Source organism: Buttiauxella agrestis ATCC 33320, from assembly GCF_000735355.1.
Taxonomy (GTDB): domain Bacteria; phylum Pseudomonadota; class Gammaproteobacteria; order Enterobacterales; family Enterobacteriaceae; genus Buttiauxella; species Buttiauxella agrestis.
In genome coordinates, this window is record NZ_JMPI01000024.1 from 57,672 (window position 1) to 115,342 (window position 57,671).

At 51.7% G+C, this 57,671-nt stretch carries 52 protein-coding genes (2 of these 52 cut by a window edge); 17 read left to right on the plus strand and 35 right to left on the minus strand.

What is annotated here, in order from left to right:
- A protein-coding gene (cls, locus tag GBAG_RS08420) for a cardiolipin synthase (protein WP_034494997.1) crosses the window boundary here: on the minus strand, positions 1 to 929 show its 5' portion. 532 nt of this gene lie to the left of the window's left edge; only the first 929 of its 1,461 coding nucleotides appear in the window; it begins with the start codon at positions 927 to 929; its stop codon lies off the left edge, out of view.
- A gap of 258 nt (positions 930 to 1,187) precedes the next feature.
- Here cls and GBAG_RS22080 point away from each other — a divergent pair, with 258 nt between their 5' ends.
- Entirely contained in the window at positions 1,188 to 1,370 is a 183-nt protein-coding gene (locus GBAG_RS22080; RefSeq protein ID WP_072009405.1) for a YciY family protein, read from the plus strand.
- Between the two features lie 43 nt (positions 1,371 to 1,413).
- On the opposite strand, the gene GBAG_RS22690 is transcribed toward GBAG_RS22080, so the two are convergent.
- Together GBAG_RS22690 and GBAG_RS08425 are read right to left on the minus strand one after the other, a co-directional pair.
- On the minus strand, positions 1,414 to 1,569 hold the full coding sequence (locus tag GBAG_RS22690; protein WP_156104869.1) for a hypothetical protein: 156 nt from the start codon (positions 1,567 to 1,569) through the stop codon (positions 1,414 to 1,416).
- A 42-nt stretch (positions 1,570 to 1,611) separates the two neighbouring features.
- Complete coding sequence (locus GBAG_RS08425) at positions 1,612 to 1,908, minus strand: YciI family protein (RefSeq protein WP_034494998.1); 297 nt, start codon at positions 1,906 to 1,908, stop codon at positions 1,612 to 1,614.
- A 224-nt stretch (positions 1,909 to 2,132) separates the two neighbouring features.
- Here GBAG_RS08425 and GBAG_RS08430 point away from each other — a divergent pair, with 224 nt between their 5' ends.
- Positions 2,133 to 2,852 (plus strand): energy transducer TonB, encoded by a 720-nt coding sequence (locus tag GBAG_RS08430; protein ID WP_034495000.1) that lies wholly within the window; start codon positions 2,133 to 2,135, stop codon positions 2,850 to 2,852.
- Positions 2,853 to 2,918: 66 nt separating this feature from the next.
- On the opposite strand, the gene pqqU is transcribed toward GBAG_RS08430, so the two are convergent.
- The 4 genes from pqqU to GBAG_RS08450 form a co-directional block, all read right to left on the minus strand.
- Entirely contained in the window at positions 2,919 to 5,039 is a 2,121-nt protein-coding gene (gene pqqU / locus GBAG_RS08435; RefSeq protein ID WP_034495001.1) for a TonB-dependent receptor PqqU, read from the minus strand.
- 219 nt (positions 5,040 to 5,258) lie between these two features.
- Positions 5,259 to 6,728 carry an L-asparagine permease gene (ansP, locus tag GBAG_RS08440; protein WP_034495002.1) on the minus strand — a complete coding sequence of 490 codons (1,470 nt, stop codon included), beginning with the start codon at positions 6,726 to 6,728 and terminating at the stop codon, positions 5,259 to 5,261.
- A 249-nt stretch (positions 6,729 to 6,977) separates the two neighbouring features.
- Positions 6,978 to 10,073 (minus strand): beta-galactosidase, encoded by a 3,096-nt coding sequence (locus GBAG_RS08445; RefSeq protein WP_034495003.1) that lies wholly within the window; start codon positions 10,071 to 10,073, stop codon positions 6,978 to 6,980.
- A gap of 110 nt (positions 10,074 to 10,183) precedes the next feature.
- Entirely contained in the window at positions 10,184 to 11,266 is a 1,083-nt protein-coding gene (locus GBAG_RS08450; protein ID WP_034495004.1) for a LacI family DNA-binding transcriptional regulator, read from the minus strand.
- 110 nt (positions 11,267 to 11,376) lie between these two features.
- On the opposite strand from GBAG_RS08450, the gene GBAG_RS08455 reads away from it, so the two are divergent.
- Positions 11,377 to 12,177 (plus strand): arylamine N-acetyltransferase family protein, encoded by an 801-nt coding sequence (locus GBAG_RS08455; RefSeq protein WP_034495005.1) that lies wholly within the window; start codon positions 11,377 to 11,379, stop codon positions 12,175 to 12,177.
- Between the two features lie 62 nt (positions 12,178 to 12,239).
- The gene (gene pptA, locus GBAG_RS08460; RefSeq protein WP_034495006.1) at positions 12,240 to 12,470 is read left to right on the plus strand and encodes a tautomerase PptA; all 231 of its coding nucleotides are present in this window, start codon (positions 12,240 to 12,242) and stop codon (positions 12,468 to 12,470) included.
- Between the two features lie 45 nt (positions 12,471 to 12,515).
- Here the strand turns inward: pptA and GBAG_RS08465 are convergent, their stop codons facing one another.
- On the minus strand, positions 12,516 to 13,550 hold the full coding sequence (locus tag GBAG_RS08465) for an AI-2E family transporter (RefSeq protein ID WP_034495008.1): 1,035 nt from the start codon (positions 13,548 to 13,550) through the stop codon (positions 12,516 to 12,518).
- 232 nt (positions 13,551 to 13,782) lie between these two features.
- Here GBAG_RS08465 and GBAG_RS23310 point away from each other — a divergent pair, with 232 nt between their 5' ends.
- From GBAG_RS23310 to mdtI, 3 genes are all read left to right on the plus strand, one after another.
- Positions 13,783 to 13,887: a protein YdgV gene (locus GBAG_RS23310; RefSeq protein ID WP_471679474.1), complete on the plus strand. Its 105-nt coding sequence runs from the start codon at positions 13,783 to 13,785 to the stop codon at positions 13,885 to 13,887.
- Positions 13,888 to 14,013: 126 nt separating this feature from the next.
- Positions 14,014 to 14,391 carry a multidrug/spermidine efflux SMR transporter subunit MdtJ gene (mdtJ, locus tag GBAG_RS08470; RefSeq protein ID WP_156104870.1) on the plus strand — a complete coding sequence of 126 codons (378 nt, stop codon included), beginning with the start codon at positions 14,014 to 14,016 and terminating at the stop codon, positions 14,389 to 14,391.
- A complete protein-coding gene (gene mdtI / locus GBAG_RS08475) occupies positions 14,378 to 14,707 on the plus strand; it encodes a multidrug/spermidine efflux SMR transporter subunit MdtI (RefSeq protein WP_034495010.1) in 330 nt (109 codons plus the stop codon). Before mdtJ ends, mdtI begins: the two co-directional genes overlap by 14 nt.
- Before the next feature lie 36 nt (positions 14,708 to 14,743).
- Here mdtI and GBAG_RS08480 read toward each other — a convergent pair whose 3' ends face one another.
- The 5 genes from GBAG_RS08480 to GBAG_RS08495 form a co-directional block, all read right to left on the minus strand.
- Positions 14,744 to 15,550 carry a trypsin-like serine peptidase gene (locus GBAG_RS08480; RefSeq protein WP_034495011.1) on the minus strand — a complete coding sequence of 269 codons (807 nt, stop codon included), beginning with the start codon at positions 15,548 to 15,550 and terminating at the stop codon, positions 14,744 to 14,746.
- Positions 15,551 to 15,648: 98 nt separating this feature from the next.
- Positions 15,649 to 15,732: a small membrane protein YdgU gene (gene ydgU / locus GBAG_RS23315; RefSeq protein ID WP_471679510.1), complete on the minus strand. Its 84-nt coding sequence runs from the start codon at positions 15,730 to 15,732 to the stop codon at positions 15,649 to 15,651.
- A gap of 66 nt (positions 15,733 to 15,798) precedes the next feature.
- Complete coding sequence (asr, locus tag GBAG_RS08485; RefSeq protein ID WP_034495012.1) at positions 15,799 to 16,200, minus strand: acid resistance repetitive basic protein Asr; 402 nt, start codon at positions 16,198 to 16,200, stop codon at positions 15,799 to 15,801.
- Positions 16,201 to 16,530: 330 nt separating this feature from the next.
- Positions 16,531 to 18,015, minus strand: coding sequence for a carboxypeptidase M32 (locus tag GBAG_RS08490; protein ID WP_034495013.1), 1,485 nt, complete (start codon positions 18,013 to 18,015; stop codon positions 16,531 to 16,533).
- Between the two features lie 74 nt (positions 18,016 to 18,089).
- Positions 18,090 to 19,340, minus strand: a complete 1,251-nt coding sequence (locus GBAG_RS08495) for an MFS transporter (RefSeq protein WP_034495015.1) — start codon at positions 19,338 to 19,340, stop codon at positions 18,090 to 18,092.
- Between the two features lie 99 nt (positions 19,341 to 19,439).
- Between GBAG_RS08495 and GBAG_RS08500 the strand changes: the two genes are divergently transcribed.
- From GBAG_RS08500 to bioD, 3 genes are all read left to right on the plus strand, one after another.
- Positions 19,440 to 20,348 carry a LysR family transcriptional regulator gene (locus tag GBAG_RS08500; protein WP_034495016.1) on the plus strand — a complete coding sequence of 303 codons (909 nt, stop codon included), beginning with the start codon at positions 19,440 to 19,442 and terminating at the stop codon, positions 20,346 to 20,348.
- A gap of 117 nt (positions 20,349 to 20,465) precedes the next feature.
- Positions 20,466 to 21,683: a sugar metabolism global transcriptional regulator Mlc gene (gene mlc / locus GBAG_RS08505; RefSeq protein WP_034495017.1), complete on the plus strand. Its 1,218-nt coding sequence runs from the start codon at positions 20,466 to 20,468 to the stop codon at positions 21,681 to 21,683.
- Positions 21,684 to 21,806: 123 nt separating this feature from the next.
- Positions 21,807 to 22,502, plus strand: a complete 696-nt coding sequence (gene bioD / locus GBAG_RS08510) for a dethiobiotin synthase (RefSeq protein WP_034495018.1) — start codon at positions 21,807 to 21,809, stop codon at positions 22,500 to 22,502.
- On the opposite strand, the gene clcB is transcribed toward bioD, so the two are convergent.
- The 10 genes from clcB to GBAG_RS08560 all read right to left on the minus strand — a co-directional run bounded on the left by clcB (position 22,455) and on the right by GBAG_RS08560 (position 32,748).
- The gene (gene clcB / locus GBAG_RS08515) at positions 22,455 to 23,750 is read right to left on the minus strand and encodes a voltage-gated ClC-type chloride channel ClcB (RefSeq protein WP_034495100.1); all 1,296 of its coding nucleotides are present in this window, start codon (positions 23,748 to 23,750) and stop codon (positions 22,455 to 22,457) included. The two genes, bioD and clcB, sit on opposite strands and share 48 nt — an antisense overlap.
- Before the next feature lie 66 nt (positions 23,751 to 23,816).
- Positions 23,817 to 24,962, minus strand: a complete 1,146-nt coding sequence (osmV, locus tag GBAG_RS08520) for an osmoprotectant ABC transporter ATP-binding protein OsmV (RefSeq protein ID WP_034495019.1) — start codon at positions 24,960 to 24,962, stop codon at positions 23,817 to 23,819.
- Positions 24,962 to 25,609, minus strand: a complete 648-nt coding sequence (gene osmW, locus GBAG_RS08525) for an osmoprotectant ABC transporter permease OsmW (protein ID WP_034495020.1) — start codon at positions 25,607 to 25,609, stop codon at positions 24,962 to 24,964. Before osmW ends, osmV begins: the two co-directional genes overlap by 1 nt.
- Before the next feature lie 9 nt (positions 25,610 to 25,618).
- A complete protein-coding gene (osmX, locus tag GBAG_RS08530) occupies positions 25,619 to 26,521 on the minus strand; it encodes an osmoprotectant ABC transporter substrate-binding protein OsmX (protein WP_034495021.1) in 903 nt (300 codons plus the stop codon).
- A gap of 22 nt (positions 26,522 to 26,543) precedes the next feature.
- The gene (gene osmY, locus GBAG_RS08535) at positions 26,544 to 27,260 is read right to left on the minus strand and encodes an osmoprotectant ABC transporter permease OsmY (RefSeq protein WP_034495022.1); all 717 of its coding nucleotides are present in this window, start codon (positions 27,258 to 27,260) and stop codon (positions 26,544 to 26,546) included.
- 333 nt (positions 27,261 to 27,593) lie between these two features.
- Positions 27,594 to 28,232 carry a Tat proofreading chaperone DmsD gene (dmsD, locus tag GBAG_RS08540; RefSeq protein ID WP_051873668.1) on the minus strand — a complete coding sequence of 213 codons (639 nt, stop codon included), beginning with the start codon at positions 28,230 to 28,232 and terminating at the stop codon, positions 27,594 to 27,596.
- 47 nt (positions 28,233 to 28,279) lie between these two features.
- A complete protein-coding gene (locus GBAG_RS08545) occupies positions 28,280 to 29,137 on the minus strand; it encodes a dimethyl sulfoxide reductase anchor subunit family protein (RefSeq protein ID WP_034495023.1) in 858 nt (285 codons plus the stop codon).
- 1 nt (position 29,138) lies between these two features.
- A complete protein-coding gene (locus GBAG_RS08550; RefSeq protein ID WP_034495025.1) occupies positions 29,139 to 29,756 on the minus strand; it encodes a DMSO/selenate family reductase complex B subunit in 618 nt (205 codons plus the stop codon).
- Between the two features lie 10 nt (positions 29,757 to 29,766).
- Positions 29,767 to 32,208, minus strand: a complete 2,442-nt coding sequence (ynfE, locus tag GBAG_RS08555; RefSeq protein ID WP_034495026.1) for a selenate/tellurate reductase subunit YnfE — start codon at positions 32,206 to 32,208, stop codon at positions 29,767 to 29,769.
- 237 nt (positions 32,209 to 32,445) lie between these two features.
- The gene (locus tag GBAG_RS08560; protein ID WP_034495027.1) at positions 32,446 to 32,748 is read right to left on the minus strand and encodes a DUF1161 domain-containing protein; all 303 of its coding nucleotides are present in this window, start codon (positions 32,746 to 32,748) and stop codon (positions 32,446 to 32,448) included.
- Between the two features lie 109 nt (positions 32,749 to 32,857).
- Here GBAG_RS08560 and GBAG_RS08565 point away from each other — a divergent pair, with 109 nt between their 5' ends.
- Together GBAG_RS08565 and GBAG_RS08570 are read left to right on the plus strand one after the other, a co-directional pair.
- Positions 32,858 to 33,568: a YnfC family lipoprotein gene (locus tag GBAG_RS08565; protein ID WP_034495029.1), complete on the plus strand. Its 711-nt coding sequence runs from the start codon at positions 32,858 to 32,860 to the stop codon at positions 33,566 to 33,568.
- 33 nt (positions 33,569 to 33,601) lie between these two features.
- The gene (locus GBAG_RS08570) at positions 33,602 to 34,600 is read left to right on the plus strand and encodes a bile acid:sodium symporter family protein (protein WP_034495030.1); all 999 of its coding nucleotides are present in this window, start codon (positions 33,602 to 33,604) and stop codon (positions 34,598 to 34,600) included.
- A gap of 17 nt (positions 34,601 to 34,617) precedes the next feature.
- Here GBAG_RS08570 and add read toward each other — a convergent pair whose 3' ends face one another.
- The 3 genes from add to malX all read right to left on the minus strand — a co-directional run bounded on the left by add (position 34,618) and on the right by malX (position 38,545).
- The gene (gene add, locus GBAG_RS08575; RefSeq protein ID WP_034495032.1) at positions 34,618 to 35,619 is read right to left on the minus strand and encodes an adenosine deaminase; all 1,002 of its coding nucleotides are present in this window, start codon (positions 35,617 to 35,619) and stop codon (positions 34,618 to 34,620) included.
- A 120-nt stretch (positions 35,620 to 35,739) separates the two neighbouring features.
- Positions 35,740 to 36,912 (minus strand): MalY/PatB family protein, encoded by a 1,173-nt coding sequence (locus tag GBAG_RS08580; RefSeq protein ID WP_034495034.1) that lies wholly within the window; start codon positions 36,910 to 36,912, stop codon positions 35,740 to 35,742.
- A gap of 40 nt (positions 36,913 to 36,952) precedes the next feature.
- Positions 36,953 to 38,545, minus strand: a complete 1,593-nt coding sequence (malX, locus tag GBAG_RS08585; protein WP_034495036.1) for a maltose/glucose-specific PTS transporter subunit IIBC — start codon at positions 38,543 to 38,545, stop codon at positions 36,953 to 36,955.
- Between the two features lie 184 nt (positions 38,546 to 38,729).
- Between malX and GBAG_RS08590 the strand changes: the two genes are divergently transcribed.
- Complete coding sequence (locus GBAG_RS08590) at positions 38,730 to 39,764, plus strand: Mal regulon transcriptional regulator MalI (RefSeq protein ID WP_034495038.1); 1,035 nt, start codon at positions 38,730 to 38,732, stop codon at positions 39,762 to 39,764.
- A 53-nt stretch (positions 39,765 to 39,817) separates the two neighbouring features.
- On the opposite strand, the gene GBAG_RS08595 is transcribed toward GBAG_RS08590, so the two are convergent.
- The 3 genes from GBAG_RS08595 to manA all read right to left on the minus strand — a co-directional run bounded on the left by GBAG_RS08595 (position 39,818) and on the right by manA (position 45,007).
- Entirely contained in the window at positions 39,818 to 41,797 is a 1,980-nt protein-coding gene (locus GBAG_RS08595; RefSeq protein WP_034495040.1) for an alkyl/aryl-sulfatase, read from the minus strand.
- 325 nt (positions 41,798 to 42,122) lie between these two features.
- On the minus strand, positions 42,123 to 43,673 hold the full coding sequence (locus tag GBAG_RS08600; protein ID WP_034495103.1) for a YdgA family protein: 1,551 nt from the start codon (positions 43,671 to 43,673) through the stop codon (positions 42,123 to 42,125).
- A 161-nt stretch (positions 43,674 to 43,834) separates the two neighbouring features.
- Complete coding sequence (gene manA, locus GBAG_RS08605; RefSeq protein ID WP_034495042.1) at positions 43,835 to 45,007, minus strand: mannose-6-phosphate isomerase; 1,173 nt, start codon at positions 45,005 to 45,007, stop codon at positions 43,835 to 43,837.
- A 218-nt stretch (positions 45,008 to 45,225) separates the two neighbouring features.
- On the opposite strand from manA, the gene fumA reads away from it, so the two are divergent.
- Complete coding sequence (gene fumA / locus GBAG_RS08610) at positions 45,226 to 46,872, plus strand: class I fumarate hydratase FumA (protein WP_034495044.1); 1,647 nt, start codon at positions 45,226 to 45,228, stop codon at positions 46,870 to 46,872.
- A 76-nt stretch (positions 46,873 to 46,948) separates the two neighbouring features.
- Positions 46,949 to 48,346 (plus strand): class II fumarate hydratase, encoded by a 1,398-nt coding sequence (gene fumC / locus GBAG_RS08615; RefSeq protein WP_034495045.1) that lies wholly within the window; start codon positions 46,949 to 46,951, stop codon positions 48,344 to 48,346.
- Between the two features lie 18 nt (positions 48,347 to 48,364).
- On the opposite strand, the gene tus is transcribed toward fumC, so the two are convergent.
- The 6 genes from tus to ydgH all read right to left on the minus strand — a co-directional run bounded on the left by tus (position 48,365) and on the right by ydgH (position 54,777).
- Positions 48,365 to 49,294 (minus strand): DNA replication terminus site-binding protein, encoded by a 930-nt coding sequence (tus, locus tag GBAG_RS08620; protein WP_034495047.1) that lies wholly within the window; start codon positions 49,292 to 49,294, stop codon positions 48,365 to 48,367.
- 100 nt (positions 49,295 to 49,394) lie between these two features.
- Positions 49,395 to 50,711, minus strand: a complete 1,317-nt coding sequence (rstB, locus tag GBAG_RS08625; RefSeq protein ID WP_034495049.1) for a two-component system sensor histidine kinase RstB — start codon at positions 50,709 to 50,711, stop codon at positions 49,395 to 49,397.
- A complete protein-coding gene (gene rstA, locus GBAG_RS22695) occupies positions 50,711 to 51,439 on the minus strand; it encodes a two-component system response regulator RstA (RefSeq protein WP_034495050.1) in 729 nt (242 codons plus the stop codon). The genes rstB and rstA overlap by 1 nt, the downstream gene beginning before the upstream one ends.
- Positions 51,440 to 51,514: 75 nt before the next feature.
- Positions 51,515 to 52,240 carry a dihydromonapterin reductase gene (folM, locus tag GBAG_RS22700; protein ID WP_034495052.1) on the minus strand — a complete coding sequence of 242 codons (726 nt, stop codon included), beginning with the start codon at positions 52,238 to 52,240 and terminating at the stop codon, positions 51,515 to 51,517.
- 19 nt (positions 52,241 to 52,259) lie between these two features.
- Positions 52,260 to 53,642, minus strand: a complete 1,383-nt coding sequence (locus GBAG_RS08640; RefSeq protein WP_034495053.1) for an amino acid permease — start codon at positions 53,640 to 53,642, stop codon at positions 52,260 to 52,262.
- A gap of 190 nt (positions 53,643 to 53,832) precedes the next feature.
- Entirely contained in the window at positions 53,833 to 54,777 is a 945-nt protein-coding gene (ydgH, locus tag GBAG_RS08645; protein ID WP_034495054.1) for a DUF1471 family protein YdgH, read from the minus strand.
- Between the two features lie 519 nt (positions 54,778 to 55,296).
- Here ydgH and pntA point away from each other — a divergent pair.
- Together pntA and pntB are read left to right on the plus strand one after the other, a co-directional pair.
- Positions 55,297 to 56,826, plus strand: a complete 1,530-nt coding sequence (gene pntA, locus GBAG_RS08650) for a Re/Si-specific NAD(P)(+) transhydrogenase subunit alpha (RefSeq protein ID WP_034495105.1) — start codon at positions 55,297 to 55,299, stop codon at positions 56,824 to 56,826.
- A gap of 10 nt (positions 56,827 to 56,836) precedes the next feature.
- On the plus strand, positions 56,837 to 57,671 hold the 5' portion of the coding sequence (pntB, locus tag GBAG_RS08655; RefSeq protein WP_034495055.1) for a Re/Si-specific NAD(P)(+) transhydrogenase subunit beta. 554 nt of this gene lie beyond the right edge of the window; only the first 835 of its 1,389 coding nucleotides appear in the window; its start codon is at positions 56,837 to 56,839; its stop codon lies beyond the right edge, outside the window.

Genomic DNA, 57,671 nt, shown 5'->3' on the forward strand with positions numbered 1-57,671 from the left:
GTGTGAATTGTGTGTCCGGTTGCTTCTTCAAACGGCATGATATTCGCGTCAGGGGCGGGCGGTAATATGCGTTTTCCGGTTTCGATTTCCCAGTCGCAGGAATAGACAATCCCCATTGCAGTGGCGACCGGGCCTTCCATGCGCGCCATTAAATCCACCCATTGCCCAACGCCTGCATCTTGCTTAAAGAAACGCGGGTCGACGAGATTCATGCTGCCGGTGTAGGCAATATAGTTATCGATCATCACCATTTTGCGGTGCTGGCGTAAATCCATGCGGCGCAGGAACACACGCATCAGATTAACTTTGAGCGCTTCAACGACTTCCACGCCCGCGTTACGCATCATGTTCGCCCAGGGGCTGCGGAAGAATGCGACGCTGCCCGCAGAGTCGAGCATTAACCGGCAATGGATGCCGCGACGCGCCGCCGCCATCAGGGATTCCGCCACCTGATCGGCTAAACCGCCAGGCTGCCAGATGTAAAACACCATCTCGATGTTATGGCGTGCCAACTGGATATCACGAATCAGGGCATGCATTGTCTCATCAGAAGTGGTGAGCAACTGGAGCTGATTGCCTTTGACGCCACCAATCCCCTGGCGGCGTTCGCATAGCTGGAATAATGATGCGGCGACTTCGCTGTTTTCTTCAGCAAAGATATGTTTGCAGCTTTTAAGATCGTTAAGCCATTTGGCGGTCGACGGCCACATCGCACGTGCGCGTTCTGCGCGACGTTTACCCAGATGAAGCTCACCAAACGAGAGATAGGCGATTATCCCGACCAGCGGCAGAATATAGATAATCAGAAGCCATGCCATGGCAGAAGGAACTGCGCGACGCTTCATTAAAATGCGTAACGTCACGCCGGCGATTAAAAGCCAGTAACCTAAAATTATCAGCCAACTAACGACTGTATAGAAGGTTGTCATAGTTCAAAAATCCTTTAGAAACCGTATGCTTTTGAGTTTACGCATAACCGCCATAAAACAATACCCAAATAATTCGCGTTGTAGGAAGGCGGCAAACGCGTGAGTCCCCAGGAGCATAGATAACTATGTGCCTGGGGTGAAAGCGAGCAGCCAACGCACCAACAACTTGAAGTATGACGGGTATAATCGTAAAACGACTGGCCTGGCGGGAAGAAGACACTATAATGGCGCGTGTTAAATGCAACCTGAGTCGTAAAAATGAGGCGTAGTAGAACTGAGGTCGGACGGTGGCGTATGCTTCGTCAGACACAACGGCGCAGATCGCGTTGGCTGGAAGGTCAGTCGCGCCGCAACATGCGCATTCACGCCATCAGAAAGTGCCAGACAAACCGCCAACGTAATTCCTTGCTGTTTGCCATTCACGATCAATGGGCGTCGTAAAGAAAAGGGCACCGCTTGCGGTGCCCCGAATCTTCAAATCGTTTTACGAGAAATGCATTGCCAGTAAGATAATCACCACGGTTACCGAACCTGCGGCGACGATCACTAACGGATGCTTTGCCAGCCAGGCATTCCAGCGAGCTTCCTGATTACCCACCGATTGCTTATGGCGTTCATACGACTCGTCAAAAAGATCCATCAAAATTTCCTGATAACTTCATTCACCGAACTGATAGTTGAATCAGAATACCTTTTTATATGGCTTGATAGCCACCTGCTTATAAACACCCGCAGCAATATAAGGGTCAGCTTCGGCCCAGGCTTGTGCATCTTCAAGTGATGCAAACTCAGCAATCACCGTTGAACCGGTAAAACCCGCAGCCCCTGGATCGTTACTGTCGACCGCAGGCATTGGACCCGCCGTTAGCAGGCGGCCTTCATCGCGTAACAATTGTAGACGAGCGAGGTGGGCAGGGCGCACTGCCGTACGCTTTTCGAGAGAGTCGGCATTATCTTCCGCATAAATGACATACAGCACGAGCAGCACTCCTTAATGATATGAGGGTTGTAAAGTACGGTAAGTGAATGACGTTAATACTGCAATTGAAAGATAAACAAGATGTTAAATCGGTGCGGTGAATGAGGGAAAATCCAGCGTCTGGCAGGAAAATAAACGACTTTATACGATGCGTTGTTGAATATGATTGCTATTTGCATTTAAAATTAACGCCTGTTTAAGACACCTAAGCCATTATGACGTCAATGACCCTTGATTTACCTCGCCGCTTTCCGTGGCCGACCGCACTCTCTGTCGTGCTACATGGCGCTGTAGTTGCGGGGTTGCTCTATACCTCGGTACATCATCAGGTTATTGAGTTGCCCGCACCGGCACAGCCGATCAGTGTCACGATGGTTGCACCTGCTGAGCTTGAGCCTCCGCAGCCTGAGGTTGTGCAACCGCCGCCTGAGCCGGTTGCAGAACCTGAGCCAGAACCGATCCCCGAGCCGCCGAAAGAAGCGCCGGTCGTCATTCACAAGCCAGAGCCGAAGCCTAAACCTAAGCCAAAACCGAAGCCGGTGAAAAAGGTTGAAGAGCCGAAACGCGACGTGAAGCCTGTTGAACCGCGCCCGGCTGCTCAGACGAATACCGCGCCTGCTCGCCCGGCACCGGTGGCAAAAGCGGCACCGGTTACTTCTACGGCACCTGTTGCAACAGGCCCTCGTGCACTGAGCCGAAATTCGCCGACCTATCCGCAGCGCGCTCGCGCCCTGCGCCTCGATGGCAACGTTCGTGTGCAATTTGATGTGGAACCTGATGGCAGCGTGACGAATATCAACGTGCTGGAAGGAAAGAACTCAAATCTGTTCGCGCGTGAAGTGAAAATGGCCGTGAAAAAATGGCGCTATGAGAGTGGCAAACCTGCACGTGGCATGACCGTGAACGTGATATTCAAACTTAACGGTAGCGCGACGATGGAGTAATCGCACTCCTGACGCCACAAAAAAACGGAACCTTCTGGTTCCGTTTTTTATGCTTACGAGATGCGCTTACATGAAGGTGTAACTCAGGTTCACCCCCACGCCATAATTACGCCCCGGTGCCGGTTCGTAATAGCGATTATTCCCTTCGTTAACAATAACGGAGCCGACGTATTCGCGGTCGAACAAGTTATCAACGCGCCCCCAGACATCTAACATCCAGCTTTCCTGAATGCGCAGTTTATAGCCGCTGTTGAGCGATGCGACGGTATAAGAAGGCGCTTTCGCGGTGTTTTCATCATTCGCCTGAATGTCACTCATATAACGTACATCGGCACCCGCGTAGAAACCTTCAGGCGGAGCGTACCCCAGCGACGCGTATCCCATATTCCGCGCGATACCTGGAATGCGATTACCCTCGCAGTTTTCAACGCCACAGGCGTTGCTGCGATATGTCGCGTCCAGATAAGTCCACGCCATTTTCACGCGCCAGTCATTGGCAAACTGGCTATCAGCAGAAAGTTCTAACCCCTGGCGACGCGTTTTCCCGGCATTTTTGTATGTCGTGCGCCCACCGCTGCTCTGGTCTGCGACGATTTCATCATCGGTGTCGGTCTGGAAAAGTGCCGCGCTAAACAGGCCATTGCCGACACGCGTTTTGCTGCCGATTTCAACCGTATCGCTGGTGGACGGTTTTAAACCGAAATTCAAACCCGACTGCCCATTATCACGATAGGAAAGCTCGTTGATGGTCGGTGTTTCAAAACCCCGCCCCGCAGAGGTATAAATATTCCACGCGTCGGTCATAGCATATTTCAGTGCCGCCGCGGGTAGCCATTTGTGGTAGCTCGCGTCACCACTGTCATCGCCATTTTTCCCGACAATATATTGATCGTTCGAATCAAAATAGACCGAACTAAACCGCACGCCCGCATCAAGACTCAGCTTATCGGTGAATTGCCATGCGGTTTGCAAATAAGGATCGACATTCCACATCAGGTTGCGCTCATCACGCCGCAGGTCGCCTTTCTCACCCAAAACCGTCGTGCCATTTTCGACGACAAAGTTTTGATAGCCTTTACGCTTTTCCGACATAGTTTCGTAATCAAGCCCGGTGGTAAATGTCACCGGAACTACGAGCAGATTTCCACGATGCGTCCAGCGCGAATCAATCCCCTGATAATGCCGGGACAACTCTATCACGCCGCCTGGATGAGTAGGGTTCAACTGCGGAGCCACGGGAATTGACTGGTATTGCGTAGTTTCTCGCACACCGGCATACATCATCACGCTCAGATCGTCATTGGCACTTAACTGGCGGTCATAACGCAGCCCGGCTTGAGTCTGTTTAGTGCTCTTGCGTGTATTGTATTGTTCAGCGCGAGGGGCTTGCGTCGGATTGTCATGCCATTCTTGCTCGGTTAAACCGCCCGGATCGTCGGCATCAATGTCTACGCTATTGAGCAGAAGCGTTAATTTACTCGCCTCGTTAAGCCGCACACCCAGTTTGGCATTGCCGAGATTTTTTTGCGCGCTGCTGTGGTCGCGATAACCGTGTGTGGTAAAGCGTGAAGCTGAGATAGCGTAGTCAACATCGCCCGCCTGAGTGCCGTCGCCGGTAGCGCCTGTCGCTTTAACGCTATTGCGCCAGCTTCCAAAACTCCCGTAATACGTGCTGGCTTCGAGCGTCGGCGGCTGTGTGCCGGTGGTTGTCGTGACATTAATGACGCCACCCGATGCGTTGCCGTAGAGCGCTGAAAATGGCCCGCGCAGCACTTCAATGCTTTCAACGCTGTTAATGTCGATATTCGAGGTTTGCCCTTGCCCGTCAGGCATGGTGGCAGGAATACCGTCGACATACATCCGTATCCCGCGCACGCCGTAAGTGGAACGCGAACCAAATCCACGAACCGAAAGCTGTAAATCCTGCGCGTAATTCTGGCGATTCTGAACTTGCAGACCCGGCACGCTGCCGAGGCTTTCTGAAAGATTAACGCGCGCAGCCGCCTGTCGCATATCGTCACCATTGACCACACTCACCGCAGCGGGCGTATCCAGCTCGGAAATCGGGCCTGGCGTGGCGCTGACGACCATCGTGTCTTCTACCGCGAGTACGGGAAGCGCAAAGGTAGAGAGGGCCGGAGCTAAGATCAGCGGTAGGGAAATCTTTCCATGGTGCACAATTTTCATCAGACATTTTCACTGGTGGGGACATTTACGTTCCGGACGAACCATCTGGAACATTCAGGTGGGTATGTTAATACTTGTGATGAATGTTTGAAAAGTGTTAACGGCACATAACGTTAATGCAAATTTTTAGCGTGACGAAGAAAACGAGAGATTCAGCTGGGATTTCAAATACGGAAAAAGGGCAGAAAACTCATTTCTGCCCTTAATGTTTAAACCGGACTAAACGTTTGGAATATCGTCTGGATGCGCATCCGGATTATGCGCCAGCTCGTGTACGCGTCTACGCGCACCAAACCAACCCAGCACCAGCAACACCCCAATCAGTGGAATGGACGCAATGGTATAAGTTCCATTCGGATAATCGAACGCCATTAACACCAGCACGCTGAACAGGAACAACAGCGTCAACCACGAGGTGAACGGCGCGCCCGGCATTTTGAAACTGACATCCGCCGCTTTCCCTTCTTTAATCGCTTTGCGCAGACGCATCTGGCAAACCACGATAAACGCCCAGGAAGTGATAATTCCCAGCGAGGCCACGTTCAGGACAATCTCAAACACTTGCGAAGGCACAAGATAGTTCAGCACCACGCCAATCACATAAACGCCAAGCGTCACCAGAATCCCGGCATACGGCACTTGTTGCTTACTCATTTTCGACATGAATTTTGGTGCCGAGCCGCCCATCGACATGGAGCGCAGAATACGCCCGGTGGAATAGAGGCCAGAGTTGAGGCTCGAAAGTGCGGCACTCAGCACCACCATATTCATGATGTCACCGATATAAGGCACGCCCAGTTTTGAGAAAAATGTCACAAACGGACTTTGCCCGGCTTGATAGGCATTCCACGGCAGCAACAGCACCAGCAAAACCACGGAGCCGACGTAAAACAGGCCGATGCGCCAGATAACGCTGTTAATCGCTTTCGGCACCATGGTCTGCGGGTCTTTACACTCGCCAGCCGCTGTGCCGACCAGTTCAATCGAGGCAAAGGCAAATACTACGCCCTGCACCAGGACCAAAGCAGGCAACAGGCCGTGGGGGAAGAAACCGCCGTTATCGGTGATTAAATGGAAGCCGGTCGCGTTGCCATCAAGCATTTTGCCGCTGCCGAGGAAAACCGTCCCGACGACCAGGAACGCGATAATGGCGAGGACTTTGATCAGCGCGAACCAAAATTCCATTTCCGCGAACCACTTCACGCCGATCATGTTCATCGTGCCGACGATCCCCAGGGCGCAGAGCGCAAACACCCACTGCGGAATATCTCCGAAGGCGCCCCAATAATGCATATACAGTGCGACAGCGGTGATATCGACGATGCCGGTCATCGCCCAGTTTACGAAGTACATCCAGCCTGCGACGTAAGAGGCTTTTTCGCCGAGGAACTCACGGGCATAAGAAACGAAACTGCCGCTGGAAGGGCGATGGAGCACCAGTTCGCCCAGGGCGCGCAGAATAAAGAAAGAAAAGATCCCGCAAACCAGATAGACCAGTGCCAACGCCGGGCCAGCCATCTGCAAACGAGCGCCTGCGCCTAAAAACAGGCCAGTACCAATCGCGCCGCCAATGGCAATCATCTGCACCTGGCGGTTGCCCATCGCTTTGTGATAACCGGAATCGTGTGAATTTAGCCAACGTCGTTTGGCTGCGTGTTTTTCTGCTTCTGTGGTCGATGTTGTGTTCATGTTTCCCTTTATCCTTGTCAAAAGAATCCCGGTTTGTAACCTGACATTTTTTAACTTCAGCCTTATAACGGCAGCGTCATGGCAAAACGGGCGCTAAATCCTATCCATAAATGGTTAAGGACGCTAATGCCTTTTTTCAGAGATGAAGGGGAAAAGTGCGAGAAATAGTTTTGTAGGTCGGATTACCGGTAGCGTCATCCGACAATCAGATGTAAATGCCGGATGACGCTGCGCTCATCCGGCCTTCGATTAACGACGTGTCCAGCTCAGCTCGTAATGATAATGCTGTTTATCCAGCAGATATTCCGGCGACACGCTCGGGCTCCAGGAATCATCACCCCCAACACCCATATGGAAACCATCCAGATTCAGCCAACTCCCTGCTTCTTCGACTAATAAATGGCGATGGGACGTTTCGCGCAATTGCTGCTGGCTAAAGCGGCTGATGTTGAAATGGAAATTTCCACACCATTGATTATCGCCATATTCCAGCCTTTGAGTGTCGCACCGCAGACCATTTTCGCCAGGGAAAACATACGGCGTGTGCATATCCTCAAGCGGGCGCTGCCAGGAATCAAACAGTGCAGATTGCTGACGGTCGGGGTAGTTTTCGTGCGGCCCCAACCCGAGCCAACTGACCTGCGAATCGACGTGGGCAAGCTGGCAGGTTAAACCAATCCGCGCAGGCGGCGGTGTGCCAAATGCTACATCAACATCCACGCTGACATGTAACTCACCCTGGCAATCAATCCGCCACAGTTTGTGGCTGACAAACAACGTTTTACCGTCATGCACCCAGCTATGAACCGTGCGCAACTGGACTTCATTGGCCAGCGCTTCGGCTTCGCAGTATTCCAGTTGTGACTCGAGTTGATACATGCCCGCGGCTTTCCAGCGCTCCACCCAGGCATTGGGATCAATGCGCGTCACTTCGCTTACGCCGATGTCGTTATCTAACGGAGCACGCGTGAATTGATCGTGCAGCGGGTGTAGCAGGGCGGGCTGTTGCGCCGTCCACCACTGATTGAGCAGCCCGGTTTCACGGTTAAATTGCCAGTGGTGGTGGCCAAGGTGAACATTAAAGTGACAAGGGCTGGTTTCCAGCTGCGGCGCTTCGCCCGTAATCTGCGGCACCGTAGCGTTCAGCGCACCCGCAAGCTGCCATTGCTCCCAGGCGCAAATATGACCGGCATCAGACCAGGCGGTGGCGCTGATTTGTTCGACTTTTACCGTAAGCCAGACGTCGCCGTTTTGGGTGATTTTCGGTAGGGAATCGAAGATAACGGTCTGCGTACCAAGCGCAGCGATCTCTAACAGCACTTCGCCGCTGGCGAGGGTTTCTCCGGCCTGGGCGATATTCCAGGTCAGGCGTTCGTTATCGCTCTGACGGAATAAATATTCGCTGGAAATGACCAGGCGTAATGGGGATTCACGATGCAGTTCAAACTGGAAAAACTGCTGTGCCTGCTGGGCTTCATACAACGCCGGGTGTGGCGTGCGGTCAGCGAACACCAGCCCATTCATGCAGAACTGACGATCGTTGGGTTTATCGCCAAAGTCGCCGCCGTAAGCAGAAAAAGCGTTGCCGTTTTCATCGTGTTTAATCAGCGATTGGTCCACCCAATCCCAGACGAAACCACCTTGCAGACGCGGGTGTTGACGGAACGCCTGCCAGTATTTATGGAAGCCGCCGAAGCTGTTACCCATGGCGTGAGCGTATTCGCACAGGATCAGCGGGCGCGTTTCACCGGGCATTCCAATCCACTTTTTGATTGACCATTTTGGTACCGCAGGGAAAGGCTGATCCTGGTCGACTCGCGCATACATCGGGCAAATAATATCGGTGGCTGCACTGTCGGCACCTCCGCCTTCGTACTGCACCGGGCGCGCCGGGTCGACGGATTTAATCCAGCGGTAAAGCGCGTCGTGGTTCGCGCCATGGCCGGATTCATTACCCAGCGACCAGATAATAATCGAGGGATGGTTGAAATCGCGCAGCACCATTCGCGTGACGCGTTCGGTCATCGCGGGGAGCCACACCGGATCGTCACTCAGACGGTTCATCGGCACCATACCGTGAGTTTCAATATTTGCTTCGTCGACCACGTACATTCCGTATTTGTCGCACAGCCGATACCAGAGCGGGTGATTGGGGTAATGCGAGCAGCGCACCGCATTAAAGTTATGCTGTTTCATCAGCATAATGTCCTGGCGCATGGTTTCTGCGTCCATCACCTGGCCATGGATCGGGTGATGCTCATGGCGGTTGGTGCCGCGGATCAGCAGCGGTTTGCCGTTAAGTTTCAGCAAGCCTTGCTGGATTTCGACTTTACGGAAACCCACGTCATAGGCTTCCGCTTCAATGATGTTGCCCGCGCCATCGCGCAACACCACCACCACGCGATATAAATGCGGAAGTTCGGCACTCCACAAAAGCGGATTGGCGACCGGGAGTTTCAGCGTCGTGCGGTCGTGATATGCACCACGTTCATCAATAATTTCACTGCCGAGTTTCTGCTGCTTCTCGCCAATACATTGCTCGCCGCGCCACAACTGGACTGAAACCTGCACCGACGCTGTATTTTCCCCCTGGACTGTGACCTGAGTTTCCAGCACCGCATGACTGAAATCTTCATTAAGATGCGTACTCACTCGCACATTGCTCAGATGAGTAGCCGGTTTGTGCAACAGCGTGACATCGCGGAAAATCCCGCTCATGCGCCACATATCCTGATCTTCCAGATAACTGCCATCGCACCAACGCAATACCATTACGGCGATCCGGTTCTCTCCCGCATGCAGTACATCGCTTAAATCAAATTCAGAAGGCAAACGGCTGTCCTGGCCGTAGCCAATCCATGCCCCGTTGCACCACAGGTGAAAGGCAGAATTGACGCCGTCGAAAATAATGCGCGTCTTGCCGCTCTCGATCCACGCTTCATTAATATTAAATGTGAGCGAGTAACAACCGGTTGGGTTCTCTTCAGGAACCCGCGGCGGAGTGACGGGGATTGGATAGGTCACATTAGTGTAAATGGGCGCATCAAAGCCGTGCATTTGCCAGTTTGAGGGGACGGGTAAAGTCTGTGCATCGGGTAAATCGGCGGCAATCCAACTCTGCGGAACACGCTCTGGTTGAGTAAAATAGCTAAACTGCCAGTCACCATTGAGGCTAACGGCACTTTCAGAAGCAGTGTCTTTCCGCGCCGCCTGTTCACAACGCCAACTGGCAAAAGGGGGATGTGCAGACAGGCGGTTTAATTGCGTCACCGCCGGGTTTTCCCAGTCACGTCGCCCAAGAATTGCAGCCAGTGAAGCCGCGACGGTTGCCGATTTTATCGTCATATTCAATGTTCCTTTGTGTTTTGCGATGCGCTCACAATTGTCATTAATATGATTTTTACTCACGCAGATGTAAAGCAGCAAAACACGTTCAGGTGAGTCGATTCACAAAATCATTTAAGGCGTGCAACCTGGCGGGCAAGAGCCGTCAACGCGTCGGCTAACGCTTGCGGTGAGTCGGTTTCCGAGTGGGGAGTGGCGGTGGTCTTGCGCTCGATAAGCGTCACCGCCAGCACTGTCGCCTGCAAGGGAAGGTCGCCGCTATGAATCAGGGCAATCAGTCGGTCGACACTGGCAGATCCCAGTGCTTTAAAGTCCTGCTTGATGGTAGTGAGCGGCGGGATAAAACAGGCGCTGTCCTCGGTGTCGTCATAGCCGACGACCGAAACGTGCTTCGGGACGGACAAACCCGATTCGTTGAGCGCACGCAACGAACCTAACGCCATTTGGTCGTTGGCGACCAACAGGGCGGTGAACGGAGTATTGAGACTGATGAGCGCCAGTGTTTGCAGATAACCCGACAACGAACTCCAGTCGCCTTGCAGCTGCGCCACTGCATTCAGGTGATGTTTCGCCAGCGCCTGTTGCCAGCCTTGCTGACGCAGACGAGCGGATACCGAATCCTGCGGGCCGCAAAGTAAGGCGACCTGTTTGTGACCTTGCGCAACAAGATGTTCCACCGCCAAATGCGCACCCGTGACGGCATCAAACGTAATACTGTGGGTTGCCAGTTCAGGAGAAACATCCACGAACAACACCGGAACAGTGCCGCACATCGCGCGGATAGCTTGCGCCTGCTCATCTTCCAGCGGGATGTTAACGATCAGTCCATCGACTCGCTGGGAAAGCAAACCGTTCACCGCATTTTTACAGGCATTTAAATCGGGCTGCTCAATCATCGACATCACCACGTTAAAGTGGAGTTTGCTGGCCTGAGATTTAATCGCCGCGGCAATTTGCGAGGGGGCGTGCAATGATAAATTACTGGTGACCAGCCCGAGGGTATGGCTCAGTTTCCCGGCCAGTTGCTGCGCGACGCGATTGGGAACGTAATTGAGTTCCTGCATGGCGGTTTCTACTTTACGCCGTGTTTTTTCCGAAACATGCTCCGCCTGATTAATGACTCGCGACACGGTCTGATAGGAGACGTTGGCATGTTTTGCCACATCGTAAAGTGTCATCGATTTAGTTTTCATGGCGGCTTCCTTCTGGCGCAACTATTCCGGGGCGTGTTTGGCATTATCGATCATTTGCTTTAAAAAAAACGCATTATAGTGAAGTCATCATCTTTTAAGAGATTGAGATTATGGCTTTTGACCCACAGGCATATTTCGCGCGCATTGGTTTTGATGGGGCAGCAACGTCAGATTTAGAAACCTTGCAACGTATTCATCTACTGCATACTTCCACGATCCCCTTTGAAAATGTAGATGTGCTGCTGGGGCGACAAATCAATATCGGACTGGATGATGTGTTCGAAAAGTTGGTTGTTGCTGGCCGCGGTGGATACTGCTACGAGCAAAACGCATTGTTGCGTGCCGCCCTGGAAAACATCGGTTTTGAGGTTGAGGACTTAGGCGCCCGAGTGCTTATCGCCAACCCGCCTGAAATGCCTGCGCGCACCCACCGTTTACTGCTGGTGAGCATCCATCAGCAACGTTTTATTGCCGATGTCGGTTTTGGCGGCAAGACTTTGACGGCACCGTTGCGCCTTGCGGTCGATATCTCCCAACCCACCGCCCACGGCGTTTATCGTTTAACGCAGGTGGAAGGCGATTATTTGCTGAGTATTCAGCAGCAAAATGAATGGCTACCGCTGTACCGATTCGATTTAAACCCGCAGTATCCGGCCGATTTTGAGGTGGCTAATTACTACGTCTCGAACTGGCCGACGTCCCATTTCCGCCATCATTTGATGATGTGTTTAAAGGGGGATAACGGGGTGAGCCTGACGCAAAATGACTGGCAATTCAGTGATGGGCAGCCGCGAACCCAGGACAATGCCGCTGAACTCTATCAATTAATTCAGCAAAGATTCGGGCTGCGCGTCGATGATAAACAGCATGGTTTCAGCCTTGATGAGTTTGCTGCAATTTGTCGCTTTTAGCGATTGCAACAAAACAGGGCTTCACGTAAGTATATTGTTTCCAATAAAAGGGGAGAACCGCTGTGCCGCATATCACTGTAAAACACTTTCCACGTGAACTGACTGACGAGCAAAAAGAAGCGCTGGCTGCCGACATTTGCGACGTGCTTAAGAAGCATTTCAGTTCAACGGATGAATCGCTTTCCGTGGCGTTAACGCCGATTGAAAAAGATCGCTGGAAAGAGGATGTCTACGATAAAGAGATCGCTCCGCAGCTTGAGACTCTTGCCAAAAAACCGGGTTACAGCCTCTAATCTCATGTTGGAGCCGCTCTCAATAAAGCGAACGGCTCCGCATTCTTAGTTTTTGGTCACATCACTGAGCAGCACCGCAATGCTTTTGCCACCTTCGTTTTGTTCAAGTGCAATTTTCACCGCGATAGTCAGCGGAACCGAAAGCAACATGCCCACAGGTCCCAGCAGCCAACCCCAAAATATCAACGACAAAAACACCACCAGCGTTGATAAACCCAGCCCGCGCCCCATCATGCGCGGCTCAATGATATTGCCGAATACCAGGTTTATCGCCAGATAACCCGCCACCACCAGCAACGCTTCATATAACCCACTGAACACCAGAACCTGCGCGACAGGAGGGATTGCAGCCAGAACGGAACCGATATTGGGAATGTAATTAAGCGAGAAGGCGAGCAGCGCCCAGACAAAGGCAAAGCGCACATCGAGCATCGCGAGCATGATCCACACCACCAAACCGGTGACCAGGCTGATGGCCGTTTTCAGCACCAGATAGCGACTGACGCTATCCAGGGCACGTTGAATCGCGCCCATACCTTCCGCCGGGCGCGACATCAATTGCTGAAGTTTTATCGGCAACTGCGGCACTTCAGTCAGCATAAATACCACGGTCAGCAGCAGCAAAAAGATGGACGTCATGGCGTTAGAAAGCTGGGTAATCAGGCTGGTGACGAGCGTCATCGCGGCATTCGGGTCGATATATTTCACCAGTTCATCGACCGAAACGGAAATCCCTGCACGTTGTAACCACGGTTCCAGCGTTTGCAGCGGAGAAATTAACGACGAGCGATATTGCGGCAGGGTGCGCGTGAGTTCATTCAACGTAGTGCCAAGATAGGCGAGTAAAAGCACCACAAAACACACGATTACTGAAATGACGAGCACAATCGCCATCACGCGCGGCACCCGGACACGCTCCAGACGGCGAATCATCGGATTGAGGATAATGGCAATAAACAGCGCCAGAATAAATGGCACGATAATCTCTGCGGCTATTTTTATGCCCACCAGAATGATGACAATCATCCCGAACATAATGACGGCTTTTAAACCGCTGAGTGTAATAATGGGTTTTGCCATTATTGATGATCCCGTCTGAATAGAATGTTCCTTAATGCAGCTTATAATACGGGCGAGAAAAGAAGGGGTATACACTTATTTTCCCGGCTCCTGAGCGTAAAGAATTGAAAAGGGAAAGCGGCACATCCTGAAATATGGTACAAATTCAGGGTGTTTGACTACTGAGGACAATTTACTATCCGCAACTGATGAGAAGCAACACCGCGGATATGTTGTGAAAATTATGGACATTATGCTTACGAACAAGCTGTTCAGAACGTTACTGACCCATCAAGCCCCGTTTTTCTCTTCTGCTTTCTCCCTATCCGGTGAACAACACTGGCGTAACGCGCTTTAGATCCCTTTGCCTGGCAGTATCTCGAATAAATTCGGGATAAAAATCACACTTATTTTATTTGGCTTGCAGGCTTTATTAAGCACATTTGCAAGCTGTGGTTAGGCTATTTTCTCTGTCAGGAGAGAAATCATGATCTATTGGATTTTATTAGCGCTTGCTATCGCTGCCGAAATTACCGGCACATTATCCATGAAATGGTCGAGCGTCAGCGATGATAATCTCGGTTATATTTTCATGCTGGTAATGATCGCACTGTCTTATATTTTACTTTCATTTTCGGTTAAAAAAATCGCACTTGGCGTGGCCTATGCGATGTGGGAAGGGATTGGCATTTTATTCATCACCCTGTTCAGCGTCTTATTGTTTGATGAGTCAATCTCACCGCTTAAAATAATGGGATTGACGACGCTGGTGGTGGGGATTGCGCTGATTAAATCAGGCACCAGCGCCAATAAACCACACACCCCAAAACCTGCAAAGGAGAGGGAACATGCCGTCGTTTGAATGGATTCACGCGTTGTGGTTACTGCTGGCAATCGTGTTGGAAATTGTCGCTAACATTCTCTTAAAGCACTCTGATGGATTCCGTCGTTTTGGCTACGGTGTGTTGTCGCTGTGTGCGGTGCTGGCCGCTTTTAGCTCGCTGGCTCAGGCGGTAAAAGGTATCGATCTTTCAGTGGCTTACGCCTTGTGGGGCGGTTTCGGCATTATGGCTACCGTGGCTGCGGGTTGGATTTTGTTTGGCCAGCGGCTAAATCGTAAGGGATGGATTGGGCTGGTTTTATTGCTGGCGGGTATGGTGCTCATCAAACTGGCATAAAGCAAAACCGCCCGGCATGTTGGCCGGGCGGCGAAATTACTGCCTGGCTAAAACTTCTAGCTGGTCACGAAAACCTGTCACTGAAATCGCCCGGTTATCGGCGCGGTAACGGTCTTTAGCAGCAGGGGCGGAGCTTTGTACTGCAATCAACTTCCAGCCACTGTCTGTTTTTAACATCAATGGCGAACCGCTATCTCCCGGCAATGTATCGCACTGATGCGAAAGCACGGTTTTTTGCGCCCAACCTGTAATCAGGCAATCACTATGGGTATACAGGTCGTCAAGATGATCTTCCGGATAACCCGACTGCGTGACTTTGCGGCTCTGACTTTTAAGCGCTTCAGTGAGTGCGTCGCGATCCCCTTCAAACAGAGGCAACGGGGTAATTCCTGAAGGCGGGTTATGCAAAATAATCAGGCCAAAATCATGTGGTGCGGCACCCGACGGCACAATCCAACCCTCCCCATCCGGTTTCAGGCGACGGCCAAGCGTCGATTCAACTCTGCCTTCAATATCATGAATTTCATAACGCCATTTGCCTTTATTAGAGACAAAACGCAATGCAATGGCTTTATCAGGCTTGCCGCGAGGCGGTTGCAGCAAACAGTGTCCGGCAGTCAGCGCCAGATGAGGGGAAATTAACGTTGCGGTACACAAATTACCGCTGGCCGTTTCGAGCTGACCAATGGCATCCCAGGGCGGTGTTGCAGGGTCGTTGACGTGTGTACGGTCATCCTTACCAAAAAAAAGCGTTTTGACGTCGGCCGCGCTATCGTCATCGGCATGGGAAAGGGCGGGTAAAAAACACAGCACTCCTAACAACATCACAACTTTTTTGCGCATATCACTCTCTGATGGGGCGATTAATTTTGATTTTTATATAAACGAGATGAATGGTCTAACTATAGACGGGTCGCACAAAAAGTGGGAGTAAAAAGTCATTAAAGCCAGAAGCTTAGCGTAATAATGCCGCAAAGAATGAGCAGCGTGAGGATGATTTCAAAACTATAGCGTCGCAACATCATCCAGACTCCGAAAGTAAACACCCGGCGAACCGGGTGTTTTTAGCCTACGGGTGAACCCCGATAACCTTATGCAGCTGGCTGAGTTGCAGGTTTTGCTGCTTCAGTTTTAGCTACTGGTTTTTTGTGGTGTTTTTTGGCAGCTTGCGCTTTCTGAGCCGCTGGTTTTGCCGCTTCAGTTTTGGTTGTTGCTTTCTTGTGGTGCTTTTTAGCAGCCTGAGCTTTCTGCTCGGTTTGTGCAGGTTTTGCTGCTTCAGTTTTCTTCACTTCTTTTTTGTGTTTTTTAGCGGCCTGAGCTTTTTGCTCGGTAGCAGCTTTTTTGTGCTTTTTGTGGTGAGTGGTTTTTGCAGCTGGAGCGTGAGCAGCAGAAGAAGTTGCCGCAGGAGCCGGAGCGGCTGTAGTTTCAGCGGCGAAAGCAGCAGAAGACAGACCCATTGCAGCGGCAACTACCAGAGCTAATACTTTATTCATCTCGACATCCTCGAATTTGTTTATGCCCTTCGTACTTCAAGTTGCTGGTGTGTTGGCTTCATTTACTCACCCGAATCACTTACTAGAGTAAGCTCATCGGGACTCGGTCACTTGCCGCCTTCCTGCAACTCGAATTACTTTGGGTCAATGTTTGAACCCCACTGCGGGGCCGTTGAGATGAACTATAGACTTGTGGATCAAAGGCTTCAGTGAGTGATTGGTATCGGCGTGTAACGGTTTGTACACTGCGCCCGTCATACTTTGAATTGTTGATGCGCTTGCCGCCTTTCTACAATCCAAATTATTTTGGGCGCGGAAAGGCGGGGAACACTAAAGGTAACGCGCTTCTAAATGTTTACGGAAATACAACGGGTTAAGGTCTTCGCCGGTTGCGTTGGTAATCAATTCTGAAGTGGTGAATCGGCTGCCGTGCTGCCAGATATTCTGGCGTAACCAGTCGAACAGCGCGGTGAAGTTACCTTCTGCGATGTCGCTTTCAAGCTGCGGCAGTGCCAGTTTTGCGGAGTTGAACAATTGTGCGGCATACATCGCACCCAGCGTGTAAGACGGGAAATAGCCAAACGCGCCGTCCGTCCAGTGAATATCCTGCATACAGCCGTTGCGGAAGTTATCTTTAGTCGAAAGTCCCAGCCAATGTTGCATTTTCTCATCCCACAATGCCGGGATATCTTCCACTTCGATATCGCCATCAATCAGCGCACGTTCGATTTCATATCGTAAAACGACATGAGCCGGATAGCTGACTTCATCGGCATCAACGCGAATAAATCCACGTTCAACGCGCTGATTAACGGCAATAAAGTTAGCGGCTTCAAACGCCGGTTGCTTGCCAAAGCGAGCAGTGACCATCGGCAGCAACAGTTTCAGGAACTCTTTGCTGCGGCCCAACTGCATTTCAAAGAACAGACTTTGTGATTCGTGGATAGCCGTGGAACGCGCCTGTGCAACGGGCTGACCGAGCCATTCCCGCGGCAAGTTTTGTTCGTAACGTGCGTGACCTGTTTCGTGGATGACACCAAACAGGGCGCTAACCAGGTCGGATTCATCATAGCGCGTGGTGATACGCACATCTTGCGGCACACCGCCGCAGAAGGGATGCGCACTGACATCGAGTCGCCCGCCGTTAAAATCAAAACCCAACAGCTTCATGGTTTCCAGACCCAGTTCCCGTTGGTCCTGGGTGGCAAACGGGCCAGTCGGCGTAACAACCGTTTCTTTTTCTTGTTTATCAACCACTTTTTGCAGCAAATCGGGCAGCCAGGTGCGTAAATCTCCGAACAACACATCGAGTTTAGCGCTGGTCATGCCGGGTTCGTAGATATCTAACAACGCGTCGTAGCAGGATTTCCCTTTCGCATCGGCACGCAGTTTTGCTTCTTCGCGGCTGACGCGTACCACTTCTTTCAGATTGGCCGAAAACCCCTGCCAGTCGTTCGCTGGGCGCTGGGTACGCCAACCATGTTCACAGCGTGTGCCGACCAGTGATTTCTCTTCCACCAGAGAAGCGGGCAGTAAAATAGCCTCCTGGTACTGGCGCGTCATTTCACGCAAGTTAGCACGCTCGACATCATTCAGGTTCTCCTGAACGGCCGCCTGCAACAGCGTGGCAATTTTTTTATCCGTCAGGATCTGGTGGCGCAAAACGCTGAGTTCAGCCAAAGCGTCGCCTCGCGCGGCGCTACCGTTGGGAGGCATATTGGTGAACATATCCCAGCCAGCGATGGCTGAAAGATGCTCAAATCTTGAAAGACGCTGGAAGGTGCGGGTGAGGTGGTTGTAATTTTGCTTTTCCATATGGCCTCGAGAAGAGATGATTTTCGCCTGTGAAAATAGCAAAAAGCATCCACTAAAACGAGGCTGTAAGCCGCTTATTGTGCGCGATGATGCAAACGCGTCCCCACCAGTAATGACAAGACCAACAGCGAGCCGATAAAACTCGCCACACCTACCCAACCAAACTGGTGCCAGAACACACCGCCGAGTGTCCCCGCAAGGCTTGAACCCAGGTAATAACTGAATAAATACAGGGAAGAAGCCTGGCCTTTTGCGCGTTTAGCCCGTGGGCCAATCCAGCCGCTGGCGACCGAGTGCGCGGCGAAAAATCCTGCTGAAAAGAGCAGCATTCCCGCAAAAATAACCGGCAAGGGGGAAAACACCGTTAACAGCAGGCCGGTCAGCATGATGGCGGTGGAAAAAATCATCACCGGGCCGCGACCAAATTTAGCCGTCATCGCGCCTGCTTTTGGGGAACTCCAGGTGCCGGTTAAATAAGCCACCGATAGCAATCCCACCACCGCCTGGCTTAAATACCACGGTCCTTGCATCAGTCGATAACCGATGTAATTAAACAGCGTCACAAACGCGCCCATCAGCAGAAACCCTTGGGCAAACAGCAGCGGCAAACCCTTGTCACGCCAGTGCAGGCGGAAGTTGATAAACAGTGTTTTTGGCCGCAAAGAAGAAGGGCGGAAATGCTTCGAGGCCGGCAAAATCTTCCAGAACATTAAAGCGGATGCGAGCGCGAAACAGCCAATCGCGGCGACGGCAATGCGCCAGTTAAAGAAGTCGGTTATTACACCGCTGAGCAAGCGCCCGCTCATGCCACCAATGGAGTTCCCGCTGATATACAACCCCATCGAAAAGGCCACTACGCTTGGGTGAATCTCTTCGCTCAGATAGGTCATGCCGACTGCCGCCACACCGCTGAGCGACAACCCAATCAGCGCCCGCATCATTAAAATGCCGTGCCAACTGGTCATCATGGTCGAAAGCAGTGTGCAAATTGAGGCCAGCAAAAGCGCTGTCACCATCACGGGTTTACGACCGATCGCATCGGAAAGTGGCCCGGTAAACAGCAGGCCGATGGCCAACGTTGCGGTAGAAACGGATAACGAAATACTGCTGCTGGCAGGGGATACACCAAATTCATGCGACAGAACCGGCAAAATGGGTTGGACGCAATAAAGCAGAGCGAAGGTGGCGAGTCCGGCAGAAAATAGCGCCAGTGTGACGCGCATAAACTGAGGTGAACCACGTTTGATAAAGCTCGTCGGCTGGGGCAAAACTCTTTCGTCAACGTCCTGTGCCGGGGCGGTGTTGACGAGGGTTGTACGACTCAAAATGGTTCCTTATTGTGCAGGTGTGGTCTAATTCTCAGAGTAGAAAAACATGAATGTTCTGTCTAATATATTAATAATCTCAATTGATATGTTTAAAGTATGAATATTGAATTACGTCACCTGCGCTACTTTATTGCCGTTGCTGAAGAGTTACATTTTGGCCGTGCTGCCGCACGCTTGCGTATCTCGCAACCTCCTCTTAGCCAGCAAATTCAAATTCTTGAACAACAAATCGGCGCGCGTCTACTGGCGCGCACCAACCGTAGCGTTAGCCTGACAGCGGCGGGCAGTCAGTTTTTGCTCGATTCACGGCAGATTTTAAACCAGGTGGATGCCGCCGCAGGGCGTGCCGCGAGATTGCATCAGGGCGAAACGGGGGAGCTGCGTATCGGTTTTACTTCATCGGCACCTTTTATTAAAACGGTGTCCGACAGCCTGTCGACTTTTCGCCGAAGTTACCCGGATGTTCATCTCCAGATGCGGGAAATTAATACTCGCGAACAAATCGCGCCATTAAATGAAGGCGAGTTAGAGTTGGGTTTGATGCGCAACACGCGGCTTCCGGACACGCTAGCCTGGAGCGCGGTGCTGCGCGAACCGCTGATGGCGATGGTACATCGTGATCACCCTCTGGCGGAGTGTTCAGCCATTTCCCTGCACCAACTGGCGCAGGAGCCGTTTGTCTTTTTTGACCCGCATGTGGGAACGGGCCTGTATGACGATATTCTCGGCCTGCTGCAACGCCACGGGATTTCGCCCTATATCACGCAGGAAGTGGGTGAGGCGATGACGATTATTGGCCTGGTATCCGCAGGATTAGGCGTTTCTATACTTCCGGCGTCATTTAAGCGGGTACGTTTATCCGAAGTGGTATGGCTGCCGTTGAAAGAGGCCGAAGCGCAGTCGGAAATGTGGCTGGTCTGGCCTAAACATCGTGAGCTTTCTGCCGCCGCACTTCGGATCTCCGCCTTGTTAACTGAGTCAATAACGGTGTTAAAAGAGCCGTAAATCGGCGGAATATGTGCGGTAAATCACAACCCTACGTAAATATTTGACTCCTTCACTTGAAGTGTTTCACCATAGCCCAAAGTTTATTTCGCAGCGCGAAAATAAAGGGAGTCGCAAGTGGTTGCTGATAGCCAACCGGGCCATATTGATCAGATCAAGCAAACTAACGCTGGCGTAGTTTATCGCTTGATTGATACCCATGGGCCGGTGTCGCGCATCGATCTTTCTCGCCTGGCGCAACTGGCTCCAGCCAGTATCACGAAAATTGTTCGTGAAATGATTGAAGCCCACCTGGTGCAAGAAACGGAAATTCAGGACCCGGGTAGCCGGGGGCGTCCTGCTGTGGGGCTGATGCTGGAAACGGAAGCATGGCACTATTTATCTGTGCGGATTAGTCGCGGGGAAATCTCACTCGGCCTGCATGATTTAAGCAGCAAGTTGATTGTCGAAGACACCGTCGTGCTGGCGGTTGAAGACACGCAACCGCTGGTCGAGCGCATCATCGCGCAAATCGATCAATTCTTTATCCGCCATCAACACAAACTCGAACGCCTCACCGCCATCGCCATCACCATGCCTGGGATTATTGATACCAAGCGCGGCATTGTGCACCGTATGCCGTTCTACGAAGTTTGCGATATGCCGCTGGGCGAGATTCTGGAAAATTACACCGGCGTGCCGGTTTATATCCAACACGACATCAGCGCATGGACGATGGCAGAAGGGCTGTTTGGTGCCTCAAAAGGGGCGCGAGACGTCATTCAGGTGGTGATTGATGATAATGTCGGCGCAGGTGTAATTACCGACGGGCGTTTGCTTCATGCCGGGAGCAGCAGCCTGGTCGAAATCGGACATACGCAAGTCGACCCTTACGGAAAACGCTGTTATTGCGGCAACCACGGTTGCCTGGAAACCATCGCCAGTATCGACAGCGTGCTTGAGCTGGCGCAGCTTCGTATGAGTCAGTCTATGGGTTCTATGCTGCATGAACAGCCGCTGACGGTGGAGTCACTGTGCGATGCCGCATTAAACGGCGACTTATTAGCGAAAGATATCATTTTGGGTATCGGAACCAACGTCGGCCGAATTCTGGCGATCATGGTCAATTTGTTCCATCCACAAAAAATCCTGATTGGTTCGCCGTTTAACCGAGCCGCGGATATTCTGCATCCGGCTATTACAGATTGTATTCGCCAGCAGGCGTTGCCCGCCTATAGCGAACACACTTACGTCGAAAGCACGCAGTACAATCACCGTGGAACCATGGCGGGCGCGGCGCTGGTAAAAGACGCAATGTATAACGGTTCGTTATTAATTCGTCTGCTGCAAGGCTAATGTCGTTGGTTGATCCACTAAAAATTGCGCTATCTCAAACTGGTCAAATCACTATTCTTTTAGACTTTCACTCCTGAATTATTCAATTTTTAATCACTTTGAGCATCACCTCGGGAGTTCGTCATGCTTACGCGTTTCTTTATAACGGGTACCGATACCGCAGTCGGGAAGACTGTGGTTTCTCGCGCTTTGTTGCAGGCTCTTGCAGCCAGCGGCAAAAGCGTCGTCGGCTTTAAGCCGGTAGCCAAAGGCAGTAAAGAGACGCCAGAGGGACTTCGCAATAAAGATGCGTTAGTTCTGCAAAGTGTTTCTACTGTCGACGTGCCTTACGAAGCCATCAATCCTATCGCGCTGAGCGAAGAAGAGAGCAGCGTTAGCCACAATTGTCAGATTAACTATTCGCTGCTGTCTGATGGGCTACAACGCTTAACTGCGCAAGCGGATCACGTTGTGATCGAAGGTACGGGCGGCTGGCGTAGCCTGATGAACGATTTACGCCCATTATCTGAATGGGTGGTTCAGGAACAATTACCGGTGTTGATGGTTGTGGGCATTCAGGAAGGCTGTATTAACCATGCTTTACTGACGGCGCAGGCCATCGCCAATGACGGTTTGCCGTTGATGGGTTGGGTCGCGAATCGTATCAATCCGGGTCTGGCACATTACGCCGAAATCATCGACGTCCTAAGCAAAAAATTGCCAGCGCCGCTGGTGGGTGAGTTGCCTTACTTGCCACGTGCAGAGCAGCGCGAACTGGCGCACTACATCGATTTATCCCGCCTTAGCGGTGCTTTGATGGTAGACCGTTTGCGGGCGTAACCAGCGCGAAAGTGCTGAAGCAATCACGCATGCCAGCAGTAATCCGGGGAGCAATGAAAACTCCCCGGTCATTTCACAGACCATCAGCGTTGACATAATCGGGGCATGAGTCGTAGCCGCCAGAAGGGTTGCCATACCGGTTAAAGCCAGCAATATCGCCACGTTGTCACCGCTCCACGTCCAGATCCCAAACCATTGACCCACGACCATTCCCAGTGCAGCACCGACGAATAACGTCGGGGTAAATACGCCGCCTGGCGCACCCGAACCGCTACTTGCCAGCACCGCAGCCAGTTTGTAAACCAGAATCCCGGCGACGAAGAGCAATGCCGGAGGCTGCGAAAGAAACGACTGCACTACGCTGTAGCCATTTCCCCAAACGAGCGGTGTGATCAATGAAAGTAGCCCGACCAGCAATCCGCCCAGCGCCAGTTGTAATGGCGGCGTTAAGTGCAAACTCTGGAAAAATTGACTGCTTTTCGACATCAACCACAGGAACAGTGGCCCAGCAATCCCGGCTATTAAACCGAATGTCGCCATCAGCAAATATTGGATGGGCTGCGGAGCGTTTAACGTGCGCACGGCATATAACAGCGCTTGTTGGTCATTCAATAAATGAGTCACCAGCAAAGCGCTGACGGCTGCAATAACCACCGGGCCGAGTGAGGCGAGCATCAAGGTGCCAAACAGAATCTCTGCGATAAACAAACTGCCCGCCAGCGGCGCGTGATAGGCGCTTGCCATCCCGGCGGCGGCACCGCAGGCCACCCATAATTTCCATTCATCTTTGTTTGAACATCGCTGGGCGAATACCGAAGCAAAAACGGTTGCCAGCAGCACCATCGCACCTTCACGGCCAATGGCGCTTCCGCTGGCCACCACAATCAGCGATGCCGCCGATTTGACCAGGCTTGCGGAAACATCTAACCGACCATCGCCCGTTTCAATGGCTTCCATATAATCGGTAGGTGCAGAAGGGCGCTGACGCGTGGCGCGTTGCCAACTCCAGAGCAATGTCCCGGCCAGTAAACCGCCGAGTGCCGGTGTCAGTAAACGTCGCCATGAAGGTAACGCCGCGGCAGCGGCGATCAGGCTTCCACTGTGGTCGCCCAAAAACAGGCCTTCAAGAAGATACATCGACTGGCGGAACAGCCAGACCACCACCGCTGAGGCGATGCCAATCCAGACGGCAAAAATGAGCCGTCGTAACATGCCTTTCATGTCGGGGAAGTGGTTTAAGCGGTGCATAGCAAGCATTGTAGGGTGGATAAGCGCAAGCGTCATCCACCATTTACACCATCCGCCAACGATGAATTATGGCTGATAAATATTTAACGCCCGACGCGTTCGCCCTGAACTGAGATAATCGGCAATATAATCCTGCGAAATCTCGCCGCTGTAACGGCCATCTTCGTCGGTAATGGGCATCCACACCATGTTGTGCTCATAGAGTTTCGACAGCACGATACGCAGGTTATCTTCGGCGCGTCCGGTAATACGGAACGGGTGCAGGATATCGGCACATGCTCCGGTTGCGCCACGCGCTTCCCGGCGTTTCACGAAACCTAACGGTTTGCCTTCGCCGTCCACCACGGTAATCGAACGCATATCGTTGTCATCCATAGTGGCGAACGCGTCCGGCAGCGGCGTGGATTCGCGAGCGGTAATAGTCGGCTGTTGGTCCGTGACATCCCCGGCCTGAACCAGCAGTAGGCGTTTGAGCGTGCGGTCCTGGCCGACAAACGAGCCAACAAATTCATTGGCCGGTTTAGCAAGCAGCTCATCGGGGCTGGCGCACTGCACGATTTTGCCCTGACGGAATACGGCAATACGGTCACCTAATTTCAGCGCTTCGTCGATATCGTGGCTGACCAGCATGACGGTTTTCTTCAACTGGCGCTGCATTTCAAGAAACTCATTCTGAATCGTTTCGCGATTGATCGGGTCGACGGCGCCAAAAGGCTCATCCATCAGCAGCACCGGAGGATCAGCCGCAAGTGCCCGAATCACGCCGATACGTTGTTGCTGGCCGCCGGACATTTCACGCGGGTAACGGTTCAGGAACTTGCTCGGGTCGAGCGCCACCATGCTCATTAATTCGCTGGCACGCTCTTTACAACGGGCTTTGTCCCAACCCAACATGCGCGGCACAACGGTAATGTTCTCTTCAATCGTCATGTTCGGAAACAGGCCGATTTGCTGAATAACATAGCCAATATTGCGGCGCAGCGTCACGGTATCCAGCTCGTTGGTATTTTTACCGTTAATCAGAATATTGCCGCCGGTCGGGGCAATCAGGCGGTTGATCATTTTCAGCGTGGTGGTTTTGCCGCAGCCGGAAGGGCCGAGCAATACGCACATTTCGCCTTCCGGCACGTTCAGGCTGACATTATCCACGGCGTTAAAAGTCTGACCGTTCTTCTGAACAAACTGTTTCGTGAGGTTTTCTAGTTTAATCATTATCGAATCCCCTTAGGAGTCAGCACCAGCTGTAAACGATGCAATAACCAATCAAGCACAATAGCCAAAACACAAATCATGACGGCACCCGCAATCAACATCCGAATGTCGCTACTCCCGATGCCGTTAAGCAGTAACAAACCCAAACCGCCTGCGCCGATAACCGCAGCGATGGCCATTACGCCAATGTTCATGACCACGGCGGTTCGGATACCGCCAAAAATCACCGGCAGAGCCATTGGGATTTCGACCCAGCGCAGGCGTTGCCAGAACGTCATGCCGATACCGCGTCCGGCTTCACGCAAACCTGGCGGCAGGCTGTCGAGGGCGGTATGGGTGTTACGGACAATCGGCAGCAATGAATAGAGGAAAACGGCCGTGATCGCAGGCAATACGCCAATCCCTTGCCCGACCATGGAAAACAGCGGGATCATCAACCCAAACAGGGCGATTGAAGGGATCGTCAGCACAATAGTCGCAATACCCAACACGGGCGTTGCCAGCCATTTGTGGCGCACGATTAAAATGCCCAGCGGCACGCCAATCACAATCGCCAGCCCCACAGCTAAAAGCACTAACCAGAGGTGTTGCAGCGTTAAACTGCCCAGATACCCTGCGTTATCCATCATATAATTCAACGTTTCCATGTTGCCTCCTTAGAGCAAACCTTTCTGTTGCAGGAACTCTTGCGCCACTTTTTGCGGGGTTTCATGGTCGATATCCACTTTGGCATTCAGAGTGGAGATCACGTCGTTGTTGAGCAGGCCGGAGAGGGTGTCCAGGGCATCTTCAAGGCCAGGATTGGCAGCCAGCGTCTCTTTACGCACCACAGGCGTGACGGCGTAACTTGGGAAGAAACCTTTATCATCTTCCAGCACTTTCAAATCGAAGCCTTTTACGCGGCCATCGGTGGTGTAAATCAGACCCGCGTCAACGAAGCCATCGCGCACCGCGTTATACACAAGACCTGGGTCCATCTGGCGAATCTGCGGGCGATCGAGCGGCATGCTATAGGCTTGCTGTAACGGTTTCATACCGTCGCTACGCCCGGCGAATTCCAGATCCAGGCCGAGCATCCAGTTGTTATCTGGGTCGGTTTTGCGAACCTGTTCTACTTTGGCTACCAACTCCGACATGGTGTTAATGTTCTCTTCTTCAGCGCGTTTACGCTGCATCGCAAAAGCGTAGGTGTTGTTCATATCTGCCGGTTTTAGCCACACCAGTCCCAGTTTCGCATCAAGCTTTTTAACCGTGTCGTAGGATTCCTGCGGACTCATACGCTTGTTGATATGGTTAAAAATAATCAGCGAGGTGCCGGTGTATTCCCAGGTCATATCGACCTGTTTGTTAATCATCGCGTTACGCGAAATTACCGTGGCGATGTTGGTTTGCGGAGTCACCTGGAAGCCTTTTTTACGCAGGTACTGCGTTGTCATTGCCGATAAAATATGCTGCTCGGTAAAGCTTTTCGTCGCCAGCACAATCGGCTCGGCTTTGGCTGTGCCAGCCAGGAGTAGCGTTGCGGCAAGTCCCGCAATCAGGGGTTTAATGGATGTCATTATTCGCTCCTTTTTATTGTTGTTATTTCGCTGTGTGGGGGCTTAAAACACGGCCTAAGCCCGCAAGTGCAATATCAAGAATCAGGGCAAACAGGGCTGTGGCGGCGGCACCTAATATCAGGGTCGGGAAATCGTTAAGATATATCCCCGGGAAAATCAGTTCGCCGTAACTGCTGGCACCAATCAAAAATGCCAGTGGCGCGGTGCCCACATTAATCGCCGTCGCAATGCGGATCCCCGACAGAATGACAGGCCAGGCGTTGGGTAGTTCGACCTGGCGCAGACGCTGCCATTTCGTCATGCCGATACCATTGGCGGCTTCAATGAGCGAAGCCGGAACGCCGCATAAACCCGAATAGGTATTACGAACAATTGGCAGAAGTGAGGCGAGGAACAGCGCGATAATCGCCGGTTTGTCACCAATCCCGATGAACACCATCGCCAGCGCCAGCACAGCTAGCGGGGGCAATGTATTGCCGACGTTAAATATCTGCATCACGTATTCGGCCCAGCGGCGGGCGGCAGGGCGGCTGAGCAGAATGCCGCTCGGGACACCGACTAACAGCGCCAGCGCCATCGAGCTAAACACTAAAATCAGGTGCTGTTGCCCGAGATAGAGCAAATCGACCTGACGGGCTTTGATCGTCTCCGGGCCAATTCCCCAGACGAGCAGCCCGAGCACGACGATCAGTGCCAATGCACCTGCGCAGGTGCGTTTAACGAGTGATGAATTTTGCATTGCAGTGTGTCTCCCTGTTGCACGTGTTATAGCCACCGCGCGGGTCGCCTGTTGTTATGCCTTGTGTCGGCAGGGTGTTTTGACCTATAGCAACGTGAGGGGAATGATTCCAGTTTATGTGGAATTTAGCAGGCTTATGATTTCTGGGGGAATGACGAGTTTGGCCTTGTGCCGCCTCGCTTGAGGAGGAAGGTAAAGAATTGTCTTAAAATGGATTTATAAAAGTTACGGCGTAACTTTTATTGTTTTGGTAAGTGTCGGATGTCGCTGCGCTAATCCGACCTTCAAGGGATGATTTTAGAGGGTGGATGACATCCACCGCTTCTCAGATTCTTAGGCGTGTAATTCTTTGGTTGCGACCGGAATCAGCAGGTCTGTGCGCCATTCAGCAAGGGTGATTTGGGTTAACTCACCTAATGCCTGATAAAACGGGTGTTCGGCATGGGCGATAAACAGCTCCAGAAAACGCCCACTCCACGGCAAAATGTGCCATGCCAGCAGTTCATCGACTTTCTGCTGCAAGCCTTCTTCAGCAAGCCAGGCGGCCAGCATCAGTAACAAACCGATGTGATCTTCCGGTTCATTGCTCTCTTGCTCATTGGAAATATCGTTTTTGCGCATCCAGCGGCGCAGTTCCAGCATTGAATCGCCAAACAGGACACTTTCTTTATCGAGATAAACCGAACCCCACGGGGAGGCAGGTAATGCGTAAGGGCCAATAAACAGGCGTTGCCAGGCTTCGCTAAGTGATTCTTGCGAATAATCCAACCCGTCAGTCATGCGTTGTGCAATCGCTGCCAGTTCATCGTGCTGCACTGGCCATTGCTCGGCCCATTTCGGGTCAGCCAGTGAGGCGTACAGCGAGGCGACATCCCGGCTTTTTGGTTCTTGATAATAAAGCGCACCCAGGACTCTACCTGTCAGGGCGATAGTCGCCAGGCGTTGTGTTGTTGCCGACGTACTTTTAGACATTCTTCTCTTCCTTAATTGCGCGGGTTTTCCCGCGCATTTTGTACCAATTAACCGGCCACCGCCATGCCGACGGTCATATGCAGGCCATAAAAAATCCCGCGACCAATACATTCACCGGCAACGATCAGGATAAACCCTATCAACAAGCCAGGCGTTTTAGGCTTAACGCGGCGTAAAAGCGGGCAAATCCAGCAGCCTAAACCGAGCGCTAACAGTGCGATGCGCCAGACCTGAAGCGAGGCGTAATCAGGAACCAGGGCGCTGGCATGCTGAACGGAACTTTGAATTGCCGCGAGTTCACTGCCTTGCAGGACGATAATCGCCACCGCCACAAATAACGCCAGCACGCTCAGCGCGGCGAGTTTTATGTGGTGGAAGGAGTAATCGACGGCGCGTAACAGCAAAGTCCCAAGCAGCGGGCCACCCAACACCACGGTGATAAAGAAACTCAGCGTGGTGTAGCTATTGTGCCAGGTCGGAACGGTGTCAATCTGGTAAACGCGAGTCATTGCCCAGACAAAAACCAGCCCCAAAACCATCGTTGCGGCAAGCCATACCCGGCCAATCGCCAGCGGCATTTTCTTCAGCACTGTTATCAGCCACCAGAAACCACCCACCGCGAAGAACACTGAACCGCTGGCAATTTCATTGCTCAATGCCGACTGCCCAACGCGATTGAGCGAATTAAACGCCCGTAGCGGTGAACCGAGGTGCATGACCGATACCAGAAACGCAATGCCCATCAGCACCCAGATAAAGAACATGGCGCGAACCATTTTTTGCTGTAACTCGCTATTATTACTCGCCGAGTTCCACGCCAGCCCCTTCACAATGACAGCGCCCACCACGCACTGGCCCAGTACGGTAAATAACACTAACGGCCATTCATGCCATCCGCTTCCCATTTTAGACCTCCAGAGGATTGGCCAGATAACCGGTTTTATCCCCACAAGGGCGGCTGTTGGCGTTGGGTTTAATAACAATATTGGGCTTGGTGAAATGCGCAGAAGGCAGCGGCGCGATTGCCGCCTGGTTGCCATATTTTTGACGCAGTTCAGCAATCGGAGCCATATCCAGAGCACGAAGCGGGCAGGATTCGACGCAGACAGGTTTCTTGCCTTCAGCGATGCGTGAATAGCAGCCATCGCATTTGGTCATATGGCCTTTTTCCGCATTGTATTGCGGCGCACCGTACGGGCAGGCCATGTGGCAGTAGCGGCAACCAATGCAAACTTCTTCATTCACCACCACAAAACCATCTTCACGCTTGTGCATCGCGCCGCTCGGGCAAACCTTGGTACACGCCGGGTCTTCGCAGTGGTTGCAGGCGATCGACAGGTAATAAGCAAACACGTTTTGCTGCCAGACACCGTTGTCTTGCTGCCAGTCGCCGCCTGCATATTCATAAATGCGGCGGAAACTGACATCCGGGCCTAAGTTTTTGTAATCCTTGCAGGCCAGCTCGCAAGTTTTACATCCGGTGCAGCGGCTGGAATCTATGTAAAATCCGTATTGAGTTGTCATTCGCTATTCCTTACGCCTTTTGGATATCAACCAGATTGGTGTGTTGTGGATTGCCTTTCGCCAGCGGTGAAGGGCGCTGCGTGGTCAGCGTATTGATACACGAACCGTGGTCAATGCGATCGCCGGTCATATTGGCTTCGTGCCAGGCGCCCTGGCCCATGGCGGTCACTCCCGGCATGATACGCGGGGTGACTTTCGCCGGGATCCGCAACTCACCCCGGCTGTTAAACACGCGCACCATATCGCCACTGGTGATACCGCGAGCCTGCGCATCAATTGGGTTAATCCACACTTCCTGGCGACATGCAGCTTTGAGCACATCAATGTTGCCGTAACTTGAGTGGGTGCGGGCTTTATAGTGGAAACCGAAAAGTTGCAGCGGGTAAGTGCTGCGTTCAGGGGCGTCCCAGCCGTCAAAGGTGGAGGCATAAATGGGCAGCGGACTGATGGTTTCGTCTTTTTCCAACTCCCAGCTGGCGGCGATTTGCGCAAGCTGGCTGGAATAGATTTCGATTTTACCGGACGGCGTTTTCAGCGGATTGGCATCCGGGTCTGTGCGGAAATCTTTATAAGCGACAAAATGCCCGTTTGGATCTTTACGCTTATATATTCCCATCGTGCGCAGTGCTTCATACGACGGCAGCGCGGGGTCAGTTGCCAGCATCTTGGCGTAGAGATATTTCAGCCATTCTTCCTGGGTGCGGCCCTCGGTAAACTTCTGGTAGATATCCGGCCCGAGGCGACGGGCGATTTCGCTGGTTATCCAGTAAATCGGCTTGCGTTCGAACTTCGGTTCAGTCGCCGGTTGGATGAAGATCAGATAGCCCATATTCCCGGCGTAATCATTCGGGATAATGTCTTCTTGTTCGACAGTCATTAAATCCGGCAGCAGGATGTCGGCGTATTTCGCCGATGAAGTCATAAAGTTTTCGATGACCACAATCATTTCGCATTGGCTATCATCTTGCAGAATATCGTGGGTTTTATTGATGTCGGAATGCTGGTTAGTAATGGTGTTTCCGGCGTAGTTCCAGATGAATTTGATGGGCACATCGAGCTTATCTTTGCCACGCACACCGTCACGTTTGGCGGTCATTTCTGGCCCGCGAGCGATGGCATCAGTCCAGCTAAAGCAGGAAATCTGCGTTTTCACCGGGTTCGTCAACACCGGCATGCGTTCAATGGTGATGGTGTAGGTGGACTCGCGTGCGCCACTGTTACCGCCATTGATACCCACGTTGCCGGTCAGAATCGGCAGCATGGCGATGGCTCGTGAGGTTAATTCGCCGTTGGCCTGGCGTTGCGGCCCCCAACCCTGCGCGATATACGCCGGCTTAGTGCTGCCAATTTCACGGGCCAGTTTGATGATTTTATCTATCGGAATTCCGGTAATTGCCGATGCCCATTGCGGAGATTTTTCTACGCCGTCCTCGCCCTGACCGAGAATATAGGCTTTGTAATGCGAGTTGGCGGGCGCGCCTTCCGGCAGGGTTTTCTCATCGTAACCTACGCAGTATTTATCGAGGAAAGGTTGGTCGACGAGGTTTTCGCGAATCAAAACGTGAGCAATACCGGCCACCAGAGCGGCATCCGTACCCGGACGAATCGGCAGCCATTCATCTTCGCGCCCGGCTGCGGTGTCGGTGTAGCGCGGATCGATAACGATCATGCGTGCGTTGGAGCGCTCGCGAGCTTGCTCCAGATACCAGGTAATCCCGCCGCCGCTCATGCGCGTTTCGGCAGGGTTATTACCGAACAACACCACCAGTTTGCTGTTTTCAATATCAGACGTGCTGTTGCCGTCGTTGCTGCCGTAGGTGTAAGGCATCGCGCAGGCAATTTGCGCGGTACTGTAAGTGCCGTAGTGGCTGAGGAATCCGCCATAGCTGTTCATCAGGCGGGCAACCAGCGAGGCGTAAGGCGACGAACGCGTAATATTCCCGCCGACGATCCCCGAGGTGTAGTTGATATAAACCGCTTCGTTGCCGTACTTTTCCACCGTGCCTTTCAGGCTTTTGGTGATGGTGTCCAGCGCTTCATCCCAGGAGATGCGTTCGAACTTCCCTTCACCGCGAAGACCTACGCGCTTCATCGGGTAGTTCAGGCGTTCCGGGTGATTGATACGGCGACGAATCGAGCGTCCACGCAGGCAAGCGCGTACCTGATGATCGCCATACACGTCATGCCCGGTGTTATCGGTTTCAACCCAGGTGACTTCATTATCGCTAACGTGCAAACGCAGGGCGCAGCGACTTCCGCAGTTCACTGAACATGCGCCCCAGACCACTTTTTCTTCAGTATTTTGGTTTACCGCAGCGCCAACAGCCGTGGCTGCGGCGCGCAAGCCAAAGGGCAGGGATATTCCACTGACCGCAAGGGCAAGCCCACCAATGGCGCTGGTTTTCACCAGGCTTCGACGGGTGATTCCATCAGGGCAACTTTGGTTCGACATAACTCACTCCATGACATTTTATTTCAGGTCGGGATGTCATTGTTTTTGTAGTTTTAGGTGTAATGACAGCGGCGCGAAAAATTGCTTATCAGGCGAATATTTTCGTCAGGAAGGAGTTTTACTCATTTAGGAGTAGCGTTTGTTAACACGGGTCAAAGTAAGTGCGGAGTTTTGAATGAAAGTTGACTTGTATGGTGCGAGTGAGATAGCGGGGCTGTGATGCCCCGGTTTAAGAGATTACTGCGGCTCGGTTTGTGTTCCATCCTGAGTGGTGCTGCCACTTGCCGGATTGTTGCCACTGCTGGTCCGCGTATATAAGATTTTCTGCGTATCATTAGCGCAATGCCCTACGACCTGCGCATCGGGTTGGTCGGCCTGGTCGTTAGGGACAATCGTCAAACTAAATCCCGACTCAGGGACACCGTTATTAATAATCTTTTGCTGAATGTCGGCCTTAACTTTATCGCATGATGTCTGCGCGGCTAACACTGGAGTGGTCGCGATTAACAGACATACACCCAGCCAAATCGAGTGTTTCATGATCTCTTCCTTATGTTGAGAGTGCTATTAAAGAATAGTCGCTTTAGTGTAAATCGCTGTATTTGCTTATATCATGATTGTTACCTATCAAGTCGATGACAGGATTTACGTGAATAAAATCATTATCCTCTGTGCCCTGGCGGTGTCTATTGCCGGGTGCGACAATCAGAACAGTACCCTTTCCTACACGCCTGAAATGGCGAGTTTCTCCAATGAATTTGATTTCGATCCGTTGCGCGGGCCGGTTAAAGATTTCAGCCAAACGCTCATCAACGAAAAGGGCGAAGTGATTAAACGCGTGGTGGGTTTGGTGTCAGAGGAAGGGTGTTTCAACGAACTCGAATTTCACGATCTGGAAAATAATACCGGAGCCACGCTGGTGCTCGACGCCAATTATTACCTTGATTCGGTGAGTCGGGAAAGGCGAGTCAAGCTACAAGGGAAATGCCAACTGGCTGAATTACCCGGTGCTGCCGTAACGTATGTGACGGACGATAACGGTTTTGTGGTCGCGGCTCATGGCGAAGGCACCGCCATCACTTATCAATATGATGCGCAGGGCTATCCTTTAGGTAAAACGACGACGGTAAAAACCGAGACTCTCGCCATCACCGCGAAAGCCGGTAGCGACGATAAGAAAAAACTCGATTACACCTCTGAAAGTACACTTAACGGCAAAGCGATTGCGGTGGTTAAGCAAACCTGCGATTACGATGGCCATTTCAACCCGCTGGAATGTGTGTTGCGCATTACCGATGAAAGTGTCGAACCGCCTAAAGTTGAAAGTTACACCATCAAAAACAGTATCAATTACTATTAATACTCTGGGTAAAACTTGCTTTAAGGAAGCCGGATGAATTGGTTGCAGCGTCTGAAAATTGACACATTTTTGCTGATTATGATTGGCGTGGTCGTAGTGGCTTCACTCTTCCCCTGCGAAGGGGCCATCAAAACGATGTTTGAATATCTGACAACCGCCGCGATTGCGCTGCTGTTTTTCATGCATGGAGCCAAACTTTCGCGCGATGCCATTGTGGCGGGAGCGGGGCACTGGAAATTACACCTTGTCGTGTTTCTCAGCACCTTCGCACTGTTTCCGTTATTAGGCCTGGCGATGGGGTTTCTCTCGCCCGCCATTCTTAATCAGCCGCTGTATATGGGCTTCCTCTATCTTTGTGCGCTACCTGCCACGGTGCAGTCGGCCATTGCATTTACTTCGGTCGCGGGCGGCAACGTTGCGGCGGCGGTGTGTAGCGCATCGGCTTCAAGCATTCTGGGGATTTTCTTGTCACCCGTTTTAGTTGGTGCGCTGATGAATACCCAGGAAGGAAGCACTGACACGTTACATGCGATTGGGAAAATCGTCCTGCAATTGATGGTGCCGTTTGTGGTGGGACATTTGTCGCGTCCGTTGATTGGCCGCTGGGTCGATAAACATAAGAAATTGATCAGCCTGACTGACCGCTCATCCATACTGCTGGTGGTGTATGTGGCGTTTAGCGAAGCGGTGGTGGAGGGCATCTGGCAGCAGGTGAATGGCACCGCGCTGCTCGGTGTGCTCGGTTGTTCTATTGTGTTGCTGGCGATTGTGCTGGTGATCAACACCTGGGTTGCACGCTTGATGGGTTTCAACACGGCAGACGAAATTACCATTGTGTTTTGTGGCTCGAAGAAAAGCCTCGCCAATGGCGTGCCGATGGCAAACGTGTTGTTCCCGGCGAGTGCCGTGGGGATGATGGTGCTGCCCCTGATGATCTTCCACCAGGTGCAATTGATGGTTTGCGCGGTGCTTGCGCAACGCTACGCGAAAAAAACGGCGAAGGAAAAAAGCGAGCTTGAGTCAGTTTCCTGACCCAAGCTGTAACAGGTTTAAGCCGCGCGAACTTTAGCGATCAGCGCCTGCTTTTCTGCGTCGGACAAGAAAGCAATTTTCAAACCATTCTCTTGTGCGGTGCGAATCTGCGCCGCACTCAAACCCGCCTGCGGTGCGGCAACCGTGTATTCATGAATAATATCTATGCCCTGAACCGCCGGGTCATCGGTATTAATCGTCGCCAGTACGCCTTTCTCGAGGAAGGTGATTAACGGATGCTTATCCAACGACGCGATGGTGCTGGTCTGGATATTCGACGTCAGGCAAGACTCAATGCCAATACCGTGTTCGGCCAGGAAATCCATTAACGCGGGATCTTCGATGGCTTTCACACCGTGACCGATACGCTCGGCACCCAGTTCACGAATCGCCTGCCAGATACTTTCCGGGCCTGCGGCTTCACCTGCATGAACGGTGATATGCCAGCCTGCGTCACGTGCGCGGTTGAAATGGTTCAGGAACAGGCTTCCTGGGAAACCCAACTCATCACCCGCCAGGTCAAGAGCAGTAATGCTATCGCGATGGGCGAGCAGCGCTTCGAGTTCGGCAAGGCATGCGGCTTCACCGAAAGTACGGCTCATAATGCCAATCAAGCGCGCTTCAACACCAAAATCGCGGCAACCCTGGCGTACGCCTTCAATAACGGCTTCCACCACGCCCGCAACCGGCAGGTTATGCGTCATCGCCATGTAGCCTGGCGAAAAACGCAGTTCAACATAATGCAGGCCGTTACGCGCGGCATCTTCAATATTTTCCCACGCCACGCGGCGACAGGCATCAAGGTCGGCCAGGACTTTCACGCCCCAGTCCAGCTTTTGCAGGAAACTCACCAGGTCCGGCGCAGTTTCAACGACTTGTACATGAGGACGAAGGGCTTCAAGGGAATCCGCCGGCAGCGGTAAATTAAACTGGCGGCCGAGATCGAGAATGGTTTGTGCACGAATATTGCCATCAAGGTGGCGGTGCAAATCAGTTAGCGGCAGGGTGGTATCAATCATGGTCGCACTCTTTTTTTGATTAAAGTGCGTAACAGTATAAAAACAAACGTACCTAAATAGCTACGTTGCGCAAATAATAAAGGGGAAGTTTAATTCCCCTCGTTGTTATTTCACGGCAGATTATTGCAGGGACTTAATCGCTGCAATCAGGCGTTTTACGCCTTCTTCGAGCTTTACTCGCGGGCAACCCGCATTCAGACGCACAAAGCCTTTTCCTTCCTCGCCGTAAGTGTATCCCGGCATGATAGCGACTTTTTGCTGCTCGATTAACGCAGTTTGCAGCGCATTGCCATCAATACCCAGCGGGCGTAAATCAATCCACGCCAGATACGTTGACTCTGGCGGCTGCCAGTTCAGTTGCGCAAACTCAGCGTTGAGTGCATCGGCCACATAACGCAGATTACTTTGCAGGTAAGTCCGCAGTTCATCCAGCCATGCCGCGCCTTCCTGGTAAGCAGCAATATGGGCAATCACCGCAAGAATGGCGGGTGAGGAGAGACCGTCCTGGCCTTTCAGCACATTCAGGTATTTCTGGCGTTCATCGGCGTCATTAATCAGGCCATATGCCCCGGTTAATGCCGGAATGTTGAAGCTTTTGGAACCCGAAGTGAAGAGTGCCCACTGGCCTTTCCCGACTTCATTCCACGGGGTATGACGGTGGCCTTCCCACACCATATCCATATGGATTTCATCGCTAATAACACGTACACCGTGGCGTTCGCAAAGCGTTGCCATGGTATCGAGTTCCGCCCGCGTCCAGACTTTACCGGTTGGGTTTTGTGGGCTGCACAGCAGCATGATTTTGCATTCAGGCTTCGCCAGTTGTGCTTCAAGCGCTGCCATGTCGCACATCCAGCCGCTTGCGGTTTTATGCAGCGGCGCGCTAAATACCTGGCGCTTATTGCCCTCGATGGCTTTATAAAAGGCGTCGTAGGCCGGAGTGTGAATAAGCACGGCGTCGCCTGGTTCTGACCACTGGCGAATCAATTGTGAGACCATATAAATCACTGACGGGCCGTACACCACCGATTCTTTATCAATGGCGCTGTTAAAACGGATGTTGTACCAGTGAGCAATCGCCCCGAGGAACTCTTCATTCTTCCAGCGGCTGTAGCCTAAAACGCCGTGAGACAAACGTTTTTGCAGGGCGTCGAGAATGACCGGAGCGGTAGGGAAATCCATATCGGAGATGGTGAAGGGCAGGAGATCGGCGGCACCGAAACGGTCTGCGACATAATCCCACTGGGTACACCAGGTTCCGTGACGGTCAACGGGGGTGGAGAAATCGAACATATCACCTCGCAACAAAGGGCGCCGAAGCGCCCATTGTGGTTTACGCCTGAGCAGTTTGCATCAGGTGCGCCATTTCATCTTTCACCGACTGAACCTGCGGCCCAATCACTACTTGCAGATTATGCTGGTTGAGTTGCACGACACCAATGGCGCGCAGATTTTTCAATGCAGCACTGTCCACCAAAGCCATATCTTTCACCGACATACGCAGACGAGTGATGCAGTTATCGAGTGAGACAATATTATCCGCGCCGCCGAGGGCTGCCAACATCGCTGGGACATTGTAGCCAGATTTACCGACCTGACCGGCGATGGCTTTTTCAGCGCTGGTGGTGGTGTCAATATCGCGACCTGGTGTTTTGATATTGAAGCGCGTAATGGCGAAGCGGAAGATGGCGTAGTACGCCGCAAACCAGATAGCTGCAACCACTGGCACCATATACCATTTTGTTGCCAGACCGTGCAGGATACCAAACACCACAAAGTCGATAACGTTGCCATCGGTATTGCCGATTGTCACGCCAAGAACAGCCATGATGGTAAAGCCAAGGCCGGTCAATAACGCGTGGATAACATACAGAACCGGAGCCACGAACAAGAACAGGAACTCAAGCGGTTCAGTGGTGCCGCCAATCACACAAGCGATCACACCAGAAATCAGCAGGCCTTTAATTTTATGACGGTTTTCTGGGCGAGCACAGTGATACATCGCCAGTGCCGCACCCGGCAAACCCCCGAGGAACGCAGGCATTTTACCCTGAGACAGGAAGCGGGTCGCACTTTCGGAGAAGCCATGAACACTCGGGCAACTCAACTGCGCCTGGAAGATGGTCAATGCGCCGCTGACGCTATGACCACAAACATCCATCGTGCCGCCTGCATCCGTAAAGCGAATCAGCGCAACAAGGATGTGGTGTAAGCCAAATGGCAGCAATAAACGCTCGCCGGTACCGAAGATCATCGGGCCAAACATGCCTGCGCTGTTGATCATATTGCCCAGTGCGTTGATCCCGGCTGCAAAAACAGGCCAAATCAACGGGATAACCAGACCTACCAGCCCCATAACGACGGTAGTAATAATTGGCACAAAGCGCGTACCGCCGAAGAACGCTAAAGCATCTGGCAGGCGCACATTGTGGAAACGTTCGTGAAGCAGGAAAACGATGATCCCGACAATGACCGCACCCAAAATACCGGTATCAATAGACTGAATACCCAGGATATTTTGAATGTTGTTCGCTTTCAGGATAGCAGCGTCAGTGGTTGGCAGAATACCTTTGGCGGTTAGCCAGAAGTTCACCGCCAGGTTCATTACCGCATAACCGACAAAACCGGCAAACGCAGCAACACCTTTGTTTTCACGCGCAAGGCCGAGTGGGATGGCGATACAGAACATGATCGGCAGGAAACTAAAAGCAAACGAACCGACTTTGCCCATCCAGGTGAAAATCAGTTGTAAAACGGGATTACCTAAAGCCGGAAGTAATGTAACAACATCGTGACTGCTTAGTGAACTGCCGATACCGAGCATGATGCCGCAGAATGACAACAATGCCACTGGCAACATAAACGTTTTGCCAAGGTTTTGAAAAAACTCCCAAAGCGTAATTTTTTGTGGTGTATTAGCCGCCATAACGACTCCTTTAACCCTGGTTAATAAATGAGTAGTGGTACAAAACGAGATGGATGATAAAACGTTTTACCAAGCTTTATTGCGTGTTAGTTCACAGATCCAAAGCGCAGTACAGTGCCTAATATGCTCATACGGGTTAAACGTTTTATCACCCAATTTGCTTCATGGAGGATTCGTCTGACTAATGACGATTCAAGAAAAGAAAATAACCATTCACGAAGTCGCTGAAGCCGCAGGGGTTTCTGTCACGACAGTTTCGCTGGTGCTTAGCGGCAAAGGTCGCATCTCTCCGGCGACCGGGTTACGCGTGAATGAAGCCATCGAAAAATTAGGATTCGTGCGCAATAGACAAGCTGTTTCATTGCGTGGAGGCCAAAGCGGCGTGATTGGTTTGATCGTGCGCGATCTTTGTAACCCTTTCTATGCGGAACTGACGGCAGGCCTGACGGATGAATTGGAGAAGCAGGGCAAACTGTTGTTTCTGACGCAAAGCGGCGCGCAAGGGCAGCATATGCAGCGTTGCTTTGACATGCTGGTGGCGCAGGGCGTGGACGGGATTATTGTGGCAGGCGCGGCAGGACAGGGGGCAGATATGCGCGCCATTGCCGAACAAAAGAACCTGCCGCTGGTGTTTGCCTCCCGCGCCAGTTATCTCGACGAAGCCGATATCATCAGGCCTGATAACATGCAGGCCGCGCAGCTGGTGACCGAGCATTTAATCAAACGCGGGCACCAGAGGATTGCGTGGCTGGGTGGCGACGGATCGTCATTAACTCGTGCTGAACGCGTCGGCGGCTACTGCGCCACATTGCTGCAATACGGTTTACCATTCCACAGCGAGTGGATTATTGAATGCGAACCGAGCCAGAAAAAGGCAGCAGACGCCATTACCACATTGTTGCAGCATAACCCGACCATTACCGCCGTGCTTTGCCACAACAGTATTGTGGCGATGGGCGCATGGTTCGGTTTACTGCGAGCGGGGCGGCAAAGCGGCGAGGGAAGTATCGACAGTTACTACGACAGGCACGTGGCGCTGGCAGCTTTCGCGGAAGTGATGGACGACGAACTGGATGATTTGCCCTTAACCTGGGTGTCAACACCGGCCCGAGAAATCGGCCGCAGCGCGGGGCAGAGGATTGTCAAACGAGTGCAAAACGATAACGAAGAGGCTCGGAGCCAAATTATGCCCGCGAGATTAGTGATACGTAAAAACTAAATTGAGATCCCAGATGTAAATACCCTGCGGCATTGCTGCCGCAGGGTATGCATTTATGGCGTAACGATATTGAACCAGAACTCAAACTTGTCCATATAGCCCAACATCTCATCGAGCTTCGCACCATTACCGGTGACTTTAACCTCGCCTTTATCTTCAGCCTGCTTCAGGGTTTCTTCTTTCAGGATGATTTTATTCAGCGTGTCACGGTTCAGAGCAATCGTGGCATCAGCATCTTTCGCTTCGGCATTAGGCGTGTGGTTTAGCACGCCGTTTTCCAGCTCCAGCTTGTACTTACCGCCGTCGCTACCCAGGTCGATATTAAATACCGCTTTGGCATTACCCGCTTTTTCACCGTTGATATGTACCGCCAGGAAATCGAAGAACATTTCAGGCGTCATCGCACGAACGGTATCCGGGCTTGCAGTATTCGGCGTCGGGCCTTTAACCACACCATTGCGCAGCTCCTGAGCACCGGTCAGGTAGAAGTTACGCCATGGGCCAGACTCCGCCTGATAACCCAGTTGTTCCAGTGCGTCCGCTTCCAGGTTACGCGCATTCTGGTTATTTGGATCGGCAAACACCACTTTACTCACCACCTGAGCAACCCAACGGTAGTTACCCTGGTCAAAGTCGGTTTTCGCTTTCTGAAGAATCGCATCGGCACCGCCCATGTACTCAACAAATTTCTTAGCCGCTTCTTCCGGCGGTAATTCATCAAGCGTTGCCGGGTTGCCATCGTACCAGCCGAGATACAGCACATAGGTCGCTTTTACGTCATGGCTGATGGAGCCGTAATAGCCGCGGTTAGCCCAGGTCTTCGCCAGGCTGTCTGGCAGTTTGAAGTTGGCAGCAATTTCATCGCGTGTCAGGCCTTCGTTAGCCATGCGCAGGGTCTGGTCGTTGATATAACGATACAGGTCACGCTGGCTTTTCAGCAGGCCAACCACGTTTTCGTTACCCCATGTCGGCCAGTGGTGCTGAGCCATAATGATTTCGGCTTTGTCACCCCAACGCACAATGGCTTCGTTGATGTATTTCGACCATGGTAGCGGTTCACGAATTTTCGCGCCGCGCAGGGAGTAAGTATTGTGCAGAGTGTGAGTCACATCCTCTGCGGCTTCGATGAGTTTCTTCTCTTCGATATACCACAGCATTTCAGACGGGGCTTCTGAACCCGGTGCCAGCATGAAGTCATACGTCAGACCATCAATGACTTCCTTCTGACCATCTTTCTCGATGATGTTCGTTGGGGCAATCAGCGTCACGGTACCCGCTGAGGTGGTGGTGCCCAGACCCGCGCCGACCTGGCCGGTGGCTTCAGGTTTCAGGAGGTTGCCATACATATAGCTGGCACGGCGGCTCATGACATTGCCCGCCATAATGTTTTCCGCGACCGCTGCTTCCATGAAGCCTGCTGGCGCATAAACTTTTACCTTCCCGGATTTCACATCTGCTTCATCTACCACACCACGCACGCCGCCATAATGGTCAACGTGGCTATGGGTATAAATGATGGCGACGACAGGTTTATTGCCGCGATTTTTGAAGTACAAATCCATGCCGACTTTTGCTGTTTCTGCTGAAACCAGCGGGTCAACGACGGTAATCCCTTCTTTACCCTCAATGATGGTCATGTTGGATAAATCGAGGTTACGGATCTGGTAAACGCCCTCAGTCACTTCAAACAGACCGCTGATGTTGATCAACTGAGACTGTCGCCAGAGGCTCGGGTTTACGGTGTCAGGGGACTTTTCCCCTTCTTTGATAAATGCATACTGTTGTGGGTTCCAGATAACATTTCCCTGCTCGCCTTTAATCACCTCCTGAGGTAAAGCGGCGATAAAGCCTTTGTGAGCATTCGTGAAATCGGTGTTATCGGAAAAAGGAAGCTGGTTATAAAGTGCATCGTTAGCCTGCTTTGTTGACGCTGTGGCACCTTTGGGTGCTTCCTGCGCGAACAAAGGTGTCAGTGCAGTGGAGGAAAGCAACCCTGCCAGTGCAAGACTTTTGACGATCAACGTAAGTCTCATTTGTACCCCTCATGTTAAAACCTTCTAACTACTCAGCTTCTTCGAGTAATCACATCTGGAAATTATTTGGTCGCTTAAGTGATAAGAATCACTGCTAAGCATTTTCGTTTTATAAATATAACCAAAGAGTTACATTTCGCCACTTAAGAATACAAATAATTTATGTTTGTGCTACTGAGGGGGATTCTGTTTAAAAAGATTTTCAAAAATGCACCATCAACGGAAACAAAAGCGCGTTACCGCCAGTGCCAGAATGTGAATCGAAGGATGCGATAAACGAAAAAGCCTCCCGTGGGAGGCTTTAGACTGCGGGCAAAACAAATAATTACTGCTGGGGAACCGCTGGAACAGCCGGAACGACCGGTGTTTCCAGTTCAGGTGCTGGAGCTGCTTCTGGTTCGCCAGGGGCCGCCATACCAAACATGCCTAACAGTTCGCCAAGCGGCATTTTCTGGCCGTTCAGTGTGACCTGACCGTTTGAGTATTGCAGGCTGGAAACGACTTTGTTGTCTTCCATGGTGGTCACGCGGAACATTTGTCCCATCGCCGCCAGGCCTTTGATTTGCTGATCGGCAAGTTTTGCGGCTTCAGCAGGCTGGTAACCTTCAAGCTGCGCGACCTGAGTCATCAATTCAGTTGCCATATCCACTGGAATAACCAGTTTGCTGTCGAGTGATTTTACGACGCGATCAAGCTGCTGTTCTGGAGTAGTTGGCTCGCCAGTCGCCTGCGCCGGATCTTTCAGGAACACGGAAAGATTAAAGCTGCTTTCGCCTTTCGCATTTTTCCAGCTTAACGGCGCAACGGTAATGACCGGGTCACCTTTTAACAGCATCGGCAAGTTTGCAGCAAATAGCTCAACAATACGCTGCTGATAAGCTTCTGGATTCTGCGCAAGATTCGGATCGGCCAGCAGTTTTTGCGATTCAGCGTTATATTTCTGGCTGAACTCATGCACCGCTGCACCGTCGAGATTACCGATTTTGATCGTTAACTTGCCGCTACCAATATCTTTATTCTGTACTTTCAGCGAGTTCAGGGTGTAATCAATTTGCCCGGAAAGATGTTTTTTATCTTCCTGAAGCTCAGATTTAGCATTGATATTCAAACCTTCGAACACAGCCATTTCTTTGCCTTCAACAGTCACCGCCAGCTTTTCAATAGAGGCTTTTTGGCTGCCGATGCGTTCGACAAATTCGCTGCGCGAGCTTTCACCGTCGGTTTTGATGCCGTTAAACGTCATCTGCACGTGCTGACCGTATTCATTAACGGTATTCACCAGCCCGCTTTGCGCTTCACCGCTGACGGCAATTTTGTCACCCTGACCATCAACATCGGCCTTGAACTGACCGCCGCTGAACGCCACTTTCTCTTCGCCTTTTTCGTAATTCAATGGCAGTAAATCGATATCGGAAGAGGTGTCGCCGTTGTAGCCAATACGCGTTTGTGCATCAATAAAGGACTGACCTTTAGCGATATCAAACAAAGGCTTAGTGGTTGGGTTATTCACAAGCGTGGTGTGAACTGATGCCATAGACGGGATCAGATTGAATTTTTTCAGTTGAGCGAACGGGAATGGACCGTGATCGATTGTTTCGTTGAAGACGATACTTTGATCAGGTTTCAGAATGGTGCTTGTCTGCCCGGCGGTCGGTTTCACGACCAACTGCATGGAACTATGGAACAGGCCACGATGATAATCCTGGTAGCTCAGCGTCAAACCAGCTTCCGGCGAGGCTTTGTTCAATTCGGCGTTAGCGTTACTAACCATTTCAGCCATGCGGCCTTCGAGCTGCTTACCGGTGTACCAGGCTGTGCCCGTCCACACCACACCCAGAGCCACAATAACACCTACAGCAACCAGTGATTTTTTCATTCTGTCGTAGTCCATATTAAGTGCACCTGCCGGGAGTCCTCCAGCAGGCGAAAGAAATACCTTTTACCCGGCATCGTGTAGATGCTTGGGTAGAGGCATTTAAGAAACTCATCTTAAAGCTTAGCAATCTTGCTTCAAAAGATCAGTAAGTTGCTTATAACTCAGATTTTGGAATAAACCCGCGCGACACGACCCACACCACTGATTGAAACCGGAGATTCCTGTGCAGAAATAAAGGCCGATTCGCCAGGTTTAAGTACCAGTTGCTGCCCGTCTTTGCTCAACACCGCTTCACCTTCAGTACAGAACACAATAGCGGCGCTCGGCTGCGCAAGATTTGTCTGCTGGGTACTCAGGTCGTGTAAAGAGAAAGCAAAGTCATCAACCGGAATAGGGAAGTCGAGTTCGCCCGCATGTTTCTCAGGCTGAGTCAGTAACTCAGCGGCTGGTTTTGGTTCGAACTTAACGTTGGCGACCAGCTCCGGAATATCGATATATTTTGGCGTTAAACCTGCACGAAGGACGTTATCGGAATTCGCCATGACTTCGAGAGCGACGCCTTTGAGATAGGCATGTGGGGTTTCAGCGAACAGGAACATCGCTTCACCTGGCTGTAATTTCACCACATTGAGCAACAATGGCGAGAACAAACCGCTGTCGTCCGGGTAGAACTCGGAAATGACGCGAATGGTTTCCCACGGTTCGCCTTGCTGATTATTCAGTGCGGCTTTCAACACGCCGAGTGCGAGTGATTTCTCTTCACCTTTCATGTTCAACAGGCTGGCAAAAAGCTGCGACAGGCATTCAGCATTCGGCTCTTGCAAGAAATGAGCAATCGCCGGGTGCGCGCCGGAAACTGGCTGTAACAGAGAGACGATATCGGAGAACTCGCGGAATGCGTTCATAGCGAGGAAGGGCGTTAGCGCAAACACCAGCTCTGGCTTATGGTTTGGATCTTTATAATTGCGCTCGGCGGCATCCAGTGGAATGCCCGCGGCATTTTCTTTGGCAAAGCCTAATTCAGATGCCTTTTTGTTAGGATGAACCTGAATGGAAAGCGGTTGATCGGCACACAGCACTTTGAAGAGAAAAGGTAACTCACCAAAACGCTCTGCAACGGCCTTGCCTAAAAGTGTCGGCTTATCAGCGTCAATCACATCACGTAGCGATTGCACCTGGCCGTTGTTAAGAATTTTTGAGCTGCTTTTTGGATGTGCGCCCATCCATAGTTCTGCCATTGGCAGATTTTCAGGATTTTCCACACCATAAAGTTCTGTTAACGCAGTTTTACTTCCCCAGGCATAGTTTTGCACTGAGTTAATGAGTTTTTGCATCAGTAAGCCCTATAGTAATCTAAACAAAGTTACTGCTATTAAACCAATTATCCGCAGTGAAGTAACCAGGGGATTAAAAAGTCGGTTTAGTCTCAGTTTTTGTTAAAAAATTGTGTAGCATGTTAGGCCCGTTATCTTTCAAGCTACAGCGGGGTTGGCTCAGGCTTGAAATATAAAGGGTATAAAAGATAATAATTAACGTAGTAAGTGAGAGAACAATGCCGAATAAAGACTTTCATTATCAAGAACCGTTCCCGTTAAAAAAAGACGAAACCGAATACTACCTGCTCAGCAGCGATTATGTTTCCGTATCAGAGTTTGAAGGGCAGGAAGTCCTGAAAGTTGACCCTAAAGCCCTCACGTTACTCACCCAACACGCCTTCCACGATGCCTCTTTTATGCTGCGCCCGGCGCATCAGCAGCAGGTGGCTGATATCCTCAATGATCCCGAAGCCAGCGAAAACGATAAGTATGTCGCGCTCCAGTTCCTGCGTAACTCCGAAATCGCGGCAAAGGGCATTTTGCCAACCTGCCAGGATACCGGCACAGCCATCATCATGGGTAAAAAAGGCCAACGCGTCTGGACCGGGGGTGGTGATGAGGAAGCGTTGTCTCGTGGCGTTTACAACACCTTTATTGAAGATAACCTGCGCTACTCGCAAAATGCGGCGCTGGATATGTACAAAGAGGTGAATACAGGCACTAACTTGCCTGCGCAAATCGACCTCTACAGCGTAGATGGCGCTGAATATAAATTCCTCTGCATCGCCAAAGGTGGCGGTTCAGCGAACAAAACTTATCTCTACCAGGAAACGAAGGCGCTGCTGAGTCCGGGTCGCCTGAAAGAATACCTGGTGGAGAAAATGCGTAGCCTCGGTACGGCTGCTTGCCCGCCGTATCATGTGGCGTTTGTGATTGGTGGAACCTCTGCCGAAGCAACGCTAAAAACCGTGAAACTCGCGTCGACTAAATATTACGACGGCCTGCCAACAGAAGGTAACGAGCATGGCCAGGCGTTCCGTGACGTTCAGTTGGAAGAAGAGTTGCTGAAAGAAGCGCAAAACCTCGGTCTGGGTGCGCAGTTTGGCGGTAAATATTTTGCTCACGATATTCGTGTTGTGCGCCTGCCACGCCACGGCGCGTCTTGCCCGGTAGGCATGGGCGTATCGTGCTCTGCGGACCGGAACATCAAAGCCAAGATCAACCGCGACGGTATCTGGATCGAGAAACTTGAGCACAATCCTGGCAAATTTATTCCGCAGGAATTACGCCAGGCGGGTGAGGGTGAGGCGATCAAAGTCGATCTCAACCGCCCGATGAGTGAGATCCTCAAACAGTTGTCGCAATACCCGGTTTCAACTCGACTTTCCCTGAGCGGGACAATTATTGTGGCGCGTGACATCGCCCACGCTAAACTCAAAGAGCGCATCGACAACGGCGAAGGTTTGCCGCAATACATTAAAGATCACCCGGTTTATTACGCAGGCCCGGCTAAAACGCCAGAGGGTTATGCATCGGGTTCTTTAGGGCCGACCACCGCCGGACGTATGGATTCCTATGTGGATTTACTCCAGTCTAACGGCGGAAGCATGGTGATGCTGGCAAAAGGCAACCGAAGCCAGCAAGTGACCGACGCCTGTCATAAACACGGCGGGTTCTATCTTGGCAGTATCGGCGGCCCGGCGGCTGTACTGGCGCAACAAAGTATTAAGAGCCTGGATTGTGTCGAATACGCAGAGTTAGGAATGGAAGCCATCTGGAAAATCGAAGTCGAAGATTTCCCAGCCTTTATTCTGGTCGATGACAAGGGCAACGACTTCTTCCAGAAAATACACGCCTCCCAATGTACGCGATGCGTGAAGTAAGACACTCAAGCCGCCCATAAGGGCGGTTTTTTTTACCCCAAATTCTTTGGGGATGCTCAAATCTAAGGAGAATGAAATGGTAGCCGTTCGTAGTGAAAAAGACTCAATGGGCCCAATTGACGTCCCGGCAGATAAACTGTGGGGCGCGCAAACTCAGCGCTCCCTTGAGCACTTCCGCATTTCCACGGAGAAAATGCCCACCGCGCTGATTCACGCGCTGGCGCTCACCAAACGCGCAGCGGCGAAGGTGAATATGGATCTGGGTTTGCTGGTTTCCGGTAGCGGCAAGGCGATTATGGATGCGGCAGACGAAGTGCTGGCCGGTAAACATCCGGATGAATTCCCGCTGGCAATCTGGCAGACCGGTTCCGGTACCCAGAGCAATATGAACATGAACGAAGTGCTGGCAAACCGGGCGAGTGAAATCCTCGGCGGGGTGCGCGGCATGGAACGTAAAGTCCACCCGAATGACGACGTGAATAAGAGCCAAAGTTCGAACGACGTCTTTCCAACGGCGATGCACGTTGCGGCGGTGATTGCGGTGCGTGAACAACTGATCCCGCAATTAAACGTGCTGAAAGAGACGTTGCAGGGTAAAGCAGAGGCTTTCAAAGACATCGTAAAAATTGGCCGCACCCACTTGCAAGATGCCACGCCGTTAACTCTCGGGCAGGAGATTTCAGGCTGGGTCGCGATGCTTGAACACAGCCTCAAACATGTTGAAAACAGTTTGCCGCATGTTGCCGAACTCGCCTTGGGTGGTACGGCGGTGGGGACAGGGCTGAATACGCACCCGGAATACGCTGTACGTGTAGCAAAAGAGCTGGCTGAAATTACTGGCCAGTCGTTTGTGACGGCCCCCAATAAATTTGAAGCGCTGGCGACGTGCGATGCCCTGGTTCACTCTCACGGTGCATTAAAAGGGCTGGCCGCGTCACTGATGAAAATTGCCAACGATGTGCGTTGGCTATCTTCCGGGCCACGCTGCGGGATTGGCGAAATTGCCATTCCTGAGAACGAGCCGGGGAGTTCGATTATGCCAGGTAAGGTCAATCCGACGCAGTGCGAAGCCATGACCATGCTGTGCTGCCAGGTGATGGGCAACGATGTGGCGGTCAATATGGGCGGCGCATCGGGCAATTTTGAGCTTAACGTCTATCGCCCGATGGTGATTCATAACTTCCTGCAATCGGTGCGTTTATTGGCTGACGGAATGGAAAGTTTCAATGAGCATTGTGCGGTGGGTATCGAGCCGAACCGTGACCGCATCACACAATTGCTTAATGAGTCGCTGATGCTGGTGACGGCACTCAATACGCATATTGGTTACGATAGAGCCGCGGAAATTGCCAAGAAAGCCCACAAAGAAGGGCTGACATTGAAAGCCTCGGCACTCAAACTCGGTTATCTCACCGAGGATGAGTTTGATGCGTGGGTACGCCCTGAAGAAATGGTCGGCAGTATGAAGCAGTAAGTTTCACCGCGTCTGCGTTTATGTCTCGCAATACAAGTGCAGACGCGGGATCACCAACTGTAGCGGCTGTGCATCCGGCTTATAACGATGGCGAATATTATCCGCATCGTAATTCAGCAATTCCCCCGTCTCTGGCGGCATTTCGCCATTATCCCGGTTACACAACACGATTAAAGGCGATGGGCATGCGTGCTGCACCTGCTTTTTGCGCTCCTGATACCAGGCGCGTGCGACGGGCTGTACTTTCACCGGGCGCTTAATCTTCAGGCGCACGTTATCCGAAAGACGGGTGATTGAATTTAACTCGCGGGTGATTTGCTCTGCCCATTGTTCGCGGGTGTAGGGCGGCACCGAACGATTCGCCTTCAGGCTCTTTTCCAGAATGTCGATAACTTCTCGGCGGGTGTAATTCTTGATGATTTGTTTATTCGCCCAGCCAAAATTCAGCGTGTCAGGGTTGTCGAGTAACGTAATCGTGCGATAAGCGTTGAGCGTAATCAGCCCTGGAAGCTGGCGGTGAACCCATTCAAAGCGTTGCACGCTGGGCAATCCCGACTCCACGCTGATAATGTTTTCCAGCTCTTGTTTTAATTGATTAATCCGCCCAACCAGCCTCTGAGTCTCGCTGCGTTCTGTTTCGTCTACCTGATAACAAAGAGCTCCCGGCAGGCGAGTCGCTGCTTTGCTGCTGGTTTTTTCCGACTGTTGCTGAATAAATAAACGAGTGAAATGGGTGAGGGTCGCCTGATGCGCCGCTTTACCGAGCAGTTGCGTTACCTCGATTTTAGTCACCGAATCGTGCTCTTTACCTTTATCAACAGCGGGTAACTGAAAGACGCGGCCAACCAATAAACGATAACTATCAAGCTGTTCCTGCAACTGGTGCAGGTCGTGTTCAAGCTCGCGAAAAGTACCGTTCAATCGATCAATCAAATCATACTTTGCCATTTCACCCTCCATTAGTTACAACATACTAAAGATTTATAACACAGGGAGACGAACCTAACCACTTGCGCCGTTTTTGGTCAGGCAGGTGAGAATGTGTTTTCTAGCGGCGAGGTGTGATGGATGCCAGTGGCAAAGGGGATTCAGTTTTTATCGGCCAGCTAAAGCGGAAGCGAGCGCCCCCCAGCGAACCGCTATCGACGACCACGGAGCCTTCCATCGCTGTCGCAACAGAATGAACAATCGCCAGGCCCAGCCCACAACCACCCGTGGCACGGTCACGACTTGGGTCCAGACGCACAAACGGCTCAAATACCCGTTCCCGTTCCTCAGCTGGAATGCCGGGGCCGTCATCTTCCACCTGCAAAATCGCGGTATCAGCATCCAGCCACAGGCTCACGCGAAGCCGTTTTTTGCTATAGCGCAGGGCGTTATTGATCAGGTTATCGGTGACGCGTTCCATCAGGCGCAGATCAATCAGGCCAAAATTGCCAGAGGCGGGCGTATCAAGCTGAATATCGAGATGCGGATGAATAATTCTGACATCGGCGATGTGTTCATCAAGCCAACGCGGAACATTCACGTGCGCCAGTTGCAGCTCGGTTTGCGGACGATCCAGTCGGGCGTAGGTGAGTAACTCTTCAATTAATGCTTCCAGTTGACCAATGTCGCGATTGAGCGCCAGCAGTTCGGTTTCGGTCAGGTTGTCACTCATCTCAAGGCGGTAACGTAAACGCACCAGAGGTGTACGAAGCTCGTGGGCAATGCCGTCAATCAGCAGCTTCTTACTGGCGATTTGCGCGTTGATGCTGTCAGCCATCTGGTTAAACGCAACGCCTAAACGTTCAAAACTTGAAGCACTGTCGAAATGGATGCGTTCATCAAGATGGCCTGTACCTAATCTTTGCGCGGCGGTTTCCAGTTTAAGCATGTCCTTCCAGTGCGGACGCATCCAGATAAACACCGGGAAGGCCAGAGAGAACGCAATAAACGCCATCAGCGCAACATCCAGCAACCGCATTTGATGCAGGAAAAACAGATACGGTATCGGCCCGACCGCCAGAACATAATGGCTGCGGGGAATGCGCTGAATAAAAGTGTATTCATCGTCGAGGGCGACGATTTCCCCGGCACGCAGATGATGCATGGTCATTTCATCGAGTTTGAATTTATCAATCGGCTCAATATTAAGCTTAAAGGACAAATTCAGATCGAGATCTTTAATCGTGCGGTTCCAGTCCCGTGGCGGGATCTCGCGTAATTCGCTGCGCATCAAATACAGCGAGCTTTTCATTAAATCATCGAGTGACTGGCGACCCGCGCGTTCGGCGGTAAATTTATAGACCAGGCCAACCAGCATGGTCATTACCAGGAAGCAGACGAACAGCAGAAGATAAAACTGAATAAACAGCTTTTTCATCAGGCTTCACTTTCCCAGGCGTGGGGTGCGAAAAGATAACCTTTGTTACGCACAGTTTTGATACGGAAGGGTTCGGTGGCGCTGTCGTAGAGTTTTTTTCTCAGGCGCGAAATGGCGACATCGACGCTGCGATCCAGACCATCATATGTCACGCCACGCAGGTTTTTAAGTAACGCGTCGCGGTCCATAATTTGCCCCGCATGAGTGGCTAATTCCCACAACAAGTCAAAATCCGCAGTGGAAAGGGTAATGTTTTCAGCACCGAGCGTGACCTGACGATTCACCGGGTCAATACATAGCGTCCCAAAACGCATGGCTTTGTGGGGTTTGAGTGCGCCAGGATTGCTTTCAACGGTATGTTGCGCTGAAACGCGCTGGCGCAAATGCAGACGTAAGCGCGCCAGCAAAACAGCAGGCGGAGTGGTTTTAAGAATATAATCGTTAGCCCCCATCTCCAGCGATAAAATATGGTTCATATCGCTGTCCAAAGAGGTGAGAAGAACAATCGGGCCATCCCATTGCGGACGCAGATCGCGGCACAACGTCATGCCATCTTTGCCGGGTAACATGACATCCAGCAACACAAGGTCAGGGCGTTGTTGTTGAATCGTCTCTTCGGCGCGGTCGCCACGGCTTTCAACAATCACATCAATGTCATGTTTGCCGAGATAAGCGGCAATCAACGCTCCTACTTCTGGATCGTCTTCTACGTATACGATTTTATTCATAGCCCGGCACTTCAGATCAAAAGGGAAACATACACTGCTAAATGTTTTTACACCATAAATCATGGGTAAACAGATTTAACGCAGTGGGCGGCCGCCGTCTACAGCATGGGTTCGGCCCGTCACATACTCGCTATTCAACAGGTATTCTACCAGCCCAATGATTTCCTGCTCGCCCGGCGCGATTTTCATCAGCGACTTATTCAACGCTGCCTTGCGGTATTCGGCATCGTCATGTTCGTTAAACATGATCATCGCAGGCGCGATGGCATTCACTTTTACTTCGGGCGCCAGCTTTCGGGCAAAAGAGCGCGTCATATTATCCAGCGCGGCTTTACTGGCCGCATAAGCAATATGCTTATCACTTCCACGTTCCACGACATAATCGGTGAAATGAATAATGTCCGAACCCGCCTGGCCATGGCCGCGCAATAACGGCTCAAGATATTGATTCAACAAATAAGGCGCGTTGACGTGAATTTGCAGCATGGCGGCCAGGGTTTCCGCAGGGGAAAAGTCTGGTGATTCCGCAAGCCAGGCGCTGGCATTATGTACAATGGCGCGCAGCCCGTCGCAATGTTGCTTTACATCAGCGGCAAATTGTTTGATGCCGTCATTGGTAGAAAAGTCACCGAACAAACAAATTGCGCCAGCCTTTTCCAGTTCAGCGACCGCCGGATAACGTGTGCGGTAGCTGATAATCACAGGCTGTTGCTGGGCTAAAAAGTGTCGTGCTAACGCGAGGCCAATCCGTTTACCGGCACCGGTAATCAGAATGGGACGAGCTGATGTTTTAATCTCCATCGACGACTCCTTAATGTACTTATTTCACCAACATCCACGTTGCAGGGAACGCTGCCACCAGCATCAGGAAAATGACTGATTTTTCCTTTAAATTCAGTTTGATGTCATGCTTATGCGTGCTGCGTGTATACATAAAGACTAACAAGCCCGGCGCATACAGTACCACTGAAAGAAGTAAATGCATTGGGCCTGACGCATAAAGCAGCCATAAGCCATAAATACATGCACCTAATCCAATCGCTTTATGCAATGGGCGGGTCGAAACTTTCAGCAAAAATGCGCCGACCAGGAAATAGGGCACCAGTATCATTTCTGAGGCAATCGTCAGCAGTGTGTTGTAATCCGAACCCGTCAGCCAAATCAGCACCAGGCAAATCTGGATACTAATATTGGTGAGCCAAAGAGAAGCCGAAGGCGCATTGTTTTCATTCTGACGCGCAAAAATTTTCGGGAAGGCTTTATGCGTGGCGGCAAGAAAGGGCACTTCGGCGGCCATAATCGTCCAACTCAGATAGGCTCCACATACTGAGACAATCAGCCCAGCGGCGATAATTATCTCACCCCACGGCCCCATCATTTCGACCATCAAACCGGCCATGGAAGGATTGCGCATTCCGGCAAGTTCAGGGCGGGCAAGCACGCCCAACGAAAGCAATGTCACCAGCAGGTAAACCCCTAACGCGGCAATGACCGCCAGAAGGGTGGCGCGACCGACATCATTTTTATTCCGGGCGCGAGCTGAAACGACCACGGCACCTTCCACACCGATGAAGACCCAAAGGGTAATCAGCATGGTGTTTTTGACCTGCTCCCAAACCGGAACACCCAGCGCGATGCCGCTGAAATCGAGGCTAAAAGTCGAAAGTTTGAAAGCCATGGCGGCCAGAACGACAAACAAACCTAACGGCAGCAGCTTAGCGAGAGTGGCGACCAGGTTAATGCTGGCTGCGGTTTGCACGCCGCGAAGCACCAAAAAGTGCACCATCCATAGCAATACCGATGCACCCACAATCGACTGCCAGGTATTTCCGTCGCCAAACAGGCGCAGCTCAGGCGTATCGGTGAAGAAACTGAGTGCAGAGAAAACAATCACCAGGTATGAAACGTTAGCGATAACGGCACAAAGCCAGTAGCCCCATGCCGAGAAGAAACCGATAAGCTCACCAAAACCTTCGCGTGCATAAGTAAAAATGCCGCCGTCAAGGTCGGGGCGCAGGCGGGTTAACACCAGCATTGCCAGTGCCAACAACAGAATGCCCGCACCGGTAATCGCCCAGCCAATCAACAATGCTGCGGGACTCGCCACGCTCGCCATATTTTGCGGCAGGCTAAATACACCCGCGCCGAGCATGGAACTCAATACCAATGCCGTTAACGCAGCGAGGCCAAGCTTCTTTTCCATAGCAGTCCCGTAAAATTCAAATTAAAAACCCAGAATAATTATTATGCTTTTGTGCATAAAAATGGTGGGTAACACTAAGGCGCGGGATTTTACGGAGTGTAAGAGCTGCTTGCAATGACATGAGCCATAAAATGCTCGGCGGAATAAAAAAAGGGCGGCAAAGCCACCCTTTTTAGGATTATATGAAAACTTATTTGTACAAATCAGCGCTGACAGTCAGGTTGCCGCCACGCTCTTCCCATTGACGGGTGATGTGGTAGAACTTAGCACCTTTCTTAGCGGCACGTTTCGCCACCTGGTAAGACACTTCAGTGCTGCTACCGTAATGGCCAGTGAACTTCACACTATCGAATGGAACCATTTGCGCCGCGGTGATTTTATTCACTTCTTCGATTTTGGTGCCATCAGGAAGCGTTACGGTGTAACGTCCGCCTTTAGTGGTTTGTGTTTCAAAGAAACGACCTACGTCCGAAGTTGGGGTACTGGTTGTTGCAACGCCTGGGATTTCAACTGCGGCTGCCGCAGCGCCACCGGCTGCCAGCGCGGCTTTACCTGCCTCTGAGTTCGCAGGGATCGCATCAGGGCTTTGCAAAACACGTTTCTTAGCGTCTTTTTTATAGATGAAAGCCGTAATGCGCTGGTTGCCGCCTGAGTTTGCGTCAATCTGGCGCACGATGTAGAACGAATCTGCACCTTTCTCTTTAGCTGCGCGAGTGATTGCTGCGTTAACATCGGGCTGACTGCGATAAAAACCCTGGACTGTCACGGTATCGAACGGCTCAAGAGCATAAGCTTGATCTTTCGGTAGCTCAGTCACGCCGTTGATCACGCGATTGGTGTTTTCTTCAGCCTTAGGTGCATCAGCGTGATAGACATCTGCAACCACACGCCAGTTACCGCTGCTGCCAGTATCGTTGGTGTCCTGAACATAGAAAGAAGCTGCGCCAATTTTATCTGCACGTTTGGACACGGCATTTACCGCTTCGCCAATCGAGTTAAAACGGCCAGTGATGGTAATGCGATCAAATGGTTTAAGAGCAGCAGCTTGATCAGGAGTCAGTTCCGTTGCTGCCTGAGCGGACAGCGTAGTCATGGAAATCAGTGCTGACGCCAGAAGGGTGTTCTTGAGCTTCATAAAAATAATCCTTCGCCTTGCGCAAAATGAATACAAATACCGCATTCTCTGTGGGTTACTTGCTAGCCGCCGATTATGGCATTGAACACTGCAACTGTCTGCGGCATTTTTAGGGTTGCAACGGTTGGTTGCAGATATTTTTCATAACTAAAATTTATATGTTAATAAAAGAACGCTTTGACCAGTAAAAGCGGTAAAGCTTACAACTTAATTAGTTAATACAATGTTAAATATGCAATTTGCACCGGAGCAGAATCGTGAATTGCGGCTTCGCTTAAGCGGATTATCAGGTCTCACAGATGAAAATCAGTCAGAAATAGCTGTCTGAAGTGCTTAGCGCTAAACTTTTACGATAATGATACAAATACTGAGATCCTGATCTGGATCACAGGCGTTATTTTCAGTAGGTTATAAAAAGTTTTACAGATGTATTTTTTCATTGTTTTGGACTTGGCCACGCCGATTGCCAGGACGATGTCTGACAAACCATCAACAAAAAAACAGATGGAAGGGAATACTATGCGTATTGGGGTACCAAAAGAGCGGTGGGCGGGTGAATCCCGAGTGGCCGCCACGCCAAAAACAGTGGAGCAATTGCTGAAGCTGGGTTTCAGCGTCGCAGTCGAAAGCGGAGCGGGCAAACTGGCTAGCTTCGATGACGAGGCGTTTGTCCACGTTGGGGCAACCATTTCAGACACTGCTGACGTCTGGCAATCTGACATTATTTTGAAAGTGAACGCTCCGCAGGATAGCGAAATCGAACTGCTGCGTGCGGGCTCGACGCTGGTGAGTTTTATCTGGCCTGCCCAGAATCCAGAATTACTCGAAAAACTGGCTGCCAAAAATGTCACCGTGATGGCGATGGACTCCGTGCCGCGTATTTCTCGTGCTCAGTCTCTCGATGCTCTTAGCTCAATGGCAAACATTGCGGGTTATCGCGCAATTGTTGAAGCTGCTCATGAGTTTGGTCGTTTCTTTACCGGGCAAATTACCGCTGCGGGTAAAGTACCGCCGGCAAAAGTGATGGTTATCGGTGCTGGTGTTGCAGGGCTTGCGGCAATCGGTGCGGCGAACAGCCTTGGTGCGATAGTGCGTGCGTTCGACACACGTCCGGAAGTGAAAGAACAAGTGCAAAGTATGGGCGCTGAGTTCCTGGAACTGGACTTTAAAGAAGAAGCTGGCAGCGGTGATGGTTATGCCAAAGTTATGTCCGAAGCCTTCATTAAAGCCGAAATGGAACTGTTCGCAGCACAAGCAAAAGAAGTCGATATCATCGTCACCACGGCGCTGATCCCCGGCAAGCCAGCGCCAAAACTTATCACCCGCGAAATGGTGGATTCCATGCAAGCGGGCAGCGTGATTGTCGATTTGGCTGCGCAAAACGGCGGTAACTGTGAATATACCGTTGCCGACCAGGTGACAGTTACGCCAAACGGCGTGAAAGTCATCGGTTACACCGACTTGCCAGGCCGCCTGCCAACGCAATCTTCCCAGCTTTACGGCACCAACCTGGTTAACTTGCTCAAATTGCTCTGCAAAGAGAAAGACGGCAATACCGTGGTTGATTTTGAAGATGTTGTCGTGCGTGGCGTGACCGTCATTCGTGATGGCGAAGTCACCTGGCCGGCTCCGCCAATTCAGGTGTCTGCTCAACCACAGGCTGCGGCCAAGAAAGTGGCTGCACCGATAGAAGAGAAAAAGCCTGCCTCTCCATGGCGTAAATACGCGTTTATGGCGCTGGCAATTATTCTTTTTGGCTGGCTTGCAGATGTGGCTCCAAAAGAATTCCTCGGCCACTTCACCGTATTCGCGTTGTCATGCGTGGTGGGTTACTACGTGGTGTGGAACGTTTCTCATGCTCTGCACACGCCGCTGATGTCGGTCACTAACGCCATTTCAGGGATCATTGTGGTTGGCGCGTTATTACAAATTGGCCACGGTGGCTGGGTTAGCTTCCTGAGCTTTATTGCGGTGCTGATTGCCAGTATCAATATTTTTGGTGGTTTCACCGTCACTCAGCGCATGCTGAAAATGTTCCGGAAGAACTAAGGGGTAACACATGTCTGGTGGATTAGTTACAGCAGCATACATTGTTGCCGCAATTCTGTTTATTTTCAGCCTGGCAGGGCTGTCAAAACACGAAACATCTAAACAAGGTAACTTGTTCGGCATGGCGGGTATGGCTATCGCGTTAGTCGCGACCATTTTCGGGCCTGAAACCGGCAATGTTGTCTGGATTATTGTCGCAATGGTAATTGGTGGTGCCATCGGTATTCACCTTGCGAAGAAAGTTGAAATGACCGAAATGCCGGAGCTGGTGGCAATTCTGCACAGCTTCGTGGGTCTGGCGGCGGTTCTGGTAGGCTTCAACAGCTATCTGGATCATGCGCCGGGTCTTGAGCCGGTGATGGAAAACATCCATTTAACGGAAGTGTTCCTCGGTATCTTCATCGGTGCGGTGACCTTCACAGGTTCCATCGTGGCATTTGGCAAACTGCGCGGCAAAATCTCGTCTAAGCCGTTGATGTTGCCAAACCGCCATAAACTGAATCTGGCGGCAATCGTGGTTTCCTTCGCGATGCTGATCATCTTCGTGCGTACCGAAAGCGTTGGCTTGCAGGTTCTGGCGTTGCTGGTGATGACCATCATCGCGCTGGTTATCGGCTGGCACCTGGTGGCATCGATTGGTGGTGCAGACATGCCGGTTGTCGTTTCCATGCTGAACTCCTACTCCGGTTGGGCAGCGGCAGCGGCGGGCTTTATGCTCAGCAACGACCTGCTGATCGTCACCGGTGCGTTGGTGGGTTCTTCTGGTGCAATCCTGTCTTACATCATGTGTAAAGCGATGAACCGCTCCTTTATCAGCGTGATCGCTGGTGGTTTCGGTACCGACG

Excerpts from the sequence above, each read along its gene's own strand:
- GBAG_RS22080 (WP_072009405.1), top strand. The coding sequence starts at position 1,188 with ATGAGGCGTAGTAGAACTGAGGTCGGACGGTGGCGTATGCTTCGTCAG.
- GBAG_RS22690 (WP_156104869.1), bottom strand. The coding sequence starts at position 1,569 with ATGGATCTTTTTGACGAGTCGTATGAACGCCATAAGCAATCGGTGGGT.
- GBAG_RS08430 (WP_034495000.1), top strand. The coding sequence starts at position 2,133 with ATGACCCTTGATTTACCTCGCCGCTTTCCGTGGCCGACCGCACTCTCT.
- pqqU (WP_034495001.1), bottom strand. The coding sequence starts at position 5,039 with ATGAAAATTGTGCACCATGGAAAGATTTCCCTACCGCTGATCTTAGCT.
- ansP (WP_034495002.1), bottom strand. The coding sequence starts at position 6,728 with ATGAACACAACATCGACCACAGAAGCAGAAAAACACGCAGCCAAACGA.
- GBAG_RS08445 (WP_034495003.1), bottom strand. The coding sequence starts at position 10,073 with ATGACGATAAAATCGGCAACCGTCGCGGCTTCACTGGCTGCAATTCTT.
- GBAG_RS08450 (WP_034495004.1), bottom strand. The coding sequence starts at position 11,266 with ATGAAAACTAAATCGATGACACTTTACGATGTGGCAAAACATGCCAAC.
- GBAG_RS08455 (WP_034495005.1), top strand. The coding sequence starts at position 11,377 with ATGGCTTTTGACCCACAGGCATATTTCGCGCGCATTGGTTTTGATGGG.
- GBAG_RS08465 (WP_034495008.1), bottom strand. The coding sequence starts at position 13,550 with ATGGCAAAACCCATTATTACACTCAGCGGTTTAAAAGCCGTCATTATG.
- GBAG_RS23310 (WP_471679474.1), top strand. The coding sequence starts at position 13,783 with ATGCTTACGAACAAGCTGTTCAGAACGTTACTGACCCATCAAGCCCCG.
- mdtI (WP_034495010.1), top strand. The coding sequence starts at position 14,378 with ATGCCGTCGTTTGAATGGATTCACGCGTTGTGGTTACTGCTGGCAATC.
- GBAG_RS08480 (WP_034495011.1), bottom strand. The coding sequence starts at position 15,550 with ATGCGCAAAAAAGTTGTGATGTTGTTAGGAGTGCTGTGTTTTTTACCC.
- ydgU (WP_471679510.1), bottom strand. The coding sequence starts at position 15,732 with ATGATGTTGCGACGCTATAGTTTTGAAATCATCCTCACGCTGCTCATT.
- asr (WP_034495012.1), bottom strand. The coding sequence starts at position 16,200 with ATGAATAAAGTATTAGCTCTGGTAGTTGCCGCTGCAATGGGTCTGTCT.
- GBAG_RS08490 (WP_034495013.1), bottom strand. The coding sequence starts at position 18,015 with ATGGAAAAGCAAAATTACAACCACCTCACCCGCACCTTCCAGCGTCTT.
- GBAG_RS08500 (WP_034495016.1), top strand. The coding sequence starts at position 19,440 with ATGAATATTGAATTACGTCACCTGCGCTACTTTATTGCCGTTGCTGAA.
- bioD (WP_034495018.1), top strand. The coding sequence starts at position 21,807 with ATGCTTACGCGTTTCTTTATAACGGGTACCGATACCGCAGTCGGGAAG.
- clcB (WP_034495100.1), bottom strand. The coding sequence starts at position 23,750 with ATGCACCGCTTAAACCACTTCCCCGACATGAAAGGCATGTTACGACGG.
- osmV (WP_034495019.1), bottom strand. The coding sequence starts at position 24,962 with ATGATTAAACTAGAAAACCTCACGAAACAGTTTGTTCAGAAGAACGGT.
- osmW (WP_034495020.1), bottom strand. The coding sequence starts at position 25,609 with ATGGAAACGTTGAATTATATGATGGATAACGCAGGGTATCTGGGCAGT.
- osmX (WP_034495021.1), bottom strand. The coding sequence starts at position 26,521 with ATGACATCCATTAAACCCCTGATTGCGGGACTTGCCGCAACGCTACTC.
- osmY (WP_034495022.1), bottom strand. The coding sequence starts at position 27,260 with ATGCAAAATTCATCACTCGTTAAACGCACCTGCGCAGGTGCATTGGCA.
- dmsD (WP_051873668.1), bottom strand. The coding sequence starts at position 28,232 with ATGTCTAAAAGTACGTCGGCAACAACACAACGCCTGGCGACTATCGCC.
- GBAG_RS08545 (WP_034495023.1), bottom strand. The coding sequence starts at position 29,137 with ATGGGAAGCGGATGGCATGAATGGCCGTTAGTGTTATTTACCGTACTG.
- GBAG_RS08550 (WP_034495025.1), bottom strand. The coding sequence starts at position 29,756 with ATGACAACTCAATACGGATTTTACATAGATTCCAGCCGCTGCACCGGA.
- ynfE (WP_034495026.1), bottom strand. The coding sequence starts at position 32,208 with ATGTCGAACCAAAGTTGCCCTGATGGAATCACCCGTCGAAGCCTGGTG.
- GBAG_RS08560 (WP_034495027.1), bottom strand. The coding sequence starts at position 32,748 with ATGAAACACTCGATTTGGCTGGGTGTATGTCTGTTAATCGCGACCACT.
- GBAG_RS08570 (WP_034495030.1), top strand. The coding sequence starts at position 33,602 with ATGAATTGGTTGCAGCGTCTGAAAATTGACACATTTTTGCTGATTATG.
- add (WP_034495032.1), bottom strand. The coding sequence starts at position 35,619 with ATGATTGATACCACCCTGCCGCTAACTGATTTGCACCGCCACCTTGAT.
- GBAG_RS08580 (WP_034495034.1), bottom strand. The coding sequence starts at position 36,912 with ATGTTCGATTTCTCCACCCCCGTTGACCGTCACGGAACCTGGTGTACC.
- malX (WP_034495036.1), bottom strand. The coding sequence starts at position 38,545 with ATGGCGGCTAATACACCACAAAAAATTACGCTTTGGGAGTTTTTTCAA.
- GBAG_RS08590 (WP_034495038.1), top strand. The coding sequence starts at position 38,730 with ATGACGATTCAAGAAAAGAAAATAACCATTCACGAAGTCGCTGAAGCC.
- GBAG_RS08595 (WP_034495040.1), bottom strand. The coding sequence starts at position 41,797 with ATGAGACTTACGTTGATCGTCAAAAGTCTTGCACTGGCAGGGTTGCTT.
- GBAG_RS08600 (WP_034495103.1), bottom strand. The coding sequence starts at position 43,673 with ATGAAAAAATCACTGGTTGCTGTAGGTGTTATTGTGGCTCTGGGTGTG.
- manA (WP_034495042.1), bottom strand. The coding sequence starts at position 45,007 with ATGCAAAAACTCATTAACTCAGTGCAAAACTATGCCTGGGGAAGTAAA.
- fumA (WP_034495044.1), top strand. The coding sequence starts at position 45,226 with ATGCCGAATAAAGACTTTCATTATCAAGAACCGTTCCCGTTAAAAAAA.
- fumC (WP_034495045.1), top strand. The coding sequence starts at position 46,949 with ATGGTAGCCGTTCGTAGTGAAAAAGACTCAATGGGCCCAATTGACGTC.
- tus (WP_034495047.1), bottom strand. The coding sequence starts at position 49,294 with ATGGCAAAGTATGATTTGATTGATCGATTGAACGGTACTTTTCGCGAG.
- rstB (WP_034495049.1), bottom strand. The coding sequence starts at position 50,711 with ATGAAAAAGCTGTTTATTCAGTTTTATCTTCTGCTGTTCGTCTGCTTC.
- rstA (WP_034495050.1), bottom strand. The coding sequence starts at position 51,439 with ATGAATAAAATCGTATACGTAGAAGACGATCCAGAAGTAGGAGCGTTG.
- folM (WP_034495052.1), bottom strand. The coding sequence starts at position 52,240 with ATGGAGATTAAAACATCAGCTCGTCCCATTCTGATTACCGGTGCCGGT.
- GBAG_RS08640 (WP_034495053.1), bottom strand. The coding sequence starts at position 53,642 with ATGGAAAAGAAGCTTGGCCTCGCTGCGTTAACGGCATTGGTATTGAGT.
- ydgH (WP_034495054.1), bottom strand. The coding sequence starts at position 54,777 with ATGAAGCTCAAGAACACCCTTCTGGCGTCAGCACTGATTTCCATGACT.
- pntA (WP_034495105.1), top strand. The coding sequence starts at position 55,297 with ATGCGTATTGGGGTACCAAAAGAGCGGTGGGCGGGTGAATCCCGAGTG.